Origin of the sequence: Streptomyces sp. NPDC048191 (assembly GCF_040652655.1) — a bacterium.
GTDB lineage: Bacteria > Actinomycetota > Actinomycetes > Streptomycetales > Streptomycetaceae > Streptomyces.
Genome location: NZ_JBEZMO010000042.1, coordinates 1 through 52919, shown reverse-complemented (window position 1 = coordinate 52919; position 52919 = coordinate 1). Strand labels below are relative to the sequence as shown.

The window sequence follows — 52919 nt, the reverse complement described above, 5'->3', positions numbered from 1 at the left end:
TCGTACCAGGAGCCGTACAGGGCCCGTTCACGCTCCACCAGCAGCGGCATCGGGTCGGAGGCCGTCACCAGCTCCCGCAACGGATGACGGGCGAGGAGATCCCGTACCTCCGGTGCCAGCGCCGCCGCGAGGCGCCAGGCGGCGGGGCGGTGCTCGTCGCGCAGGGCCGTGACGACGTTTCCGAGGACCTGCCGTTCCGCCTCCGGGACCCCGGCGGCCGCACGCTCGTACAGCCGCGCGCCCTCCTCCAGGACCAGCTCGGGGTCGATGCCGGCCGGGATCTTGATGCCGGCGTGGTGCTGCCAGGTGGCGACCGGGTCGGACCAGGCCTCCACCGTGTACGTCCACAGGCCCGGCTCGCCCGCGGTGACGGTGGCGCCCCAGCGGTCGGTGCCCGGGGCGAGTTCGCGCATCGGCGTCCACGGTCCGGCCCGGCCGGCCGGGTCGCGCAGCACCACGTTCGCCGCGACGGCTTCGTGCCCCTCCCGGAAGACGGTGGCGGACACCTCGAACGACTCACCGGTCACGGCCTTGGCCGGCCTGCGCCCGTGCCGGACCACCGGTCGTACGTCGAGGACGGGGATACGGCCGAGAGTGGTCGCCCGGGAGGCGGGCGGGGGATCGGCGGGTCCGGGCGGGCCGGGAACGTCGGCGGCCTTCACGGCTTTCTTGCCCGTGTTCTTCCTTGCCGCTGCCTTGGCCTTGCTGCTTGGCGTTGGTCCTGACGAATGGTGCGTGGCGGGCATGACCGCTCCTGTCCGCGTCAACGTGGGTGTGGGCGGATGGATGTGGGGAGGTGGGTCCTGCGGACGTGCTGTGGTGCGCCTGTGGGGTGTGTACCGGAGGAGCCTTCCCACCCTGTTCGGGTGGGCAATCCGGAACTTTGTTAACTACTCCCGCGTATGTCCACCCACAAGACCGGCCCCCTTTTTCCGGGTGCCCGGCGGTCGCCTCTCCACGCCCCGACACCCCGTCGGGCGCCTCCCCACCGACCCCCCGGTAACCACTACCGTCGAGGGTGACGACGAGACGCACAGCGCCGTGCGTCTCACTCCGCAACGCGTCCGAGGTGGCAGTGTGAAGGCGATCCGTCGGTTCACCGTCCGTCCCGTACTCCCCGAACCCCTCCGGCCGCTGAGCGACCTGGCGCGCAACCTGCGCTGGTCCTGGCACGCGGAAACGCGCGATCTGTTCCAGTCCGTCGACCCCGAGGCGTGGGCCGCCGCCGGGGGCGACCCGGTGCGCACGCTGGGCCGGGTGCGGCCCGCGCGGCTGACCGAACTGTCCGCCGACCGGCGCTTTCTGCGCCGCCTCACCGCCGTCGCCGACGACCTCGACGACTACCTCACCGGCGACCGCTGGTACCAGACCCAGGCGGACGGCATGCCCGCGGCGGTGGCCTACTTCTCCCCGGAGTTCGGCATCACGGCCGCGCTGCCCCAGTACTCCGGCGGCCTCGGCATCCTCGCCGGCGACCACCTCAAGGCCGCCAGCGATCTCGGCGTACCCCTGATCGGCGTCGGACTGCTGTACCGGCACGGCTACTTCCGGCAGACCCTGTCCCGCGACGGCTGGCAGCAGGAGCACTACCCGGTGCTCGACCCCAACGAGCTGCCCCTCACCCAGCTGAAGGAGGCCGACGGCGCCCTGGCGCGGGTCTCCCTCGCGCTGCCCGGCGGCAGGGCGCTGCACGCCCGGATCTGGCTGGCCCAGGTCGGCCGGGTGCCGCTGCTGCTGCTCGACTCGGACGTGGAGGAGAACGACCTCGGCGAACGCGGGGTGACCGACCGGCTCTACGGCGGCGGCAGCGAGCACCGGCTGCTGCAGGAGATGCTGCTCGGCATAGGGGGTGTCCGGGCGGTGCGGACGTACTGCCGGCTCACCGGGCACCCGGAGCCGGAGGTGTTCCACACCAACGAGGGCCACGCGGGCTTCCTGGGCCTGGAGCGGATCGCCGAACTCTGCGAGCGGGGGCTCGATTTCGACTCTTCCCTGGAGGCGGTGCGCGGCGGCACGGTCTTCACCACCCACACCCCCGTCCCGGCCGGCATCGACCGCTTCGACCGGGAGCTGGTGGCCCGGCACTTCGGGGCGGACGCGGAACTCCCCGGCATCGACGTGCAGCGGATTCTGAGGCTGGGCATGGAGACGTACCCGGGCGGCGAGCCGAACCTGTTCAACATGGCGGTGATGGGGCTCAGGCTGGCCCAGCGGGCGAACGGCGTGTCCCTGCTGCACGGGCACGTCAGCCGGGAGATGTTCGCGGGCCTGTGGCCGGGATTCGACGCGGCCGAGGTGCCGATCACCTCCGTGACCAACGGGGTGCACGCGCCGACCTGGGTGGCCCCCGAGGTGCTGCGGCTGGGCGCCCGGCAGGTCGGCTCGGAGCGGGCCGAGGACGCGCTGAGCGTCGGCGGCTCCGAGCGCTGGGACTCGATCGCGGAGATCGAGGACCAGGAGATCTGGGAGCTGCGCCGCACCCTGCGCGAACAACTGGTGGTGGAGGTGCGGGAGCGGCTGCGCGCGTCCTGGCGGCAACGCGGCGCGGGCGACGCGGAGTTGGGCTGGATCGACGGGGTGCTGGACCCGGACGTCCTGACCATCGGCTTCGCGCGCCGGGTCCCCTCGTACAAACGCCTGACCCTGATGCTGCGGGACCGCGACCGCCTGATGGACCTGCTCCTGCACCCGGACCGCCCGATGCAGATCGTGGTCGCGGGCAAGGCGCACCCGGCGGACGACAGCGGCAAACGCCTGGTCCAGGAACTGGTCCGCTTCGCCGACGACCCGCGCGTCCGCCACCGCATCGTCTTCCTCCCCGACTACGGCATGGCGATGGCGCAGAAGCTCTACCCCGGCTGCGACGTCTGGCTGAACAACCCCCTGCGCCCCCTGGAGGCGTGCGGCACCTCGGGCATGAAGGCGGCGCTGAACGGCTGCCTCAACCTCTCCGTCCTGGACGGCTGGTGGGACGAATGGTTCCAGCCGGACTTCGGCTGGGCCATCCCGACGGCGGACGGCGCGGCCACCGACGCCGACCGCCGCGACGACATCGAGGCGGCGGCCCTGTACGACCTGTTGGAGCAGCGGATCACCCCCCGCTTCTACGAACGCGGCCGCGCCGGCCTCCCCGACCGCTGGATCCAGATGGTCCGCCAGACCCTCACCCTGCTCGGCCCCAAGGTGCTGGCGGGCCGCATGGTCCGCGAGTACGTCGAGCGCCTCTACGTCCCCGCCGCCCAGGCACATCGCGCACTGACCCCGGACACGGCGAGCGACCTGGCCGCGTGGAAGGCACGGGTACGGGCGGCCTGGCCCGCGGTCAGCGTGGACCACGTGGAGACGACGGCGACGACGGCGACGGCGGAACTGGGGTCGACGGTGGGGCTGCGGGTGCGGGTGGGGTTGGGAGAGTTGTCGCCCGACGACGTCGAGGTCCAGGCGGTGTCGGGCCGGGTGGACGCGGAGGACCACATCACGGACGCGACGGTGGTCCCCCTGAAGCCGACGGGTGCCCCGGACCTGGAGGGCCGCCTGCTCTACGAGGGCCCGCTCTCCCTGGACCGCACCGGCCCCTACGGCTACACGGTCCGCATCCTCCCGGCCCACCGCCTGCTGGCCTCCGCCGCGGAACTGGGCCTGGTGGCGGTGCCTTCGGAGGAGGGGGTGGAGGAGGCGGGGGTGTTGCTGCGCTAGGAGGCGGACGCGGACCCCCCTACGGGGCCTTCTTCAGCGCCTCGACGAAGAGGGCGAAGGACCCGGCCGGGACGGTGAGGGTACCGACGGCCGGGTCCTTGGAGTCGCGGATGGCGGTGTGGGTGGGGGTGGTGGCTATTTCCACGCAGTTGTTGCCGTCGTCGGGGCCCGAGTAGGACGACTTCCGCCAGTTGTCGGGGGTGCCCATGGGATGCCTCACAGCTCTTGTGCCAGCTTGTGGATGAAGTCGCGTGACCGGTCCGGGTCGAGCGACACGACCTCCACCTTACGGAAGCGCGTTCGAAATGCGCTGAGCTGTGCCTCGGAGTCGATGAAGGCCGAGCCGTGGGGCACGTCACGCACGACCGTGTCCAGCTTGGGAACAGGGCCACCGGCGTACGTCATGGAGCTGGCGGCTCGTGCGAAGCCGTCCAGGTCGAAGGGGATGACCCGCAGGGTGATGTGGTCGGCTTCGGAGCGTTCCAGCAGCTTGCTCAGTTGAGCCTGAGAGGCGGCCCGGTCACTGACCCTGATGCGTAGGGCCGCCTCGTGAACGACCAGCTCGTACGGGATGGTGAGCTGCTGACGCCGCATGCGGTGCCGGACACGCAACTCCAGCTCCTCGCAGGGAAGTTCAGGTACGCGCGCGGAGAAGACCGCGCGGGCGTAGTCCTCCGTCTGCAGCAGGCCCGGCACGTACAGGACGGCCACCTCGCGGAGGAACGTGGCGTGGTGGTCGAGTTCGGCCAAGTCCAGGAACGAGTTGGGCAGTGAACCCCGGAACTCCTCCCACCAGCCGTGTGTCCGGTCGGTGGCCATCGCCACCAGGGCATCGATGAACTCCTCGTCGGTGCAGGCGTAGTGCGAGGCGAGGCGGCGAAGACGCTGCTCGCTCACGCCCGCGAGGGCCGACTCGATGTGGGTGATCTGGGCGGGGGCCACCCCGAGCAGCGCGGCCGCCTGGCGGGAGTTGAGGCCCGCAGCCTCGCGGAGTCTGCGCAGCTCGGTCGCCAGGCGCATCTGGCGTGCCGTTGGTTCGCGCCTCTTCACCATCGACCGGCTCTCCTTACACGCCTGTTGGCGCTACTCGTTCGGCGTCAGATTACGCGATCGGCTTGCTGCGTCCCTAGATTTAGATCTACCGTCAGTGACGCAACATGAACGCTACGGAAGCGCACCGCGCCGTCCTGCCATGACGGCTGCGGCAATGCCACCGCGCGCGGGATCCCCACTCACTGACCGGAGTTGATGACGCATGCCCGAAGACGAGTCCATCGAGTCCTGGGACTACACGCTCTACATCCCCAACGACCTCAGAGCGGTGACCGTGTGCCGCCGCACGCTGCGCCTGATCCTGACCCTGCACGGGTTGATCGGGGTCGTGGACACCGCCGAACTGCTGGCGGCGGAGTTGGTCTCGAACGCCGTACGGCACACCAAGGGGCCGGCCGCGCTGAGGGTCCGCCGTACCCCGGAGGGCACGGTGTGGATCGGGGCGTGGGACACCGACCCGGCGCCGCCGGATCCCCCGCGTCCGCTGGAGCAGGTGGCGGAGCTGGAGTGGGAGGACGGGCGGGGGCTTGGGTTGGTGAAGGCGTTCGCGCAGTACTGGGGGTGGCAGCCGACGGCGCGGTTCGGGGACCGGGGGAAGTTCGTGTGGTGTGAGCTGGGGGCCGCGTGATGGTGAGCCAGTCGCATGAGGCGTTGCACCGGATCTTCCAGAAGGATCCGACGCTGCTGACGAAGGCGTTACAGAGGGTGCTGCACGTGCCCTTCCCGGAGCCGCGGGAGATCGCGGGACTGAACATCGACCTGACCGAGATCGAACCGGTCGAGCGCCGTGTGGACACGCTGCTGCGGGCGGAGACGGACGAGGGCACGTATCTGCTGGTGGTGGAGTCGCAGGGGAAGGTGGACGAGCGCAAGCGGGGCAGCTGGCCGTACTACCTGTCCTACCTGTACGAGAAATTCCGTTGCGAGCCGGTGCTGATCGTCATCACCCAGAGTAGTACGACGGCCAGGTGGGCTTCGCGCCCGATCCGGCTCGGCTTCCCGGGCTGGGAGTCGCTGACGGTACGGCCGCTGGTGCTCGGCCCGGACAACGTGCCGGTGATCGCGGACGAGCGGCAGGCCCAGAAGGACGTCCCCCTTGCGGTGCTGTCGGCCATGACACACGGGCGTGGCCCGCAGGCTCCGGCCATACTGGAGTCCCTGGCCGGCGCCCTGCGGACCATCGACCCGGACAGTGCCGCAGTCTTCGTGCAGTTCGTCGACTCCTGCCTGGCCGACCCCCAGGCGAAGCAGATGTGGAGGGACCTGATGACCGCCATCCAGTACTTCTGGCGACACCCCCTCGCCGAGCAGGTACGCGAAGAAGGCAGGGAACAGGGCCTGGAACAGGGGCGTATCCAGGACCGCCAGGAGATGACCCTGCGCATCCTGGAATGGCGCGGCCTCTCTGTTCCCGACTCTATCCGCGAGCGGGTCATGGCCTGCACGGACCTGGCCCAGCTGGAGCTCTGGGCCCAGCGCGCAGTACATGCCACGGATGCGGCGGAGTTGTTCGCCGAGGAGTGAGCAAGCGGCCGTAGGGCCGCTCGCTTCTCAGTCAGAGCCGTGCTTCCGTGCAGCGCGTCAAGGGCGCGCTGCGCGTCGCCTCCGGCGATCGACTCCGGTTCCTGGGCCGGTACCTCGCAGCCGCCGCGCGATGTCGATGTCGCGCTGAAGCGCGCTGAGCCGCGGTGGCTCCCGGCTGGCGTCGAGTACGACGGCATGCAGGCGATCTCCGACCTGGGGCGGTGCGATGCTCTGATACCACCATGAAGGATGCTTCACCTGATCGATAAATGCGGTCGTGCCATCAACGTCGACCTTCGCCCCCACAGGCGCCACCGCGACCACGGTCGCGTCAAGTTCCTGATGCTCTTGGAATATCAAGTCGGTCCTCTGAATGTGCAACCCCAACTACGCCTCTGGGGCAACTCGTCCTTCTCCAGCGCGGATGAGAAGGGGGCGAGTTGGGTGGTCGTGCTGCAGCGCGGCGTCGCGAAGATCGGGCCCCGAATCGCTCTGCGCCCTCAAAGCGTTCCGGTTGCAGCCTCGCTCTGGATGCTGAGATTAGCGTTCTGGGAGTGGGATCTGCTGGAGACACAGGATGATGTGCTCGAAATCAGATTGCGCCTTGAGGCAAAATTCCTGGTCGTGGACGTTGATGGAGTGGACGACGTCTGCGAAATGCGGACTCTCAAGTCCCTGAGCTTCACGCAGAATCCGACTTGGAAGCAGGATCCAATTCTTTCTACTCCTATCCAGTTCCCATTCGACTTGAGTGGGAAGATCTCGCACTGCATTCTCGATGTACTGTGCGATTCCTTCATGGGGAGCCGCGTAGCGCCACCCCATGTAGGGCACCTGATGGTAGCCGTACACATGGTTGTACTCCGCGGGCAGCTTGAACCAAGCGAGTTCTCCAAACCTACTGAGGGCCTGCATGGCCGCTGTGCCTCGAGTTTCCATCGAATTCCCTAACTGTGCTACCAGAGGGGTCCTGAATACCCTCCGTTTCCGGCGACGAGCTTCTTTCCTTGATTAGACAGCCGAATGGCCCGTTCGTAGTCTCCGTACGGTATTGGGCTCTGGCTCATCCCTGGATCGTATACATATCTTCCGTCGGTGTAGACGTCGTGGTAACGATATGTGGTCAGTTCCTGCCCCATCCTCTCGGGGATCATGATTTCGGAGCTGTTATGTATCGTGAAGTTAATTATCTTACCTTCCCCTCCGGTCTCGCGGAGAATGTACTCGGCGATTTCTGAACAGTCTATGTTTCCGCCGATCGGCGCAGACCTCATGGCGCGCGTTGCAGCGTCGCTCGGAGGATAGTTAGGATTCGAGTCCCTGAAGTTAAATGTTCCTCGCGGTTCTTCTCCGTCGGGATATTCGGGTGCGAGTCCTAGCGAATCAGAGTGCGCGTGAGGGTTATGGACGTACGCAGCAGGGTTGGGCGCGGGTACAAGACCGAGAGGGTCGGCTGAGGCGTAGCGGGCCGTCTCAGGGTCGTAGTGGCGGAAGTAGTTGTAGTGGAGGCCGGTTTCGGGGTCGTAGTACTGGCCTGGGAAGCGAAGAGGAGTGTAGGTGGTGCTCTTCGCTGCCCATGCCGTCGTTCCCCACAGGGTGCTGCGGGTGCGCCAGGCGATGTCGCCCTGTTCGTCGATCAGTTCGCTGGGTGTGCCGACAAGGTCGGTGATTATGGCGAAGAAGCGGGAGTCGATCTGCTCTTGGGGCGCGTCGGCCGCGGTGATGCGTTCTGTTTGGGCGAGGGGGCGTAGGCCCTGGTGGTCCCAGGTGAGGGTGACCGGGTTGGGGAGGTCGGGGGAGGTTGTCGTCTGTTCGCAGAGGGTGGTGCCGGCCCAGGTGAAGTCCACCCGCTCCAGGACCGTTTCGCCGTCCTGGGCCATGCGGAGTTTTGCCGTGCGGCGGCCCAGGGGGTCGTAGGTGTAGCGCCAGCGGGTGCCGTCGGGGGTGATCACCGAGGTCAGGTGGTCCTCGGTGTCCCATTCGTAGTGCCAGGTGTCCGGCTTGCGTGAGAGGCGGGTTTTCTGGCGGAGGGTGATGCGGCCGAGGGTGTCGTGTTCGTAGCGGACGTTGCCGGCTCGGGTGATGCGGGTGCCCGTGTACGTGCGTGGGCCGGTGGCCTCCTGGCCCGGGTGGTCCGATGGCCAGGAGGCTTGGGTCTGGTTGCCGGCCTCGTCGTAGGCGTAGCGCTCTGTCCAGTTCGTCGCGTGGACCGCTGTCACCCGGCCGGTGGCGTCCAGGTCGAAGCGGCGGGTGCCGGACAACTGGTCGTCGATGCCGGTGAGGTTGCCGTCGGCCCGGTAGGTGTATGCCCGGTGCTGGACCGTGCGGCCCTCCGCGCCCGTCACCGACTGGGTTGTCAGGCGGCCCAGCGCGTCGAAGGTGTGCTCCAGTGTGACCGTTTCGCCGATGCGGCGGGTCAGTTCGCGTCCCGCCGGGTCGTATGTGAAGTCGATGGCCCGGCCTGATGCCACCATGTTCGTGCGGTGGCCTGCTGCGTTGTAGGTCCAGGTGGTGACGGCGCCTGTCGGTGTGGTGCGGCCCGTGCGGCGGCCCAGGGCGTCGTACTCGTACGTCGTCGTCCGGTCGTTGACCGTTTCGGAGTGGAGGCGGCCGTATCGGTCGCGCAGCAGGGTCAGGGTTGTGCCGTCGGGGCCCGTGGCCTGGGCGAGCTGGTCGGTGAAGTCGTATGCGTACGTCGTCACCTGGCCTGCCGCGTTTTTGCGGATCACCTGACCGAGTTCGTTGCGCTCGAAGGACGTCGCCTCGCCGAGGGCGTTCTGGCGTGAGACCAGGCGGCCCGCGGCGTCGTACTCGTAGGTGAGTGTGCGGTCGTCGAAGTCCGTCTCGGTCGCCAGGCGTCCGGCCGGGTCGTATTCGTACTCCCAGGTGAGGCCCTGTGGGTTCGTGACCTTGGTCAGGCGCAGTTCGGTGTCGTGGTCGAATTCGTAGCGGACGCCGTCCGGGCCCGTGCGGGCGCTCAGCAGGTCGAAGTGGGTGTACTCGAAGGCCGTGACGTGGCCCAAGTGGTCGGTATGGGCGGTGCAGTTGCCCTCGCCGTCGTACGTCCACGTCTCGGTCGTGCCGTCGGGAGCCTTTCGGCAGGTCAGGTGGCCTTCGATCGACCATTCCAGCCGGGTTGTGGCGCCTGTCGCGTCCGTGATCGCGGTGGGGTGGCCCAAAGCGTCCCGTTGGTATCGGGTCACCGCGCCCAGCGGGTCCGTCACCGTCACCGGGAGGCCGGTGCGGTCGCAGGCCACTGTCGTGGTGTGGCCCAGCGGATCTGTCACGGATGTGAGGTGGCCGGCCTCGTTGTACCCGAACCGGGTCGTCTGGCCCGCCGGGTCCGTCACCGATGTGCGGTTGCCCCGCTCGTCATACGTCTGGCGGATCACCGTGCCGTGCGGGTTCACCACCTTCACCGGCAGGCCCAGGTCGTTGTACTCCGCCTTCGACTCGCGCCCGTCCGGGCGGGTCACCGAAGTGAGGTTGCCCTCGTCGTCGTAGCGGAACGCTGTCGTGTGGCCCAGTGGGTCGGTGGTGGAGAGGAGGCGGTTGTAGCGGTCGCGGACGTAGCGGGTGGTCGCACCGAGTGCGTCGGTCTCCGCCACCACCTGCCAGGCCTTGTTGACCAGGTAGCGGCGGGTGTGGCCCTCGCCGGTCGTCGCCGTGGTGGTGCGCAGGCCCGTCGTGGGGTCCGGGTCCTCGTACGTCAGGCGCAGGGCCATGTGGCCCGCCGCGCCGGCCTCGGCGGTGCAGCGGTCCTGGTCGTCGTACTCGTAGGTGTAGGAGCGGTCGTTCGTGTCCGTCCACGACGTCACGCGACCCCGCTGGTCGTAGGTGAAACGCAGCGGCAGACCGGAGGAGTTGATGACCTCGGTGAGGTTGCCGTCCGTGTAGGCGAAGCGTTTCAGCTCCTCGCCGGTCGCGGTCAGGTGGTACGCCGTGATCCGGCCCGAGTCGGTGGTGATGCGCACGCCCTGGCCGGCACTCGTGGAGACCCCCACCGGGGTGCCGTTCGCGTCGTATTCGAACGTGATCCAGTTGCCGTTGCGGTCGTCGATCTGTTCCAGGACGGCGAGGCCGGGGCCTTCGTTGGCGAAGTGCCGTACCCGGCCGGTGCGGGGGTCGGTGATGGTGTAGCCGCCGTCCACGCGGTCCAGAGGGAGGCGGGGGCCGTGGCTTGCCACGGTGGGCACGCCAGGTGCCGGATGCGGGTACGACAGGAGGAGGCCGTCTTCGGTGACGTAGACGACTCCCTCGGCGTCGATCTCCAGGCGCTGGTCCAGAGTGGAGGACCAGGAGGGTCCGAACCAGCGGCCCAGGTGGTAGCCGGACTCGACGCGACGTGCGAGGGCCAGCGGGAGGGTGCCGGGGAGGGTGACGTCGGTCTGTGGCAGGTACATCTTGCCGGTGGCGAGGTCGATGGGGTCGGTGCCCTTGCTCTCCACCGACTCCGGCTCGCGCGAGGGCTGCTGGGGGTCTTCGCTGACCTTGTCCCGGGCGGTTGCCCTGCCGGCGTCCTCTGCTCCCGCCCGCGCTTCCTTGCGTGCCGTCGCCTCCGCCGCCTGGCGGGCCAGTCCCGCTTCCGCTCCTTCCCGTGCCAGCCCGGCTTCCATTCCGGCGCCGTCTCCGAGGAGGAACTGGGGGGCCAGGCGGCCGCCGAACTCCGAGGGGTCCTTGCGGGCCTGGGTCCACATGTCCTTCAGGGCGCGGTCGGGGTGGGAGGCGGTGGAGACCAGGCCCGAGAGGGTCATGCTGACGTTCTGCATGTACTGGGCGGGATGGGTGAGGTTGTACGGGTCCTCGGGATCCAGACCGCGGGCGAAGGCGATCAGGCCGGCCGTGCCCTTGACGAGGCCCCCGCCGAAATGGGTGAGTTCGATGCCGGTGGACACGGCGTTGTCCACGAGGTCACCCTTGAGACGCGCCAGCGGCGGGGGCTCGGCGGGGGAGTGGGCGAGGGCCGCCTGCACCTTGTCCTGTGCCTCGGAGGCGGCGGTGTTGCGCTGTTTGCGGGCCTCGGCGAGCTTGTGGACGGCGGCCTGGACGCCGGCCTTGCCCGGGTCGTGGAACGGTCCGGGCTTCGCACCCGGGTTCTCGTCTGTTGTGGCCTTGGCGTTGTAGGCGTCAACCTTCTTGTTGTAGGCGTCGACCGCGTCCTTGGACGCCTGCACCCCCTTCTTGTACAGCTCGATGGCTTCCTTGGCCTGGCCTTGCGCCCACTGGACGGTGTCGGCGTAGGACTCCAGGGCGCAGGCTGCCGCGTGGCAGGCCTCGGCCGCCTGCGCCCACTTGGCGGGGTGGACGCCGAACTTCTTGCGGAAGGCGTCGCCGCCCTCGCCCTGCCAGCCGGAGGAGTCGACCTTCTTCAGACCCTGGCTGACCTTGGTGAAGGCGGCGCTGAAGTCGCGCAGGTGCTTGGCGCTGGCGCGGATCGTGGCCGGGTTGCCGTGGATGAGTTCGTTCGCCTCGTCCGTCTGGCCGAGCTGCTGTTCCCCGGGGGTCGCGCCCAGGTCGGAGGCGATGCCGTCGCCCCAGTCCTCGAGCTTGTGCGCCCATGTGTGCAGTCCGACGTGGTCCAGCTTGTCGCCGACCTTGTGCGCGGCCCAGTCGACGCCCTCGCCGAGTTTCTCCTTGCCCTTGTCGTAGACATGCTCGGCACCGCCCAGGAGCGCGTTGGTCACATCCCCCAGGCCCATCAGCCCTCACCACCCGGCAGCTCACCGGCCAGATCGGCCGGGTTCAGGCCCGTCGGGGCGATGGTGTGGGAGGTCATGACGTCGTGTGCGGCGCCCTTCCAGCCCTGCTTGCTGTTGTCCCAGGCCGTCTCGAAGGACTGCTCGCTGTAGTCCGGGTGGGTGTAGGCGTGGGCGGTGCTGCCGGCCCACTGGCCCCAGCTCATCTTCTCGACGTCTTCCTCGGAGGCGTACGGATTGCCCACCAGCGAGTTCGCACCGACCTTCAACGTGCCACTGACGTACTGATCGGTCTCGTAGTACGTGCCCGCCGCCAGACCCGTCTTCTCGGCAAACCCGTTGCCCCTCGTTGATCAGCGAGCGCACGCCCCACTCCCAGCGCTCGCAGAACGACTTGAACGCGCCCGTCAGCCCCTCATGCCCCAACTCCAGCCCCGACAGAGCGATCTCACCGAAGCCACGCCCGGCCCCGGCCTCACCGACCATGCCGAGCTCCCTCAGCTCACCCAGCGCATCGGTCAGGCCCTTGGCGATCAACGCCAGCCCGTCCGTCTTCAAGTCCCCGTTAACGTCTGTCACGCCAAGTCCCCCATCTGCGCCCCCACACCGACCGCCGCCCCGTCCGGCACGATCCCCCGCACCGGCGGGAACAGCGCCCCCTCGCCCTCACTGCCCACATCCAACGCGACCCCGCACGGCACCCCCACCGCCACCACCCCCGCGTCCAGCAGACGCGCCCCCAGCCACCGCTGGTACGCCCACTCCCGCTCACCCTCGCCGCGCGCGACCGCGAAACGGGCCAGCGCACGCTCGTGGGAGAAGGCGTAGATCCAGCGGACACCACCGAAGTCGGCCGTCAACGGCGCCTCGTCCTCGTCCACCGGCACCAGCACCGCCGCACGACGGAACCCGCCCAGCAGCACCGCGAACGCGCGACGCCTGCGCTCGACGGCGTCCGGCGCGTCAGGCACAGCGTCACGCGTATGGAGCCCCTCGAACGCCTCCGGCCGGAGCGTGTCCCGCTGGTCGGTGCGGGCCGGGTCCATGTAGTCGTACAGCCGTGACCTAGGTATTCGTGCGGTCGAGTCGGAATCGCCCCCGTGTTCGAACATGTCCCGGATCCTCACATCGGCCCATTGCGCATCGCAACACGGAACGGGGAGCCGGTGCACGGGTCGGCTGATTTTCGATCCCAGCGTGCACGAATGGCTGAGGCACGAGCAGGAGCATGCCCGAGCCCGGCGTGGCCGCGATCGTGGCGGCGCTTCGTGGGATCGTGGCGCGGGGGTGCAGGGCACCCTGGTGCCGTTGGCGGACGGATGAGACGGTCAGGCCTCGTCGAACTCCGCGCACATCCTGCGCAGCACCACCCCGCACCGCCGGGCGTACGCGTGCTGCAGCCCCCGGGTCGCCGGGCCGCCCGCCCTCGCGTACCACTTGGCTCCCCTGCTGAACGCCGCGACCGTCAGCCAGACCGTACCGTCGCCCGTGCGGTCGACGATGAAGGCCTCCTCGCCGCATTCCGGGTGGCCCTGCAGGGTGCCGTAGGCCCAGCCGGCGCGGCGGGGTTCGTCCGCCGTCCAGATGATGCGGCAGGGGGCCTTGATGACGCCCGCCAGGGTGACCGTGACGTCGACGTCCGGAGCCGCGCGGTCGGCGGTGGCGTCGATGCCCACGCCCAGGGCACGGTGCATCTCCCAGGTGAGGACCGCCTCGGCGGCCCGCTGGAACACCTTGTGCCCCTCGCCGAGGCGGGTGCGGACGAGCATCGGGTGGAAGCCGGGCGGGCAGTACGTCAGGTCGTCGCGGGTCGCGCCGACCGGCTCGTAGGTGAAGGGCGCGGAGGACATGGGTCACAAGAGTAGGGCGGCACCCGGAACGATCTCCGCCCGGGTGCCGCCCGTCCGCCACTGCGCGTGCGTCAGCTGACGTTGACCGCCGACCAGGCCGCGGCCACCGCGTTGTACTCGGTGCTGCCGGAGCCGTACAGGTCCTTGGCGGCGTTCAGGGTGCCCGTGCGGGCCGCCTTGTAGTTCGTCGTGGACGTGAAGTACGTGGTCAGCGCCTTGTACCAGATCTGCAGCGCCTTGGCGCGGCCGATTCCGGTGACCGTCGAGCCGTTGGACGTCGGCGAGTTGTAGCTCACGCCGTTGATCGTCTTCGCGCCGCTGCCCTCCGACAGGAGGTAGAAGAAGTGGTTGGCGACGCCCGACGAGTAGTGGACGTCCAGGTTGCCGACGGAGGAGGACCAGTAGTCCGCCGAGCCGCCGTCCTTGCTGGGCTTGTCCATGTAGCGCAGCGGGGTGCCGTCGCCGTTGATGTTGATCTTCTCGCCGATGAGGTAGTCACCGGGGTCCTTGGCGTTGTTGGCGAAGAACTCCACGCCGGTGCCCATGATGTCGCTGGTGGCCTCGTTCAGGCCGCCGGACTCACCGCTGTAGTCGAGGCCCGCGGTGTTGGCGGTGACACCGTGGCTCATCTCGTGGCCGGCCACGTCCAGCGAGGTCAGCGGGTCGGCGTTGCCCGAGCCGTCGCCGTAGGTCATGCAGAAGCAGCTGTCGTCCCAGAAGGCGTTCACGTACGAGCTGCCGTAGTGGACGCGGGAGTAGGCGCCGACGCCGTCGTTCTTGATGCCGCTGCGGCCGAAGGTGCTCTTGTAGAAGTCCCAGGTCTCCTGCGCCCCGTAGGCGGCGTCGGCGGCCGCGGTCTGGTCGGAGGAGGAGGTGGAGGCGGTGCCGGTGCCGAAGGTGTTGGTCGAGTTGCTGACCAGGGTGCCCTTGCCGGACGTCTTGCGGGCCAGGTTGTAGGTCTTGTGACCGCCCCGCGAGGCGTCGGTCAGGTTGTACGACGAGCCCGACTGCGTGGTGGTGAGGCTGACGGTGCCCGAGTACAGCGTCTTGCCGGTGCCGGTCGCGTTCTCGATGCCCTGGTACTCGAAGAGCTTCTTGCCGGTGGCGGCGTCGGTGATGACGTGCAGCTGGTTCGGGGTGCCGTCGTCCTGCAGGCCGCCGACGATCGTCTCGTAGGCGAGGACGGGCTTGCCGGAGCCGGCCCAGATCACCTTGCGGGCGCCGTCCGCCGCGGACTTGGCGGAGCCGAGGGTCTTGGCGGCGGACACCGCCTGCTGCTCGGCCTTGGCGGCGCTGATCTGCGGCTTGAGCGAGGCCACCTTGATGGTCGCCTTGGTCGCCTTGGTGACACCCTCGGTCTTGCCGGACTTGGCGGTGTGGACGACGAGGTCGCCGCCGAGCACCGGAAGGCCCGCGTAGGTCCGCTCGTAGCGGGTGTGGACCGTGCCGTCGACGTCTCTGACGACGTCCTTGACGACCAGCTTCTCCTTGGCGCCGAGGCCTATGTGCTGCGCGGTCTCGGCGGCGTCGGCCTGGGCCTGCTGTATCAGGGAGGTGCGGGCGGAGGCGGACAGCGCGGTCGGGGCGGCGCCGGGGGTCGAGCTGGTCTTGCCGGCCGCGGTCGCGGTGGAGGCCAGACCGGTGGAGATGAGGGCTCCGGCGGCCACGGCGGTGGCGATGGCCAGAGTGGTGCGCTTGTGACGCGCGTAGCGGGGGGTCACGCAAGCTCCTTCGTGTGGGGAGTCCGGTCAGCGTGGGGTTACTGGCCGGAACGGTGTGGTGAAGCTCTGCGGCGGGTGAAGGAAGGGTGACATCAGGGACGCGTACATGTCAGGGCCCTGAAGTGATGTTGGCCGAAAGTCGACTGTCCGAGAAACGTTGCGGGTGTGTTAACCGGTGTCGTCCGAGGGTGCCGGACCCTCGGACGACGCCCAGTTCCCGGGCTGTTGACGGCCGGTTTACGGGAACGTCAGCTTCCAGCCGTTGATCGTTCCGGTGTCGTAGGTGGCCTGATCCTGCACCCTCAACTTCCAGGTCCCGTTGGCGGGTTCGGCGGAGGCGTTGACCGTGTAGGTCTGCTTCACGTTGTCCGCCGAGTCCGAGGAGCTGAAGTTCTTCAGACGGTAGGCGGTGCCCGACGGGCCGACGAGGTCGATCACCAGGTCGCCCCGCCAGGTGTGCGTGATGTCGACGCTCACCTGGAGGTTGCTCGGCGCGTTTCCGCTCCTGCCGGAGACCGTGATGGGCGAGGTGACGGCAGGACCGTTGTCCGGGATGGCGACGGCGGTGTTGCTCTCGTACGTCGTCCCGCCGCCGCCTCCGCCGCCCCCGCCGCCGGAGCGCGACCCGACCGCCACGCCCGCCCAGGCGTCCTGCACCGCCTTGTACTCGGTGCTGGAGGTGCCGTAGAGCTCGCCGGCCGCCGCGAGGGTGCCGGTGCGGGCGGCCGCGTAGTCGGTGGTGGAGGTGAACTTGGTGGTCAGCGCCCGGTACCAGATCTGCAGCGCCTTGTCCCGGCCGATGCCGGTGACCGGAAGCCCGTCCGCCGTGGGCGAGTCGTAGCTGACGCCGTTGATCACCTTGGCGCCGCTGCCCTCGCTCAGCAGGTAGAAGAAGTGGTTGGCGACACCCGAGGAGTAGTGGACGTCCAGGTTGCCGACGCCCGAGTACCAGGAGTCGGCGGAGCCGCCGTCCTTGCTGGGCTTGTCCATGTAGCGCAGCGGGGTGCCGTCGCCGTTGATGTTGATCTTCTCGCCGATGAGGTAGTCGCCCTTGTCGGACGAGTTGTTGGCGTAGAACTCGACGCCGGTGCCCATGATGTCGCTGGTGGCCTCGTTCAGGCCGCCCGACTCGTCGCTGTAATCCAGCCCCGCGGTGTTGGCGGTGACACCGTGGCTCATCTCGTGCCCGGCGACGTCGAGCGCGGTCAGCGGGTCGGCGTTGTTCGAGCCGTCGCCGTAGGTCATGCAGAAGCAGCTGTCGTCCCAGAAGGCGTTCACGTACGAGTTGCCGTAGTGGACGCGGGAGTAGGCGCCGACGCCGTCGTTGCGGATGCCGCTGCGGCCGAAGGTGTTCTTGTAGAAGTCCCAGGTCTCCTGGGCGCCGTAGTGGGCGTCCGCGCCCGCGGTCGCCGCGTTCGACGTGGTGCCGTTGCCCCAGGTGTCGTTGTTCTGCGAGAACAGGGTCCCGGTGCCCGAGCTGCCGTGGTTCAGGTTGTACGTCTTGTGGCCGCCGCGTGCCCCGTCGGTCAGCGTGTACGTCGAACCCGACTGGGTCGTCGTCAGCGTGACCTGCCCGCTGTACTGGGTGTTGCCGACGCCGGTCTCGATGCCCTGGTACTCGAAGAGCTTCTTGCCGGTGGCGGCGTCGGTGATGACGTGCAGCCGGTTCGGGGTGCCGTCGTCCTGGAAACCGCCCACGACCGTCTCGTAGGCGAGGACGGGCTTGCCGGAGCCGGCCCAGATCACCTTGCGCACGGAGTCGGCGGACTGCTTGCTGCCGCCGAGGGCCTTGGCCCGCTGCACGGCCTGCTTCTCGGCCGTGGCCTTCGACACCGCCGGGGTGAGACCGGCGACCTTCAGGGTGGCGCGGGTGGCCTTGATGACGTCCATGGTCTTGCCGGACGTGTCGGTGTCCACGACCAGGTCGCCGCCGAGCACGGGAAGGCCGGCGTAGGTGCGCTCGTAGCGGGTGTGCAGGGTGCCGTCGCCGTCCTTGACGACGTCCTTGACGACCAGCTTCTCCTTCGCGCCGAGGCCGAGGGAACGGGCGGTGGCGGCCGTGCCGGCGTCGGCGTGGCGGATCAGTTCGACACGCTGCGAGGGCGTGAGCCTCACGGCCGCGTGGGCCGGATTCACCTTGCCGGGCCGGGGCTTCGCCGGTGCGGCACTGGCCGCGCCCGACTGGACGGCGGCGGCGAGCAGGGCGGCGACGCCGGCGAGGGCGACGGTGGCGGTACGACGCGGGGTGTAGGGGGTGCGTCTGGGTGAGGAACTCCGTCTCAACACTGACTCCTTCTGCGTGGCCGCGGGTCACGCGGCCAGGGGAGACCGGACGGTGGGTTTGGGACGTCCGGGGCAGAACAGGGGCGTTGCGCGGAACCATGTGCAGGCCGCTCACGGACAGGTGGAACCGTGGGGTTGTTGTGAGTCGGCCTGGGAAGAGTGACAGGGGATCGGCGCACCTGTCAGGACCGCGTCACAAACTTGGCCGGAAATGGTTCGTTGACCGGATGTTCATGTTCGATATACGGAGTCGTCACCAGGGCGGGGGATGGGGGCGGCGGTTCCGCCACCGGCCGTGCGCACGGGCGCGGTTGTCCGGTTCCGGGCGCGGGGTGCCGGTGTCAACGGCCCTGTCCCTGCCGGGTGCGGCCGGCGAATGCGCTCGCCGTCCCCCCGTACGGACCCGCCGACACCCGGCGCCTACTGGCCGGCGGCCCCGGAGGGAGCCGTACCCTCTCCCGGCGGCGGCTCGGAACGGCCGGCCGGGTCCCCGTGCCACGTCCGCCACAGGGCCGCGTAGGCGCCGCCGGCCGTCACGAGGTCCTCGTGCGTGCCCAGTTCCGTCAGGAGGCCGTTCTCCATGACCGCCACCCGGTCGGCGTCGTGGGCCGTGTGGAGGCGGTGGGCGATGGCGATGACCGTACGGCCCTCCAAAACGCCGGCGAGGGCGCGCTCGGTGTGCCGGGCCGTCGTGGGGTCCAGCAGGGCGGTCGCCTCGTCGAGGATCAGGGTGTGCGGGTCGGCCAGCACCACCCGGGCCAGGGCGAGTTGCTGCGCCTGCGAGCCGTCGGTGCCGTGGCCGCCCTCGCCCAGCCGGGTGTCCAGCCCGTCCGGCAGGTCACCCACCCAGTCGTCGGCACCGACCGCCGCGAGCGCCGCCCACAGATCCGCGTCCGTGGCCGCCGGTTCGGCGATCAGCAGGTTGTCGCGGACCGTGCCGAGGAACACATGGTGCTCCTGCGTCACCAGGACCACCTGGCGGCGCAGCAGCTCCGGCTCCAGCTCGGCGACCGGCACCCCGCCCACCGTCACCGCCCCGGTCCCGGGCCGGTCGATGCCCGCGAGCAGCCGGCTCAGCGTCGTCTTCCCGGCACCCGAGGGGCCCACCACCGCGAGCCGTTCCCCGGGCCGTACCGTCAGATCCACTCCGCGCAGCACCTCGCCGCCGCGCTCATAGGCGTAGCGGACCCCGCGCACGTCGATCCGGTCGTCCGCCGGGACCGGGGAACCGTCCGCGGTCCGGTCGCCCGGCGCCTCGGCCAGCCCCTCCACGCGCGCGAACGAGGCGCTGCTGCCCTGCAGTTGCTCCACCCGCATCAGGATCTGGTCCAGCGGCTCGGTGAACTGCCGCAGGTACAGCGCCGCGGCCACCACCGCGCCCACCCCCACCGAGCCCCGCTGGTGCAGCCACCCGCCGAGCAGCAGCACGCCCACCACGGGCACGGTGTACGTCACCTCCACCGCCGGGAAGAACACCGTGCGCAGGAACAGCGTGCGGAACCGGGTACGGCGGGACGTCTCCAGCGCGTCGCGGCTCGCCGCGATCCGCCGCTCCCGCAGCCGGAACGCCTCGACCGTCCGGGCTCCGGCCGCCGTCGAGGCGACGATCTCCGCGACCTGGGACGTGGCCGCGCCCTCGGCGAGATAGCCGTCCCGGGCCCGGCGCAGATACCAGCGCAGCGCGAGCCAGATCGGGGACAGCCCGAGCAGTCCGAACGCCCCGAGCAGCGGGTCCAACGCGAACACCGCGCCCAGCACGAACAGCGCCTGCACGGTGTTGACCAGCAGCTCCGGGCCGACGTCCCGCAGCGTGGTGCCGACGATCGCCACGTCCGCCGTGCCACGCGCCGTCAGGTCGCCGGTGCCCGCGCGCTCCACCACGGACGCGGGTAGTGCCAGCACCCGCTCGACGTACTCCTCGCGCACCCGGGCCAGCGTCCGCTCCCCGAACCGGTACCCCACATACCGTGCCCAGCGGGCCAGCAGCAGCTGGGCCAGCGCGCACAGCAGGATCCAGGGCGCGAGCCGGTCCACCGCGCCGACCCCCTGCCCGGTCCGTACGTCATCCACGATCCGCCCGACCAGCCACGGCCCGGCCAGACCGGCCCCCGCCGCCAGCGCGTTCAGCAGCAGCGCGGCGGCGAACGCCCGCCCGTCGGCGCGCACCAGCCGCAGCATGGCCCGCCGCACCCGCCCCTGGTCCGCGACCGGCAGCAACCCCTCACCCGCCGTCACCGTACGATCCCCTCCGTGTCCCGGGCCACGAGTGAGCGGTAGCCCGGCTCGGTGGCCAGCAGCCGTTGGTGCGGGCCGGTCGCCGCGACCTTTCCGTCGACCAGGAACACCACCGTGTCCGCGTGGTCCAGCACCAGCGGCGAGGTGGACGTCACGACCGTCGTACGGCCCTCCCGGGCCTGGCGCAGGCGTCCGGCGACGGTCGCCTCCGTGTGCGCGTCCAGCGCCGAGGTCGGCTCCACCGCGAGCAGTACCTCCGGGTCGGCCAGCAGCGCCCGGGTGAGCCGGATCCGCTGCCGCTGGCCGCCGGACAGGCTGCGGCCCTGCCCGGCCACCGCGGAGTCGAGTCCGTCCGGCAGGCCGCGTACGACGTCCTCGGCGGCGGCCGCGTACAGGGCCCGGCCGAGCGCCGTCGCGTCCGGCGTGTGCTCGGCGGCCACGACCTCCCGCAGCGGCCCGGCGAACAGGTCGGCCTCGTTGTCCGCGACCAGGACCCGCTCGCGCACCTCCGCCAGCGGGACCGCGTCCAGCCGCACCCCGCCCCAGGTGGCGTCGGTCGGCCCGAAGCGGCCCAGCCGGTCGACCACGGCGGCGGCGTCGGCGGGCCGGGCGGCGGCCAGCGCGGTCAGCCGGCCCGGCACCACCCGCACCCCGGACGCCGGATCGTGCAGCTCGGCAGGCCCCTCGGGCGCCGCCAGCGTGCCCTCGTCCGGCTCCGGCTCCAGCCGCAGCAGCCGTACCACCCGGCGCGCGGCCACCACGCCCCGGTTCATGTCGTACGCCATCTGCACGAAGAAGGCCACGGGACCGATCAGCACCGCCACATAGCCGTACACCGACACCAACTCGCCGATGGTGAGGGACCCCTGGGCCGCGAGCCGGGCGGCGAGCCAGGTCACCACGGCCAGGAACAGGGTGGGCAGGCCCACGCCGAGCGCCTGCACCCAGCTGGCCACGGCACCCACCCGGTAGCCCTGCGCCCGCAGCCGTTGCGAATCCGTGCGGAAGGCGTCCGCGAACAGCCCCTTGCCGCCGAGGCCGTTGAGGACACGCAGCCCGCCCGCGAGGTCCCCGATCCGTGCGGCGAGCACACCCTGCCGTTCCCGGTAGCCGCTCTCCGCGCTCTGCAGCCGCAGCGTCAGCGGCCCGGTGACCAGCGCGATCACCGGCAGTCCGAGGACCACGACGGCGGCCAGCGGGACCGAGACCGCCAGCAGCAGCCCGGCCACCACCACATAGACCACGGCCGAACCGACGCCCGGCCCGACCACGGTCAGCGCCTGCGCGACGGTGTGCACGTCGGCGACCCCGATCGTCACCACCTCACCGGCCCCCGACCGGCGGGGCAGCGCGGCGCCGAGCCTCACCACATGGCCCACGACCACCTTCACCGTGCGGAAGTAGGCGTCCATCCGCACCCGGGTCATCGTGCGGTGCCGCATGATGCTCAGCCAGGCGTTCACCGACCCGAGCACGAACATCACCACGCTCCAGCCGGCCAGCACCCCCAGCCGTCCCGGCACCAGACCGTCGTCCACGGCCCGCGCCATCAGGTACGGCTGCGCGGCCAGCAGCACCATCCACACACTGCCCAGCAGCGCCCCGGCGGCCGACCGGCCCGGCTGGCGCAGCACCAGCCACCACAGGTAACACCAGCCGCCGCGGGTGTCGGGCGTGCCCGGCTCCTCGTACGCGTCGATCATCCCGTGCGTGCCCCCGTTCCCCGGCTAGGCCAGACTGTCCCGCCACGCCTTGTGCAGATCCGCGAACCGGCCCGTGCCGGCGATCAGTTCGCCGGGCCGGCCGTCCTCGACGATCCGGCCCCCCTCCATCACCAGCACCCGGTCCGCGATCTCCACGGTCGACAGCCGGTGCGCGATGACGACCGCCGTACGGCCCCGCAGCACCGTCGACATCGCCCGCTGCACGGCCCGCTCGCCCGGGATGTCCAGCGAACTGGTCGCCTCGTCGAGGATCAGCACCGCCGGGTCGGCGAGCAACGCCCGTGCGAAGGCGACCAGTTGGCGCTGACCGGCCGAGATGCGCCCGCCGCGCTTGCGCACGTCGGTGTCGTAGCCGTCGGGCAGCGCGCTGATGAACTCGTGCGCGCCGATCGCCTTCGCCGCCCGCTCGATCTCCGCACGGGTGGCGTCGGGCCGGCCGATGGCGATGTTGTCCGCGACCGTACCGGAGAACAGGAACGCCTCCTGGGTCACCATGACCACCCCGCGTCGCAGCTCCGGCACGGCCAGCTCGCGCAGATCCACGCCGTCCAGCAGCACACGGCCGTCGGAGGGGTCGTAGAAGCGGGCGAGGAGCTTGGCGAGCGTGGACTTGCCGGCACCCGTGGCACCGACCACGGCGACCGTCTGCCCGGCCGGCAGGGTCAGATCGAAGCGGGGCAGCACCTCGCCGCCGGTGCGGTAACCGAACCGGACCCCGTCGAAGACGACCTCGCGGCCCGGGAAGTCGCCCTTCAGCGGCGGGAGTTCACGTGGCACCGCCGGCTCCGGCACGGACGGGGTCTGGGCCAGCAGCCCGGCGATCTTCTCCAGGGAGGCGGCGGCCGACTGGTAGGCGTTCAGGAACATGCCGAGCCGGTCGATCGGGTCGTACAGCCGCCGCAGGTACAGCACGGCCGCCGCCAGCACGCCCAGCTCCAGCGAGCCGGACGCCACCCGGTAGGCGCCCCACAGCACCATCCCCGCGACCGCCGTGTTGGCCACCAGCCGGGAGCCGACCACATAGCGGGCCATCTCCAGCAGCGCGTCCCCGTTCGTGCGCTCGTGCCGCCGGTTGAGCACCCCGAACTCGGCGTCGTTCGCGGCCTCCCGGCGGAAGGCGCGCACCGGACGGATGCCGTTCATCGTCTCCACGAACTTCACGATCACCGCCGCGATCGCCGTGGACCGCACCCGGTACACCCGTCCCGCCCGCCGCTGGTAGAGCCGTACGAGCACGTAGAGCGGCGCGAAGGAGGCCACCGCGACCGCGCCCAGGCCGACGTCCAGCCACAGCAGCATCGCCGAGATGTAGACGAAGGACAGGACGACGGTCACCAGCTCCTGCAGACCCTCGCCCAGCAGCTCGCGCAGCGACTCGACGTCCGTGGTGGACCGGGAGATCAGCCGTCCGGACGTGTACCGCTCGTGGAAGTCGATGCTCAGCGCCTGCGCGTGCCGGAAGATCCGGCCCCGCAGATCGAGCAGCACGTCCTGGCTGACCCGGGCGGAGGCCTCGATGAACGCGAACTGCAGCGCGCCGGACAGCAGCGCGCACAGCAGACAGCCGACGGCCACCGCGATGAGCGGGCCGTGCCGGTGGTCCCGGAACGCCGGTACGGCGCTGTCGATGGCGTACGCCACCAGCAGCGGGCCCGCCTGCACGGCCGCCTGCTGGAGCAGCAGCAGGAGCATGGTCACCGCGGCCCGGGCCTTCAGGGGCGCGAGCAGCGAGCGCAGCAGGGTGGCCGTGGCGCCGGGCGGGGCGGGCAGCACGTCCCGGTCGAAGACGTCGCCGTCACTGCCGTGGCCCTCCCCGCGCGGGCCGAGTTCGTCGTCCTCGGCCGGGGGAGTGGAGGCGGTCGTGGTCGTCAACGGGGTTCCTCCTCGTCCTCGTCCCCGGACATCAGATGCGCGTACTCGGCGTTGGTGCGCAGCAGTTCCTGGTGGGTGCCGACGGCGGTGATCCGCCCGCCCGAGAGCAGGGCGACCCGGTCGGCGAGCAGCACGGTGGAGGGGCGGTGGGCCACGATCAGCGCGGTGGTGTCGGCGAGGACCTGCCGCAGCGCGGCCTCCACGGCGGCCTCCGTGTGCACGTCCAGGGCGGACAGCGGGTCGTCCAGCACCAGGAACTCCGGTCTGCCGACCACCGCGCGGGCCAGCGCGAGGCGCTGGCGCTGCCCGCCGGAGAGGCTGAGGCCCTGCTCGCCGACGCGGGTGCCGGTGCCCTGGGGGAGGGCGTGCGCGAAGTCGGCCTGCGCGACGTCCAGGGCCCGGTCGAGGTCCGGCCGGCCGGCGCCGGCCGCCGCGCCCATGAGGACGTTCTCGCCGACGCTCGCGGAGAACAGCGTGGGTTCCTCGAAGGCGACGGCGACCTTGGCACGCAGCTCCTCGCGGGGCATCGCGGCGATGTCGGCACCGTTGAGGGTGATCCGCCCGGAGGTGACCTCGTGCAGCCGGGGGACGAGGGCGGTGAGCGTGGTCTTGCCGCTGCCGGTCGCGCCGACGAGGGCCATGGACTCGCCGGGGCGGATGTGCAGGTCGATGTGGCTGAGCAGGGGCGGGGAGCCGGGGGGTGCGTCGGGGTAGCGGAACCGGACGCCCTCGAAGCGCAGGCCGGTGCCTGCGGGTGCCGCCTGCCCGCGCTCGCGGGGTGCTGGTGCGCCGCCCCGGCCGGCGGCGGCCGGGGTGTCCTCCGGCGCCTCGTCCAGCACCTCGAAGTACCGCTCGGTCGCCGTCGCCGCCTCCTGGCTCATCGCCAGGAGGAAACCGATCGAGTCCACCGGCCACCGCAGCGCGAGGGCCGTGCTCAGAAAGGCGACCAGGGTGCCCGCCGACAGCCCGCCGTCGGCCACCCGGACCGCACCCAGCACGAGCGCCGCCCCGATCGCCAGCTCGGGCAGCGTCACGATGACACCCCAGATCATGGCGAGCAGCCGCGCCTTGCGCAGCTCCGTGCCGCGCAGGGTGACCGACAGCTCGCGGAACGCCCGCTCCTGGCTGCGGTGCCGGCCGAAGCCCTTGATGACGCGGATGCCGAGCACGCTCTCCTCGACCACCGTCGTCAGGTCGCCGACCTGGTCCTGGGCGCGCCGGGCCACCAGCGCGTACCGCCGTTCGAAGACCGCGCAGGTCCACATCACCGGGATCGCGGGGCCGAGGATGACCAGCCCCAGCACCCAGTCCTGCATCAGCATGATCACCACGCCGATGAGGATCGTGACCCCGTTGACCAGCAGGAACGTCAGCGGGAAGGCGAGGAACTGACGCAGCAGCATCAGGTCGGTCGTGCCCCGCGACAGCAGCTGGCCCGAGGCCCAGCGGTCGTGGAAGGCGACGGGCAGCCGCTGCAGATGCCGGTAGAGGCCCGCCCGCATCTCCGCCTCGACGCGCGACAGCGGGCGGGCCACCAGCCAGCGCCGTACGCCGAACAGGACCGCCTCGGCGATGCCGAGGAGGAGCAGGTACAGCGCGCCCAGCCAGACGCCGGCCGGGTCCCGGTCGGCGACCGGTCCGTCCACCATCCACTTCAGGACGAGCGGGATCACCAGCCCGGTACAGGAGGCGACGATCGCGACGAACGCGGCCGTGAACAGGCGTGCCCGCACAGGGCGGACGTACGGCCACAGACGCAGCAGCGTGCGTACGGCGGAACGGCCGGTCTCGGTGGTTGCACGTGTCGTGGGCATCACCGCGAGCGTACGGACCGGCACTGACATCGCCCACTGAGTTTCGGCCGGACCCCCCTCCGCCGTTGGTCCTACGACCTGGGTGTTCGACCCTTCGGACAGCGGTTCCGCACGACGGGTCGTAGGCCGGTATCAACCGATCGGACGATGCCGCTTCCAGCGGGGCGGCCGATGTGCCGGGGGCCGCCCGCCCGGGATGCTCGAGGCATGCCATCCGTCATCGAAGTCACCGATCTGCGCAAGTCGTACGGCGGCCGGGCCGTCGTCGACGGTGTCTCCTTCGCCGTCGAGGAGGGCGAGGTCTTCGGGATCCTCGGCCCGAACGGCGCGGGCAAGACCACCACCGTGGAGTGCGTCGAGGGGCTGCGGGTCCCCGACGCCGGCCGGGTCCGGGTCACCGGCCTGGATCCCGTCGCCGACCACGACGAGGTCGCCCGGGTCCTCGGCGCCCAGCTCCAGCAGAGCGAGCTGCAGCCCAAGCTGACCGTGCGCGAGGCGCTGGAACTGTACGCCTCGTTCTACCCGAACGCGGCCGACTGGCGGCCGCTCGCCGAACGCCTCGGTCTCGTCCCGAAGCTCGGCACCCGGTTCGCCAAGCTGTCCGGCGGCCAGCGGCAGCGGCTGTTCATCGCCCTGGCCCTCGTCGGCAACCCGCGCGTCGTCGTGCTGGACGAGCTGACCACCGGCCTCGATCCGCGCGCCCGCCGCGACACCTGGCAGCTGATCGAGGACGTCCGTGCGAGCGGGGTCACCGTGCTGCTCGTCACCCACTTCATGGAGGAGGCGCAGCGGCTCTGCGACCGGATCGCGGTGATCGACAAGGGGCGGGTGGCCGCACTCGACACCCCGGCCGGACTCATCCGCCGGTCGGCGGGCGCCACCGTCATCAGCTTCACCCCCTCGGCCCCGCTGCCCGACGACGACCTCGCCGGCCTCCCGGCCCTCGCCTCAGTCGAGCGCAAGGACGGCCGGATCACGCTGTCCGGCACCGACGAGACCGTGAACGCGGTCATCACCCTGCTCGCCCGGCACCGCATCACCGCCCATCAGCTCCGCGTCGTGGACGCGACCCTCGACGACGCGTTCCTGGACCTGACGAAGGAGGCCGCGGCATGAACACCGCCGTCCTGCGCACCGAGTTCCGCCTGTTCCGCCGCGAACCCGGCGCCGTTTTCTGGATCTTCCTGTTCCCGACGCTGCTCCTGGCCATCCTCGGTTCGATCCCGTCGTTCCGGGAGGCCGACAAGTCCCTGGGAGGGCTGCGGCCGGTCGACGCCTACGTCCCCATCGCCGTCCTGATCGCCCTGATCATGTCCGGGGTGCAGTCCCTGCCCCAGGCCCTGACCGGCCACCGGGAGCGGGGCATCCTGCGCCGGATGCGGCTCACCCCCGTACGGCCCTCCGCCCTGCTGTCCGCGCAGATGGTCGTGCAGGGCACGGTGGCGCTGGCCTCGGCGCTGCTCGCGCTCGTCGTCGGCCGGCTCGCCTTCGACGTGAAGCTGCCCGAACAGCCGGCCGGTTATCTGCTGGCCCTGCTGCTCGCGACGGCGTCGGCGCTCGCCCTCGGCTCCGTCGTCTCGGCGCTGTCCCGCACCACGAGGATCGCGAGCGCGATCGGCTCGGCGGTGTTCTTCCCGATGATGTTCTGCGCGGGTGTGTGGCTGCCGGTGCAGGAGATGCCGCACACGCTGGCCCGTGTGGTGCAGCTGACCCCGTTCGGTGCGGCGGCGCGCGCCCTGGGTGAGGCGGCGGCCGGGCACTGGCCGGGCTGGGAGCACCTGGGCGTGCTGGTGGCCTGGACGGTGTCGCTGACGGCCGGGGCGGCTCGCTGGTTCCGCTGGGAGTGAGCGGGCCGTGCCGGAGACTGGGGGGATGACGAACCCCGAGTACCAGCAGCCCCGTGCCTCCTTCCAGACGTGGGGGCCCTGGGCGCTGCTGGCCGCCGCGGTCGTCGCCGGGGTGATGTCCGCCCGGGTGGTCGGCGTGGACCGCGTCGGCCTGGTGGTCTGCGCGGTCCTCGTGCCCGCGGCCGTCGTGCTGCAGCTGTGGGCGCAGAGGGTGAGGCGAAAGCGGCCGGGACCGAACCGGACCAGTGTCTGCCTCTACCTGCTGCGCTGGGCCTTCGCCTTCGTGCTGACCTGGGCCAACCCGTTCTTCGCCTTCTACGCCGTGACCGGCTACTACATCGCGGTCCGGGAGCTGCCGCGCCGGCTGGTGATGCCCGGCCTGTTCCTGACCGCCGTCACCATGTCGGGCAGTGAGATCGGCGGCTGGCCGCCGCACGGGGTGACCCTGTGGCTCGGCTTCTTCCTCGTTCTGGCCGTGAACATGGGCATGGTCAGCGTCTTCACCCGGTACGCCCTGCAGGAGGAGGCTCGTTCTCTGAACCAGGCCGAGACCATCGGCGAACTGGAGCGCACCAACGCGGCGTTGCAGCGGGCCCTCGACGAGAACGCGGCCCTGCACGCCCAACTCCTTCTCCAGGCACGGGAGGCGGGCGTCGCCGACGAGCGCCGCCGGCTCGCCGCCGAGATCCACGACACCATCGCCCAGGGCCTGACCGGGATCATCGCCCAGCTCCAGGTCGTCGCGAACGCCCCCGACCTGAGCACCGCCCGCACCCACCTGGAACGCGCCTCGGCCCTCGCCCGGCACAGTCTCGGCGAGGCCCGCCGCTCGGTGCACAACCTCACCCCGGTCGCCCTCGCCGCCGACGGGCTGCCGGAGGCACTGAAGAAGACGGTCAGCGAGTGGGGTGAACGCACGGGCACGCGCGCGGAGTTCACCGTCACCGGCACCACCGAGCAGCTCCACGACGAGGTCTCGGCGACCCTGCTGCGCATCGCCCAGGAGGCCCTGTCCAACGCGGCCCGGCACGCCCGCCCGACCCGCGTCGGGGTGACCCTGTCCTTCATGGGCGACGAGGTCACGCTGGACGTCCGCGACGACGGCACCGGCTTCGACCCGGCCGCCGTACCGGAACGCACCCGCAGCGGCGGCTTCGGCCTGGAGGGCATGCGGGCCCGGGCCGAGCGCATCGCGGGCTCCCTCACGGTCGAATCGGAACCGGGGCAGGGGACGGCGGTGTCGGCTCGCGTACCGTTGGTGCGCGATGACCGCTGACACCACCATCTCCCTGCTGATCGTCGACGACCACCCGGTCGTCCGGGACGGCCTGCGCGGCATGTTCGAGTCCGCCCCCGGCTTCACCGTGCTCGGCGAGGCCGCGAACGGTGTGGAGGCGGTCGACCGGGCAACGGCCCTGGACCCGGACGTGATCCTCATGGACCTGCGGATGCCCGGCGGCTCCGGCGTCGACGCCATCCGCGAACTGGCCCGGCGCGGCGCCCGCGCGAAGGTGCTGGTCCTCACCACCTACGACACCGACTCCGACACCCTGCCCGCGATCGAGGCGGGCGCGACCGGCTATCTGCTCAAGGACGCCCCGCGCGACGAGCTGTTCACCGCCGTCCGGGCCGCCGCCGAGGGCCGTACGGTCCTCTCCCCGGCCGTCGCCTCCCGCCTGGTCCACGCGGTCCGCGCCCCTCGGCAGCCCGGCGCCGAGCCCCTCTCCGCCCGCGAGCGCGAGGTCCTGGCGCTGGTCGCCAAGGGCACCTCGAACCGTGAGATCGCCCGCGAGCTGTTCATCAGCGAGGCGACGGTGAAGACGCACCTCACCCACCTCTACGCCAAGCTGGGCGTCAACGACCGGGCGGCGGCGGTGGCGGTGGGGTACGACCGGGGGATCCTCGGCTGACCGGGCTTCCCGGGCAGGCCGGTTCCTGGCCGGATTCACCGGGTGTTCAGCCGGGATACGGTGGGTAGTTGACGTGGCGTCATACGGCGGCGCCGCCGCGTCCGAGGCGTTTTTCCGGCCGGTCATCAAGTCCGCGTCAAGGCCTTCCCTCGCGCTGTCCTCGCGCGGATAAACGTTCAATCAAAGGGCCTATCGGTCGGGCAAAGTGGTCTACTCGCATAGACGATCCCGGTGTTGTCATGCTCACGACCGCCCGGAATCCCTGCCGGGCACCACCCCGGGAGACCCCCACATGTCCCGAATACCCCGCCCCCTGGTGACCACCCTCTCCACGCTCGCCCTCGCCGCCGCGGGCCTCGGCGTCACCACCGGCTCCGCCCACGCGGCCAGTTGCAGCCAGGGCCACCTCCCCCTGCCCGACCCGGCCTGTACGCCCGGCGACCTCAACCCCGACGTCACCCAGGGCACCATCGGCTCGACCATCTGCGTCTCCGGCTGGACCGCGACCGTGCGGCCGCCGAGCTCCTACACCACCGCGCTGAAGAAGAAGCAGATCGTCGAGTACGGCTACTCGGACACCAGCCTCTCGGACTACGAGGAGGACCACTTCGTCCCGCTCGAACTCGGCGGCGCCCCCAGGAGCGAGGAGAACCTCTGGCCCGAACCCCACTACGGCGGCGAGACCTCCTCGGACAAGGACACCGTCGAGAACAAGCTCAAGAAGGCCGTGTGCGCCGGTGAGGTCGGCCTCACCGACGCGCAGAAAGCCATCATGACCGACTGGACGACCGCACTGTCCAGCCTCGGCCTGAGCTGAGCCGGCACTCGCCGCAGGGCCGGTGGCTCCACCGGCAGAGCCCAGTGGTTCAACCGGCCCCGCCCTCAGCCCACCCTCAGCAGCAGCACCGCCCGCTCCGGCACCGTGATCTCCGTACCCGCCGGGTGGACCGTGCCCGGGGCGCCCGCCTGTTCCTCCCGCGAGGTGTCCACGACCACCTCGTACCGCTCCGCCCACGGTGACCCCGGCAGCACGAAGCCCGTCGGCCGGTCGCCCGCGTGCAGCACCGCGAGGAAGCTGTCGTCCACGACCGGTGCGCCCCGCTCGTCCCGGCCCGGGATGTCCCGCCCGGAGAGGTACATGCCGAGCGTGGCCGCGGGCGCGTACCAGTCGGCCTCGGTCATCTCCGCGCCCCGCGCGGTGAACCAGGCGAGGTCGCGCAGCCCGTCCGCCGAGTGGGCGCGGCCGGAGAAGAAGGCACGGCGGCGCAGCACCGGGTGCCGGTGGCGCAGGGCGATCAGCCGGGACGTCAGGTCGAACAGGGGGCGCCAGGCCGGATCGTCCAGCAGCGACCAGTCCAGCCAGCTGATCTCGCTGTCCTGGCAGTAGGCGTTGTTGTTGCCGCGCTGCGTGCGGCCGAGTTCGTCGCCGGCCACCAGCATGGGCACCCCGGTGGACAGCAGGAGCGTCGTCAGGAGGTTCCTCAGCTGACGGCGGCGCAGGGCCCGTACCCGCTCGTCCTCCGTCTCGCCCTCGACCCCGCAGTTCCAGGAGCGGTTGTCGTCGGTGCCGTCGCGGTTGTCCTCGCCGTTGGCCTCGTTGTGCTTGTTCTCGTACGACACCAGGTCGCGGAGGGTGAACCCGTCGTGCGCGGTGACGAAGTTGACCGAGGCGTACGGGCGCCGGCCGCCCCAGGCGTACAGGTCGCTGGAGCCGGAGAGGCGGTAGCCCATCTCGCGGACGTCCGGCAGGGCGTGCCGCCAGAAGTCGCGGACCGTGTTCCGGTAGCGGTCGTTCCACTCGGTCCACAGCGGGGGGAAGGCGCCGACCTGGTAGCCGCCCGAGCCGATGTCCCACGGCTCGGCGATCAGCTTGACGCGCCTGAGGACCGGGTCCTGGGCGATGACCGCGAGGAACGGCGAGAGCATGTCGACGTCGTGCATCGAGCGGGCGAGCGCCGCCGCGAGGTCGAAACGGAAGCCGTCGACGCCCATCTCCGTCACCCAGTAGCGCAGCGAGTCGGTGATCAGGCGCAGCACCTGGGGCTGGACGACGTGCAGGGTGTTGCCGCACCCGGTGTAGTCGGCGTACCGGCGGGCGTCGTCCTGCAGCCGGTAGTAGCCGCGGTTGTCGATGCCCTTCAGGGACAGCGTCGGGCCCAGCTCGCCCGCCTCCGCCGTGTGGTTGTAGACCACGTCGAGGACCACCTCGATGCCGGCCGCGTGCAGCGCGCGCACCATCCGCTTGAACTCGCCGACCTGCTGGCCCGTCGTACCGGAGGCGGCGTAGGCGGCGTGTGGGGCGAAGTAGCCGATGGAGTTGTAACCCCAGTAGTTCCTCAGGCCCCGGCGCAGCAGGTGGTCCTCGTGCGCGAACTGGTGGACGGGCAGCAGCTCCACGGCCGTGACGCCCAGCCTCACCAGGTGCTCGATCGCCGCCGGGTGCGCGAGCCCCGCGTACGTGCCGCGCAGCTCCTCGGGGATGTCCGGGTGCAGCATGGTGAAGCCGCGCACGTGCAGCTCGTAGATGACCGAGTCCGCCCAGGGCGTCTTGGGCCGACGGTCGTCGGACCAGTCGTCGTCATCGTGCACGACGACGCCCTTCGGGACGTACGGCGCCGAGTCCCGGTCGTCGCGCACGGTGTCGGCGACGTACTGCTCGGGCCAGTCCCGGACGTGCCCGTACACCTCCGGCGGCAGCCGGCCGTAGTCGTTGCCCCTGGGGCCGTCCACCGCCCGCGCGTACGGGTCCAGCAGCAGCTTGGCCGGGTTCCAACGGGCGCCGGTCCACGGGTCCCAACGGCCGTCCACCCGGTAGCCGTACCGCTGCCCCGGCATCACCCCCGGGACGAAACCGTGCCAGATCTCGTGCGTCAGTTCGGTCAGCGGAACCTGGGTCTCCCGGCCCCGCTCGTCGAAGAGGCACACCCGGACCGCCTCCGCGCCGCCCGCCCACAGCGCGAAGTTGGTGCCCGCGACACCGTCCGGGCCGACCCGGAACCGGGCCCCCAGCGGAGTCGGGGCACCCGGCCACACCACCGGGGCCGGCACCGCGGCGCGCCGGGCGCCGTTCACCACGGCCGGCTGCTGCCCGGTCCCGGCGGCCGGCTCCCCGGCCGGTGCCCGCTGCTCGGCTGCGCTCGTCACCTGTAGGCCCCTCTTTCAGTGGCTCGCCCCCGGGGCGGCGCAACCGGCCGTGCCGAAGAGCCGAGGCTGCCCCGCAGCACCCTCGGCCGCCCGGTACGGCTGCGCCCCGACGCTCGGGGGCGCCCTCTGGATCGCGCCGTGCGTCCCTTCCAGCCGATCCGATCCAAGAAGGCGGCCCCTCGTGCGCGGGCGGCGGCTCCCCAGCGTGTCGTCCTTCCCTCTGTTCTGCCCAGTGCGTGCGTCGCACTCACGTTTCCCCGGAGCGGGCCCCGTCGTTGAGTCCGCGTGAGGCACGTACAAGGACGCGCGCGGCGCACGGGAGCCGCGCTGGCCGCCCTACTGACATGGGCGGCACTGCTCGCAGGGTGTTCTTCGGTGGGTACCGGCCCGCTCGGGCTGGACGGAGCGCCCGGCAGACCCCCGGCACCCGAGGACGTCATCCACGTCACCCCCGACGACGACAGCACGGCCGTCCGCCCTGACCGGCGGCTGCGGGTGCGGGTGCCCGACGGGCGCCTGCAGCGGGTGACGGTCGTGAAGTCGCAGGACGCGCAGGACTCCCCGGTCCCGGGGCGCATCAGCCCCGACGGCCTGACCTGGCGGCCGGACGAGGACCGGCTGGCGCTCGCCGCCAAGTACACCGTCGACGTGGTGGCGCTGGACGCCGAGGGGCGCCGCTCGGCCCGGCACACCACCTTCGCCACGCTCGTGCCCGACGAGCGGTTCATCGGCTACGTCACCCCCGAGAACCGCTCCGTCGTCGGCACCGGCATGATCGTCTCGCTCGCCTTCAGCCGGGAGATCGCCGACCGCGCCGCCGTCGAACGCGCCGTCCGGGTCAGCGCGCGGCCGCCGGTCGAGATCCGCCCGCACTGGTTCGGCCGGAGCCGGCTTGACTTCCGCCCCGAGCAGTACTGGAAACCCGGCACCGAGGTCACCGTCGACCTGCGCCTGCGGGACGTCCAAGGGGCGCCCGGCGTCTACGGGTTGCAGGACAAGTCGTTCTCCTTCACCGTCGGCCGCAGCCAGGTCTCCCTGGTGGACGCGGCCAGGCACACCATGCAGGTACGCCGGGACGGACGGCTGCTGGCCACCGTGCCGATCACCGCGGGCGCCCCCACGAACCCCACGTACAACGGCAAGATGGTGGTGATGGACATGCAGGACGTCACCCGCATGAACAGCCACACGGTCGGCTTCGGCGGCGAGTACGACATCCCCGACGTCCCGCACGCCATGAAACTCACCGACTCCGGGACCTTCCTGCACGGCAACTACTGGTCGCCGGACGCCCCCGGGCGCGTCAACGTCAGTCACGGCTGTGTGGGCCTGAGGGACGTCAAGGGCGGCGGTTCGGACACCCCGGCGGGCTGGTTCTTCGACCGCAGTCTCATCGGTGACGTCATCGAGGTGGTGGGCAGCACGGAGAAGACCGTCGCCCCCGACAACGGCCTGGGCGGCTGGAACATGACCTGGCAGGAGTGGACGGCGGACCCCGCGGCCAAGTAACCGCGGAGCCACGGGAGTTCGGCGTCGGCCGTGGTCGTGGGTGGCGTCACCCCGAGCGGTCGCTCGCCGACCTCGGCGCGGCCCGCGCCGCCGTGGACGCCGTCCTCGCGGGCCACGGGCCCAGCCCGGCGCTCGCGGTCAGCGTGCGCCGGGCATCGCCGGCCGCCAACGACGCCGCGACGGCGTTCCAGGACGGCCTCCCGCCCTCGCTGTGCACGCCTCCCCTGAACGTGCTGCGAGCGACCCTGCACCCCGCCGGCCTGTCCTGGCGGCTCCGCGATCCCGGCCAGTGGCGCGAGCACGTCCTGCGCCGCCTCCGCCGGCAACCCGCCCGCACGGCGACGGAGGGCCTGGCGGAACTGCTGGCCGAGATCGAGTCCCACCCGGCCCCCGCGGGCCGGGCCACCGAGCGGGGAACGGCGACCTGGTCGTCCCGCTGTTCCCGGCACGGACTTCGGTGAACTCAGCCTCCTCTGCACCACCACGGTCGTCGGGTCCCCCCCCGGGACGTGACGCTGGACGAGACCGCCGTCGAGACGCTCTTCCCCGCCGACGCCGCCACGGCCGAGCCGCTTCGGGCATGTCCCCGCGCCCCAGGCACGCTTCCGGCCCGGGACGGGTAGACCTTCCAGGGGAGGGGCCGGGGCGCCCGGGCCGGGCGGAAGTTGCGACGGAACGGTGACATTCGCCTGACACCCCGCTCAAAACCAGGCGGTTAATATGCGCGCACCAGTGTGGTGGGGAGCGGGCCTGACCAGGTCCGGCGAGGGGAGAACAACTTGAACATGCGGCCTGTACCGGGGGCGTCGGAGGCGGGGCGGCGAGGCCGTACGGGGTTGGCTCTCATAGCCGGCGCCCTGGTGCTCTCCCTCGCGGCATGCGGCGGAGGTGGCGGCAAGGGCGCGGGCGACGGCAAGGGCAAGGACTCCAGCACCCAGCAGGGCAAGCAGCAGTCCACCGCCGCGGTCACCGTCTCGCCCAAGTCCGGTGCCACCGGCGTCGACACCACCGGCGCGCTGAAGGTGAACGTCACCAAGGGCAAGCTGACCGAGGTCACCGTCAAGGACACCAAGGGGCGGACCGTCGCCGGCGCCCTCACTAGCGGGGGTACGGCCTGGACGCCGTCGACCCATCTGGCCGCCTCCACCAAGTACACGGTGCACGCGGTCGCCAAGGACTCCGAGGGCCGGGAGGCCGCCGAGGACTCCACGTTCACCACCCTCACCCCGAAGAACACCTTCCTCGGCTACTTCACCCCCGAGGACGGCTCCACCGTCGGCGTCGGCATGCCGTTCTCCGTCAACTTCACCCGGGGCATCACCGACCCGCAGGCCGTCGAGAAGGCCATCAAGATCAGGACGGAGCCCGCCGTCGACGTCGAGGGCCACTGGTTCGGCAACGACCGGCTGGACTTCCGCCCCGAGAAGTACTGGAAGGAAGGCACCAAGGTCACCGTCGACCTGGACCTGGACGGGGTCGAGGGCCGCGACGGCGTCTACGGCAAGCAGCACAGGACCGTCGAGTTCACCATCGGCCGCAACCAGGTCTCCGTCGTGGACGCCAAGAAGCACACGATGAAGGTCACCCAGGACGGCAAGGTCATCAAGACCATCCCGGTCACCACCGGCAAGCCCGGCTACGACACGTGGAACGGCCAGATGGTCATCAGCGAGAAGCTGACGGTCACCCGGATGAACGGCGAGACGGTCGGCTACGGCGGCGAGTACGACATCAAGGACGTCCCGCACGCCATGCGCCTGACCACCTCCGGCACCTTCCTGCACGGCAACTACTGGGGCGGCGGCGCCTTCGGCAACTACAACGCCAGCCACGGCTGCGTCGGCCTGCGCGACGTGCGCGGCGGCTACGACGGCTCGACCCCGGCCGCCTGGATGTTCAACCACTCGATGATCGGCGACGTGGTCGTCGTGAAGAACTCCCACGACCGCACGGTGGACCCGGCCAACGGGTTCAACGGCTGGAACATGTCCTGGGCGGACTGGACGAAGTAGGACCTGAGTGACGTAAGGACCCGGTGCTGTGATCCACGGCACCGGGTCCATTGTCGTTAGTGACCGTTAACCTGACCTGCATGACCGTGAATCTCGAAGTCGCCGAAGGCGTCGGAACCCTGCGCCTGGACCGTCCGCCGATGAACGCGCTGGACGTCGCCACCCAGGACCGGCTGAAGGAGCTCGCCGAGGAGGCCACCCGCCGCGACGACGTGCGCGCCGTGGTGATCTACGGCGGCGAGCGGGTGTTCGCGGCGGGCGCGGACATCAAGGAAATGCAGAACATGGACCACACCGCGATGGTTCTGCGCGCCCGCGGCCTGCAGGACTCCTTCACGGCCGTGGCCCGCATCCCCAAGCCCGTCGTCGCCGCCATCACCGGCTACGCCCTCGGCGGCGGCTGCGAGCTGGCCCTGTGCGCCGACTTCCGTATCGCCGCCGACAACGCCAAGCTCGGCCAGCCCGAGATCCTGCTCGGCCTGATCCCGGGCGCCGGCGGCACCCAGCGGCTGCCCCGGCTGGTCGGCCCCTCCAAGGCCAAGGACCTCATCTTCACGGGCCGCCAGGTCAAGGCCGACGAGGCCCTGGCGATCGGCCTGGTGGACCGCGTCGTCCCGGCCGCCGAGGTGTACGAGCAGGCGCACGCCTGGGCCGCGAAGCTCGCCAAGGGTCCGGCGATCGCCCTGCGCGCGGCGAAGGAGTCGGTCGACACCGGCCTGGAGACCGACATCGACACCGGCCTCGCCGTCGAACGGAACTGGTTCGCGGGCCTGTTCGCCACCGAGGACCGCGAGACCGGCATGCGCAGCTTCGTGGAGGAGGGGCCGGGCAAGGCGAAGTTCCGCTGAGCCCCGCCGTCGTCACCGGTGCGAGCGTTCCCGTAACTCCCGTGACGGCTTTCGCAATTGACGGTCCGTCTGTCGGGGTCCCCCGATGGAGCGGTTTATGGGAGCCTTAAGGCAGCCTTAAGCCCGCGCCGTCGAGGGAGCCTGACGATTGCCCGGAAGTGAGCCGTCACCGCAGGTCAGAGGTCCGTTACCGGCGAGTGACATGCCGTGGGCATATGCCGATCGGGCGGCGCGGGAAGGGGGCGCACGGGGGGCGTATTCCTTCGGAACGGCCCCCAAGACGGCCCCGGACGGCCATCATGGGGGCATGGCGGGGCTGGAGGGCATCGAACAGCCGCGGGGACACAGCCGTGCGGCCGAGGCACGCTGGTCGCCCGCGGTCGAGGACGAACAGGCGCTCAAGGCGCTCGAACTGTTCGGCAACCCGACGGAGGCGGAAGTGCCGCTGCCGTCCCGCCCGGAGTCCGCGGCCACCGCCCGCCGGCTCGCCCAGGTCGTCGTGCTGCGTACCTGGCGGCTCACCCCCAAGCTGGCCGAGGACGCCGTCCTGCTCGTGTCCGAACTCGTCGGCAACGCCGTACGGCACACCGGCGCCCGGGTCTTCGGCCTCCGCATGCGCCGCCGCCCCGGCTGGATCCGGGTGGAGGTCCGCGATCCCTCGCGCGGCCTGCCCTGCCTGATGCCGGTTCAGGAGATGGACGTCAGCGGCCGTGGTCTCTTCCTCGTGGACAGGCTGTCGGACCGCTGGGGCGTGGACCTGCTGCCGCGCGGCAAGACGACCTGGTTCGAGATGCGGGTGGCCGACCGGTAGCGAGGAGACGGCGTTCTCTTTGCGGCGACCCGAAATCGTCCCTCTTTCGGGGCAATCGGCGGTTTTCTTACCTACCGCCCCTTAAATGGTGCGGGTGACCACGACCAACCGACGCGGGGTGCTGCGCGCGGGCGCCGGGCTCGTCGCCGGCGGTGCGCTCGCCGCCGGTTGCGGTGCGGGCCAGACCGCTCCGCCGGGCGCCCCGGACTCCGCGTCCCCTTCCGTGTCCCCGTCCGGCACCGGCGCCTCCGGCCATCGCACGGCGGGCGCCAGGCCTGCCCCGGCCCCGCGCGCCTACCCCGGACAGCCCGCCCAGATCACCCACGGCCCGCGCACCCGGCCCCGGGTCGCCCTCACCTTCCACGGCCAGGGCGACCCCGGGATCGCCCACTCCCTGCTCAGCACGGCCGAAGAGCACGGTGCCCGGCTCACCGTGCTCGCCGTCGGCACCTGGCTGGACGAACACCCCGACGTGGCCCGCCGGATCCTCGACGGCGGCCACGACCTCGGCAACCACACCCAGCGGCACATCTCCGTCAACGCCATGGCCGAACCGGACGCCCGCAAGGAGATCACCGACTGCGCGGACCGGCTGAAGCGGCTCACCGGCTCCATCGGCACCTGGTTCCGCCCCTCCCGCTCGCCGACGGCCTCCCCGCTGGTCGCCCGGCTCGCCCGCGCCGCCGGATACCCGCACGTGCTGTCGTACGACGTCGACTCGCTCGACTACACCCGGCCCGGCGCAGCGGCGGTCACGCGCAGGGTTCTCGCCGACGTGCGCAACGGGTCGGTGGTGAGCCTGCACTTCGGGTACCCGGACACGGTCGCCGCCCTGCCCGACCTCCTCCACGAACTCGACCACCGCGGACTGCGCGCGGTCACCACCACGGAGCTGCTGAGCTGATGCGAACCACGAAAGCCGCCCGGCTGCTGGCAGCCGGAGCCGCCCTCACCGCCCTCACGCTGCTGTCCGCGTGCAGCTCGGGGTCTCAGCACCACGGGAACGAGGCCCTGGTCAGCAAGGCGCCGGCCCGGCCGGGGAACGGCAAGCGGCAGGTGAACGTGCTGCCCGGCATGCCGCCGGTCGACAACCCGAAGGACCTGTACTCCGCCGACCGCCCGAACCAACTCTCGCCGGTCGTCCGGGACTTCCCGTCCCGGGTGTACGTCCCCAACACCATCTCCAACACCGTCACCGTCATCGACCCGAGGTCGTACAAGATCATCGACACGATCCGGGTCGGCCGTCAGCCCCAGCACGTCGTGCCGTCCTGGGACCTGAAGACCCTCTGGGTCAACAACGACCTCGGCAACAGCCTCACCCCCATCGACCCGAGGACCGGGAAGGCCGGCAAGCCGGTCGCCGTGCACGACCCCTACAATCTGTACTTCACGCCCGACGGCAGATACGCGGTCGTCATGGCCTCCATGGACCGCGCCCTCGTCTTCCGTGACGCGCACACCATGAAGGTCGTGAGGTCCGTGCCGGTCAGCTGCTACGGCGTCAACCACGCCGACTTCTCCCCGGACGGCCGGTACTTCATCGTCTCCTGCGAGTTCAGCGGCGAGCTCCTCAAGGTGGACACGGCGAAGATGAAGGTCGTCGCCCAGGAGCGGCTGCCGCACCGCGGGGCCATGCCGCAGGACGTCAAGATCTCCCCGGACGGCAAGCTGTTCTACATCGCCGACATGGCGGCCAACGGCCTGTGGATCCTGGACGGCGACAAGTTCACCCGGCCCCGGTTCCTCTACACCGGCAAGGGTGCGCACGGTCTCTACATCAGCCGCGACTCGCGCGAGATGTACATCTCCAACCGGGGCGAGGGCTCCGTCTCCGTCTTCGACTTCACCCGGAACCGGCTCACCGAGAAGTGGCACCTGCCCGGCGGCGGCAGCCCCGACATGGGCGGCGTCTCCGCCGACGGCAAGGTGCTGTGGCTGTCCGGCCGCTACAACTCCGAGGTGTACGCCATCGACACCACCACCGGCCGGGAACTGGCCCGCATCAAGGTCGGCAGCGGCCCGCACGGACTCGCGGTCTATCCGCAGCCGGGCCGCTACTCGCTCGGGCACACCGGCATCTTCCGCTGACCGCGGGTCAGTTGGACACGCCGCTTTTCGGGTGACGATCCACGCGACCGGACCGGCGGCCCGACATCGTGCTGCACATGATCATCACCCGTCTGCGGCGCCGCACCGTCGCCGCCGTCCTGTCCCTCGGTGCGGTCCTCGCCACCACGGCCGCCACCGCCCCCACGACACCGCACGCGGCCGCCGCACCCACCAGGGCGGCCGCGCCGGCCTGTCCCCGGTTCGAGGACAAGCTCAAGGCCGCCGCCGACCGCGACGTCGACCTCGACCGGATCACCCCCGCTCCGGTGTGGCGCACCACCTGCGGCACGCTCTACCGCAGCGACAGCCGCGGCCCGGCCACCGTCTTCGAGCAGGGCTTCCACCCCAAGGACGTCGTGAACGGCCAGTACGACATCGAGCAGTACGTCCTGGTCAACCAGCCGTCCCCGTACGTGTCGACGACGTACGACCACGACCTGTACAAGACGTGGTGGAAGTCCGGCTACAACTACTACATCGACGCCCCGGGCGGCATCGACGTCAACAAGACCATCGGCGACACGCACAAGTGGGCCGACCAGGTCGAGGTGGCCTTCCCGGGCGGGGTCGCCCGGCAGTACATCATCGGCGTCTGCCCGGTCGACAAGAAGACCAAGGTCGAGATCATGAGCGACTGCGAGAGCAATCCGTACTACGAGCCCTGGCACTGACGCTCCCGGAGCGGGTCCCACGGGACCCGCTCCTTGAGTCTCCACCCGCTGGAAGGCCCACACTCGCAGACATGACCGAAGACGGCACCGGACTCCTCACCATCGGCGAGCTGGCCAGGGCCACCGGACTGACCGTGCGCACCATCCGCTACTGGTCCGACGAGGGCGTCCTCGCCCCGACGACCCGGTCGTCCGGTGGCTACCGGCTCTACGACCCGGCCTCCGTCGCCCGCCTGGAACTGATCCGCACCCTGCGCGAGCTGGGGCTCGGCCTGGACGACGTACGGAAGGTGCTGGCCGGGGAGCGGACGGTCGCCGAGGTCGCGGCCACGCACGTCGCCGCCCTGGACGCGCAGATCCGGTCGCTGAAGGTGACCCGCGCGGTGCTGTCGACGGTCGCCCGACGAGGTTCCACGGCGGAGGAGATGACCCTCATGAACAAACTGGCGCGGCTGTCGGCCGCGGAGCGGCAGCGGATCGTGGACGACTTCGTGGAGGAGGTCTTCCACGGGCTCGACACCGCCGACCCCTGGATCCGCGAGCGGACCCGCACCATCGGTGTGCAGCTGCCGGACGATCCGACGCCGGAGCAGGTGGACGCCTGGGTGGAGCTGGCGGAGCTGCTCCAGAACCCCGGCTTCCGGGCAGCGATGCGCCGGATGATCGAGTTCAACGCCGCCGACCGTACCCCGGACACCCCGGCCGGCGCGTCGGCGATGTTCCTCAAGCGGCTGATCGAGGTGGCCGGCGCCGCGAAGGAACGGGGAGTGAGCCCGCGGTCGCCGGAGGCCGACGCCGTCCTGACCGGGCTGTTCGGTGCGGACGCCGACCGTGCGGCCGTGCTTGGCCGTATCGACCTCGGCAACGAGGTCGCCCGTTACCGGGAGTTGGCCGCGGTGATCAAGGGTGAGCAGGAGCCGCCGAGGTTCCAGGAGGAGTTCGGCTGGGTGGTCGAGGCACTGAAGGCCTGGCCGGGCCGTTAATCTGACCAGCGACAGTACGCCGGCACGGCATCAGAAACACGACCAAAAGGGGCGGATCGGTGGCGGACATCGAGGAAGCACGCAAGCAGTTCCAGCGGATCGACGCGGACGGTGACGGTTTCATCACCGCCGCCGAGTTCAAGTCCGCCCTGGCTCAGCAAGGTGACTGGAACGTCACGGAGACGGTCGCCGAGGCCATCATCAAGCAGCGGGACCTCAACGGCGACAAGGTCCTGTCGTTCGACGAGTTCTGGACCTACCTGAACAAGTGACGCACCGAGAGGGGGCCCTCCCACCGAGGAGGGCCCCCTTCGTCATGCCCGCCGGATCCGCACACTCCACCGGCCCTCGTGCCGCTCCAGCGTCAGGGGCAGGTCGAAGCACTTGCCGACCTGGTCACCGGTGAGGACCTCCGCGGCCGGCCCCCGTGCGATCACCCGGCCGTCCCGCAGCAGCGCGGCGTGGGTGGTTCCGGGCGGCAGCTCCTCCAGATGATGGGTGACGAGCACGGTCGACAGTCCCGGATGGGCGCCCCGCAGCTCCTCCAGCGCCTCGATCAGCTGCTCTCGGCCGGGCAGGTCCAAGCCGGTCGCCGGCTCGTCCAGGAGCAGCAGCCGCGGCTCGGGCATCAGGGCCCGGGCGATCAGGGTCCGGCCACGCTGCCCCTGGGACAGCGTCGGCCAGCGGGCGTCCCGCAGCGCGGTGAGGCCCAGCGTGGCCAGCAGCGCCTCGGCCCGCTCCTCCTGCTCCAGGGTCGGCCGCCGGCGCGGCACCGGCTCCACGGAGTTCGTGACCCCGGTGAGCAGCACCTCTCGTACGGTCAGCGGTGACGTCAGCGGATGCCGCGGGTCGACGTGCCCGACAAGGGCCCGTAGCTCCCGCAGGTCGACCCGGCCCAGCCGCCGCCCGAGCACCTCGACCGTGCCCCGCGTCGGGTGCACCACCGCACCGAGCAGCCCGAGCAGCGTGGACTTGCCCGCGCCGTTGGCGCCGAGCAGCGCCCAGTGCTCGCCGGCCCGGACCGTCAGCGACACCTCCTGGAGCAGGGCCCGCCCGTCCCGGACCAGGTCGACGCACTCGGCCCGCAGCACCTCGCTCACCGGGTCACCGCCCGGTTCACCGCGCTGAGCACCGCCTGCACGGCGGCCGACGGACCGGTTCCCGCGCCCCAGGCCGTGACGCCGTCGACCCGGCACTCGGCGAAGGCCGCCGTCCCGTCCTCCGAGAAGTCCAGGACGTCCACCGCGAAACCGGCGCCGGACAGGGCGTCGACGAACGCGGTCAGCGCTCCCGCGCCCGTACCCTCGAAGTCGCCGACGCGGTCGCCGGCCTCCAGCGTGCAGACGAAGCGGTGCACGCCGGGCGCCTGCTCGTGCGCGGACCAGGCGTGCAGCCGTACGGCCCCCTCCGCCAGGTAGGTCGCCCGGAACAGCTCGTGCAGCTCCTTCGGTGTCGCCTCCCGCCCGCCGGCGTCCGTCGCCGCCTGGACGACCCGGGAGAAGTCGGGCCGCATGCGCGGCGGCAGGTCGATGCCGTGGTGCGTGCGCAGCACGTACGCCGTCCCGCCCTTGCCCGACTGCGAGTTGACGCGGATGACCGCCTCGTACGACCGCCCCACGTCGGCCGGATCGATCGGCAGGTACGGCACCGCCCACGACGCCTGCCGCTCCGGCACCCCCGACTCGGCGGCGCGCCGGGCGTGTGCGGCCAGGCCCTTGCTGATCGCGTCCTGGTGCGTGCCGGAGAAGGCCGTGTGCACCAGCTCGCCGGCGTACGGGTGGCGCGGGTGCACGGGCAGCCGGTTGCACTGCTCGACCGTCTCGCGCACGGCGTCGATGTCGCGGAAGTCGACCATCGGGTCGACCCCTTGGGCGAAGAGGTTCAGAGCGAGGGTCACCAGGTCGACGTTGCCGGTGCGCTCGCCGTTGCCGAACAGACAGCCCTCCACCCGCTGGGCACCGGCCAGGACGGCGAGTTCGGCGCAGGCGACGCCCGTACCCCGGTCGTTGTGCGGGTGGACGGAGAGGATCACCGCCTCCCGGCGGGCCAGGTGGCGGTGCATGTACTCGATCTGGTCGGCGTAGACGTTCGGCGTGGCGATCTCCACGGTCGCCGGGAGATTGTGCGTGACCGGCCGGTCCCGGCTCGCGTCCCACAACTCGGTGAGCCCGTCGCACAGTTCCAGGACGAAGTCGGGCTCGGTCAGGTTGAAGGTCTCCGGCGAGAACTGGAACCGGATGCCGGGCGCGTCCCCGGCCCGCCGCGCCATGCGCTCCGCCGCCTCCCGCACGGTCCGCCACACCTCGTCCCGGCTCCGCCCGAGCACCACCTCGCGCCACACCGGCGACGTCGCGATATACAGATGGACCACGGCCCGCGGCAGCCCCGCGATCGCCTCGAAGGTCCGGTCGATCAGATCGGCGCGGGCGGGCGTGAAGACGACCGGTGTGACGTCGTCCGGTACGGCGCCGGTGTCCGCCAGATGCCGCACGAAGCCGAAGTCCGTACGGCTCGCGGACGGGTAGCCGACCTCGATCTCCTTGAAGCCGACGCGCACCAGCAGGTCGAAGAGGCGGCGCTTGCGCGGGGTGTCCATCGGCTCGGCCAGTGCCTGGTTGCCGTCGCGCAGATCGACGGGGACCCAGAGGGGGGCCCGCTCGGTCCGGGCGGAGGGCCAACTCCGCTCGGCGACGGGGACGTTCACGCGGGCCTGGTGCGGGCGGTAGCGGTGGTACGGCATGGGGCTGGGGCGCTGGGGGTTCCACTGGGTCTGCACGGCGGTCACTGCCTTCGGCTCGGTCGGGCGCCGACCGGCGGCACGAAGCCCCGCGGCGGGGCGCCGGTCGCGTCAAACCCCGCCGCGGCAGCCGAGGAGAAGGAGACCGCAGAGTGTCATGCCGGGTACGCTAGCGACACCTCAGCTCCTCAGACAAGTCAGAATCGCTGAGCAAGCCCCGTAACCCCGGCAGAAGTTGGAGCCACTCGTGCCGCTCGGCCCCCTACGCCCCAGCCCCCTGGTCGAGCAGGCGGCGGACCGGCTGCGCGCCCGGATCGCCGCCGGTCACTGGCCGGTCGGCGGCAAGCTGCCCGGCGAGACCACCCTCGCCAAGGAGCTCGGCGTCGGCCGCTCCACCGTCCGTGAGGCACTGCGCGCGCTCGCCGGCGCCGGTCTGGTCCGGCCCCGGCACGGCGCCGGCGTCTTCGTCCTCGCCACCCAGCCCGTCGAGGACTGGCCCACCCGGCTGGCCCGGGCCGCGGTCACCGACGTCTACGAGGTCCGCATGGGTGTCGAGGTGCAGGCCGCGCGCCTCGCCGCACGGCGCCGTACCCCCGAGGACGTCACCGCGCTGGAGGCCGCGCTGGAGGGACGCCGGGCGGCGGCCGCCGGGGACGACGCCGGTTTCGTGGACGCCGACATCGCCCTGCACACGGCCGTGGTCGCGGCCGCCCGCAACCCGGTGCTCGCCGACCTGTTCACCGAGTTCGCCCCCGTCCTGCGCGAGGGCCTGGTGACCCTGCTGGACCTCACCCGCCTGCGCGAGCGGCACCCCGACACGGGCGACGACAGCCATGCCGCCCTCGTCCGGGCCATCGCCGACGGCGACGCGGAGGCGGCGGCGACGGTGCTGCTGGCGGAGCTGGAGGGGACGCTGGAGCTGTTGCGGGGGAGCGGCTGACCTACGGCCTCCGGCCTCACTGACTGCACGCTGCGCCCGGTGATCGCCGAGGTGTACGACGGCCTGGACCGCATCCGGGACGCACACCGGCTGATGGAGTCGAACCACCACACCGGGAAGATCGTCGTACGGCCGTGAGCTCGTTCACCCGGTCGCCGCGGTGACGGAATACCACCCGCGTCCCCGGGGTTGTCGCCGACGACAGACGCATGCACGCGCATACAACGACCCCGGAAGGCCTGTCATGAAGATCGGCATCATCGGTGCGGGGAACATCGGCGGCAACCTCACCCGGCGGCTCACCGCCCTCGGTCACGACGTCTCCGTGGCCAACTCCCGCGGCCCCGAGACCCTCAAGGAACTGGCCGAGGAGACCGGCGCGACCCCGGTCCGGGCCGCGGAGGCGGCCAAGGACGCCCAGGTGGTGGTCGTCACCGTCCCCCTCAAGTCCGTACCGGACCTCCCGTCCGGCCTGCTGGACGGCGCCGCCGAGGGCGCGGCGGTGATCGACACCGGCAACTACTACCCGCGAGAGCGCGACGGCCGGATCGCGGCCATCGAGGACGAAGGCCTCACCGAGAGCCGCTGGACCGAGCGACACCTCGGCCACCCGGTGATCAAGGCGTTCAACGGCACCTACGCCCAGGACATCCTGGACCGCCCCCGCCCCGCGGGCGACCCCGAGCGCATCGCCCTCCCGGTCGCCGGCGACGACGAGCAGGCCAAGCGGACCGTCCGCGCCCTCATCGACGAACTCGGCTTCGACACGGTCGACACGGGCGGCATCGACGACTCCTGGCGCCAGCAGCCCGGCACCCCGGTCTACGGCCTGCGCGCGGGCGAGGAGGCAGTGAAGCAGGCCCTATCGGCGGCCTCCCCGGAACGCCCGGCGGACTTCCGGGGCTGAGCCCTCCCCGACCCTAGGGCGTGGCCCAGTGCTTCAGCGCGGCCTTGGTCGCGAACTGGGCCACGTCCTTGTCGTGCGGTGTGCTGGTGTACTGGTGGAACAGCCACTTCGCCTTGATGCGGGGCTTGCCGGCCGTGACGTAGTCGGCGATCCAGAGGCCGTCCCCCGCATAGGAGGTCGTGTCGATGTTCAGCCAGAAGTCCCGGTTCGCGTACAGGACGACCCGGTTGTGCGGCCGTAGTTCCTTCAGCTTGCGGATGAAGTGGTCCTTCTCCGCGTTGCTCGCGTGGGTGCCGTCGCCGGTGGTCTCCCAGTCGACCGCCAGGATGTCGCCGGCCCGCTCCGGGGCGTGCTGGACGAAGTACTCGGCCTGGGCGGTGATGTCGCCGGGCCACAGGAAGTGGTAGAAGCCGACGACGAGTCCGGCGTCACGGCCTCTCTTGGTCTGGGCGGTGAGCCGGGGATTGACGTACGAACGGCCCTCCGTCGCCTTGATGAAGACGAAGGAGAGGCCGTCCGTGTCGTAGGCGGAGGACTGGAAGGCGCTTACGTCGATGCCGTGCAGCATGTAGGGGTTGTGCCCCCTTCGCCCGCATCCGGAACCTCAGCTTCGGGTGGTCACCTCGCTCAGCACGGACGCCGGCTTCGCCGACCAGTCGGAGGTGATGAGGCTGGCGTGGTCCTTGGCCAGCAGGGCCAGCCGCGCGGCCACTTCGGCGTCCGTCGGGCTGGTGGAGGAGATGGCCGGGGAGACGCCGGCGGCGTCGGTCATGATCGAGATGTAGTGGTTCGCGGAGTAGAACGACGTGTCGTAGCCGTTGTTGACGTACGTCGCCGCGTCACCGTCGAAGAACACGAACCAGGGGCGGATCGAGGTGTCGGAGGTCCACCGGCTCGCCCGCGGGTCGCCGGCCGCCGCGCCCAGCACCGCGGGGAAGGCCTCGGCCTGCGAGATGTTCCCGGCCGCGTACAGGTCGCGCAGGTGGTCGCCGTACTCCTGGTCCGTCCAGTAGTGGTCGAACGGGTTGGCCTGCTCCACCGTGCCCGGGATCAGTTCGAAGAGGAACTTGCCCCTGAGGGAGTCGCGGTCGGGCCAGGCGTTCGCCTTCGCGGCCGCGTCGAGCGAGCCGTACGTGCCGCCCAGCAGGTCGGCGGGCTTGTAGACGCTGCTGCCGAGCTTCTGCCGTACGAGCGTGTCGAACTCGTCCGGCCCCATGCCCGCGTTGTTGTTGAAGCCGACCTTCATCTCGACCTTGAACACGATCGGCGGGTGGTCGGGGTGCAGCTGGTTCCAGGCCGCGATGTTGTCCAGGCAGCTGCCGAAGTCCTGGTTGCGGTTCTTGCTGTACAGCTCGCCCGGGGTCTTGGCGGCCTCGCAGTTGTTGTCGTCGCCCAGCGGGTTGCTGTGGCTGACCCGCCAGCGGTGGCTGAGGCTGTCGACGTACACGTCCAGCTCCAGCAGCGAGGCGCCCGAGTCCAAGGCCTGGGCGAAGTAGGTGTACTTGGCCTTGTCGTACGCGTTGTGCGTGCCGATCGCCGTCGTCCCGGAGAACTTCGGCGCCGCCGCACGGGCGTTGCCCGGAAGCACCAGTAACAGCGCGGCGGCCCCTGTGACCGCCGCCAGCCGTCTCCCCAACCGCATGCGTGAACTCCCCTTCGTCGACGCCGAGTTGGCGGCAGCGTAGGGGTATGCGGTTACTTAACGGTAGCCCCTGGAGGAACACGGAGGGGGCGGAGGAAGAGGCTCAGCACTCGATGATGTTCACCGCGAGCCCGCCCCGCGCCGTCTCCTTGTACTTCACGGACATGGAGGCGCCCTGCACGATCATCCCCTTGACCTGCGGATTCGGGGGGATTTTCTTGGTCCACTCGGCCGGTAGGGACTTCTCAGGGATTTTCGGCGGGTGGCGGTCCTCCAGCCACGCGTCCATGGCGACGAGGCCGCGCTGACCCGCACCGGGCATGAAGTGAGCGTAGTGGTCGAGGGTGACCTTTGGTGTCGAGTGCCCGAGCCACTTCGACAGACTGACGATCGACTCGCCGGCCTCCAGCTGCACGCTCGCGTAGGTGTGCCGGAGGACGTGGAACATGTCCTCGCGCGGGGCGGCGTAGATGGGGACCCGACGAATGCGGCCTCCGTCACGCCGCACCTTTTCCCCGACGGGCTTGATGATGCCGGCGGTAGCGAGGGCGGGCTTCCAGCTGCGGTCGTTCCAGGTGCGGTAGTAGATCCGGTTGCCGTGCGAAGTGGTGAGGATCAGGTCCACCGTGATCGGTTTCCGCTGGCGTTGCTCCAGTGCGGTTGTCGGCGGCTCGGGGTTACGCCAGGGCAACGTGCAGGGCGTCGAAGGGAAGCGCCGGAAGTGCTCGCGTGCGCGTCGGCCGAGGTTGGGTGGGAGGGGCACGTCGCGGGTCTTGCGTCCCTTGGGAAGCGAGAAGTAGGGACGCCCTTTGATGTCCCACTTGAGCTGGCGCCGCAAGTGGACGACGCCCGCCCCGAAGTCGAAGTCCTCTTCGGCGAGACCGAAGGCTTCACCTTGGCGGAGCCCCAGCCCGATACCCAGGTCGACGGCGATCCGGTAGCGCTCCTGGAGGCCTGCCCGGACGGCGTCGACCACGTCACGAGCCCAGGCCTTGGCCCTCTTCTCGGTGGGGCGCGGCGGTTTGACGCTGTTCTTGAGCTTCATCGGATTGCGCGAAAGGCGCTGGTCGTCCACCGCACTGGCGAGGATCGACGACAGGTGTCCCCAGATCACCTCCGCCGTCGTCTCCTCGACCCGGGAGAGCAAGGCGGCCTTGAAGGAGCGCAAGGCTGCTGCGTCGATCTCACGCAGAGCGAGGTCGCCCACCAGCGGGACGATGTGGTTCCAGATGCGGCTGGCCATGGGGCCTGCGGTCGAGGGCTCGTCGGCTCGGGCCGACCACCAGTGGTCCACGATGTAGTCGGCAAGCGAGATCTCGCCCCTGCGTGGGTCGACGAAGTCGCCACGACTGGAGTCGGTCCTGGCGGTGGCGAGCCACTGCTTGGCGTCCTGGCTGGTGTCGAACGAACGATCCTGAACTCCTGGGACCCCCTTGACCCGGTACCGCTTACCCTTGCCGTACTGGGCGGTGCGCTCGCGTTTGCCGGTCTGCTTGTTCGGCCGCTTCTTGAGCCAACGGTCCTCTATGTAACCGGCCATTCAGTTGATCCTCCGTACTCCACTTGCGTCACGTACTGGTTGGTGGCAACGCACTTCGCATCCAGTGCTTATCCCGGCTGTGGACGCTCTTTTCCTGGTCTTTTCGCGGGGGCGTTACTTGAGGGACTTGGTGCGACGCTGCGGCTTTTGCGCAACAGGGTTGAGGGCGGAGTTGGACCTGGAGTCGGCCTGCTCCTGGGCCTGGACCCACGTGTCGAGAGCACTGATGCGGTACATCACGCGGCGTCCCATCCGAAAGCTCGGAGGGCCTTGGCGGCGATGACGCCAGACGTAAAGGGTGTTGGGGGAGATACCGAGATACTCGGCGGCCCTCGGGAGGTTCAGGAAGGCGGCCTCAGGCGCTGGGCTGGCTTCTGGCACGACTGTTCTCCTGCCGTGATGACTGCGACGAAAGGACGAGAATCCAGAGAAAGGGCAACTTGGCCGGGCCGGGATTTTCTGGTAATGGCGACCTGCATGGGCGGTGAGGCCAGGGCCGAACCCGCGGCGTGACCGGCTCCGTGCCCAGGCTCTCGCCTATCAGAGCCCACCGGGTTGAAGTGGGAGCGAGCAGTCGACCCGCGCGGCGGTGCCTGCAGGGAGCCTCGCCTGTGGACTGGTCGCAGCGCACGTACGCTGTTCGGCACCCGCACTACCCCTATGCTCATTAGGCTTTGAGACTTGGGGGTGGGTGATGTCGATGTCCATCAGTCCGTTCGGCCCGGCAGCAGACAGGGCCCGCAATGAAGAATCCCGCGCCGTAGTGGGTCGCCTGCTGGAAGAGGCCGTCGAAGTGGGCGAGAAGGCCGCCGACGCAGCCAAGAAGCTGGTCGAGCTGCACAAGAAGGAAGCAGACAAGTACAAGCGGCTCGCCGAGGCGGAGCGTGGTCGGCGTCGTGAGGTCGAGGCGCGGTTGAGGACTTGCTCCAAGCTGCTTGGCGAAGGGCCGAACCTCGAAGCGAAGCTCAACTCCATGATTCCTGACCTGGTGCAAGCAACAGCGGGCCTTCCGCCGCCACCTGAGGTATCCGAAATTCTGGCGCGGCTTGAGGCAACGGAGAAGGACCGGGATGCGTTCGCTGAGTTGCTGGAGAGTGCAACGAAGGAGCGGGACGCGGCGTTGCGAGCACGCGATGCCGCTATTGCGCGGCTGCAGCCCCGCCGGAGGGAGGACGAGCAGTCACCATGGGACGCGGAGGCGTTGAAGGCGCGGCTGCATGCGCCCACCCTCCGAGGCGTGCTCGAACAAGCGCAGCGGCACTGCTCCTCGCTCGTCATCACTGCAGATATGGATGAGACCAAGAACCTGGAGCACCATCAGAAGGCCCCGCACTGGCGTGACCGTCTGGCGGCAACGCTGGCCACCATGCAGGTGTACGCCGAGACCAAGGACCTTGCTCAGGCGCGTGGTGGCAGGGCTGGCCCCGAGCTGGCCAACCTTAAGGCGTACTGTACGAGCCAGTCGTTCCCGCTACTGGCTGAGGACAAGGTGATTCTCAGTGAGGCTTTCTCATCTTGATCGCCAGGCGGTCTCGATGGCGTGAACGGCGGCGACGGTCCGGCTGATCCGGTTCGGGCTGCAGCGGGCCTTGCGGAAGATCCGCCATTGCTTGAGGCGGGCGAAGGCTCGCTCGCCGGGTGCCCGCAGCTGCGCGTGGTCCCGGTTGAACTGGGCGTACTTCTCGGGGAGGTCACGGCCGTAGTAGGGGGTTCGGACCGTGGCGCCGGCTCCGCGGTACGCACGGTCGGCGAGTACCAGGATCTGCCTGGTCAGGCACGCCTGGATCACTCCGTGAGCGCGTGCGGCCGTGAGGTCGTGGGTCCGCCCGGGCAGAGCGCGCGAGTACCACAGCGCCGTCCGGGCGGGCCAGGACCTGCACGTTCATCCCGTGATGGCGGTGCTTTTGCGAGTAGTACGGCTCGTCGGCAGCCACCCGGTCAGTCCTGATCAGGGTGCCGTCCAGGATGAGGAACTCGTTCGCATCATGGTCTTGCAGCGCATCCAGCAGGGTGGGAGCGTGGTCGGCCAGGACGTCGACGGCCTCGGTCACATATCGGCCGGCCGTTGCGGTCGACACGCCGAACCCTGCCCCCAACTGCTGCAACGTCTCGTTCTTGCGCAGGTGCACCAGGACGAGCAGGGCCTGCTGGAAGCAGCTCAGCCGTCGCCAGCGCGAGCGCCGTTCACGCCTTCGGGCGTAGATGAGCCAGGAGACGTACTCAACTACCTCATGCGGCACGTCGAGCATGGCACGGTACGGGACCAACAGGGCTCCTGGGTCCGGGCGTTGATGGGTGAGATCAGCAACCGAACGACCAGGAGCCCTGCCACGTCACGAACCCCCACCAGCCCTTCGCCATCAGCCCCGAATCTCAGGATGAGAAGGGTTCAGTGAAGCGAATCACGGTAAGCACGAGACAGCCGAAGCGTTGATGCAACTGGCGTCGTGTTCCGTCTCGGACTGGATCGGAGAGCCTTCGGATGTCGCCGACATAGTGGCCGTACTCGCGTCGGGCGCCCTCGCGGCGGATGCCAGGGCAGTTTCAATGTCCTATGCGGGGACCAGGGCGTCTGGCGAGGGGGTTGTTTGACTCGTCCAGATGGCCCTCGTGTAGAGGCGTTGTGCGGGCGTGGCTCATTGCAGCCTTTAGCGTCGGCTGTGGCGATCATCAGCGCCGCGGCGATCGAGGCCGCCCCTGACGGGGCATCGGTAGCCGGCTTCATTGGGACGCGGGAGTGCACGGCGGTGTCGTGAGCTGCAGGAGGGTTGATGTTGGCTATCACAGTATCGCGGGGGCCGGAGCAGGGCATCAGGGTGCGAAGCCGCGGGGAGGGGGGATCCTGGTGGTTGCTGGTGCGGACTTGGGTGACGGGGCTGGCGGTGCTGGCCGGGATGGCCGTACCGCTCTCCGTGGCCACGCCCGCCGCCGCGCAAGCCAACACCTTCGCCTACGTCGTCAACAAGGATTCGGGCAGCGTGTGGGTGATCGACACCGCCACCAACGCCCGCACCGCCATCATCGGCGTCGGCAGCATGCCCGATAGCGTGGCGATCACCCCGAACGGCGCCCGCGCCTACGTCACCAACACCGGCTCGGGCACTGTGTCGGTGATCAACACCGCCACCAACACCACCATCGGCCAGCCCATTTCCGTCGGTAGGGCTCCTCGAGGTGTGGCGGTCACCCCGGACGGCTCTCAGGTATATGTCGCCAACTCCGGCTCGGGTACTGTGTCGGTGATCGACACAGCCACCAACACCACCATCGGCCCGCCCATTTCCGTCGGTCTCGCTCCTCGAGGTGTGGCGGTGGGGGACAACGCCTACGTCGCCAACTCCGGCTCGGGTACTGTGTCGGTGATCGACACCGCCACCCACACCACCATCGGCGACGCCATTTCCGTCGGCAACCTCCCCCAAGGTGTGGCGGTCAGCCCGGACGCCGTCTACGTGACCAACACCACCAACCCGGGCACCGTTCGGGTGATCGACCCCGCCACCAACACCGTCGCCGCCACCATCGACGTCGCCGACTCGCCCTTGGGAGTGGCGGCCGCCCTGGTCGGCGGCGCCAACGTCTACGTCACCCATGCCACCACCCCGGGATCGGTGTCGGTGATCAACTCTGCAACCAACAGCGTGACCGCCACCATCGGCGTCGGTAGCCTCCCCTTTGCGGTGGCGGTGACACCGGACGCCTCCCACATCTACGTCGCGAACGCTGGCTCGAACAACGTGTCCGTGATCGACGCCGCCACCAACAGCGTCACTGCCACCATCGGCGTCGGTTCCTTCCCCTCTGGTGTGGCGATCGCGACGATCCCCTTGACGTCGCA

The 52919-nt window shown here is 70.5% G+C and carries 43 protein-coding genes and 2 pseudogenes; 24 read left to right on the top strand and 21 right to left on the bottom strand.

Going from position 1 to position 52919, the window contains the following annotated elements:
- Positions 1-746: maltotransferase domain-containing protein (locus AB0D93_RS38150; protein ID WP_362130190.1), on the bottom strand; the 746-nt coding region annotated here is incomplete at its 3' end.
- Positions 747-1077: 331 nt separating this feature from the next.
- On the opposite strand from AB0D93_RS38150, the gene AB0D93_RS38145 reads away from it, so the two are divergent.
- A complete protein-coding gene (locus AB0D93_RS38145; protein ID WP_362130186.1) occupies positions 1078-3696 on the top strand; it encodes a glycosyltransferase family 1 protein in 2619 nt (872 codons plus the stop codon).
- Between the two features lie 19 nt (positions 3697-3715).
- Here AB0D93_RS38145 and AB0D93_RS38140 read toward each other — a convergent pair whose 3' ends face one another.
- Positions 3716-3904, bottom strand: coding sequence for a DUF397 domain-containing protein (locus AB0D93_RS38140; RefSeq protein ID WP_362130183.1), 189 nt, complete (start codon positions 3902-3904; stop codon positions 3716-3718).
- 8 nt (positions 3905-3912) lie between these two features.
- Complete coding sequence (locus AB0D93_RS38135) at positions 3913-4749, bottom strand: helix-turn-helix transcriptional regulator (RefSeq protein WP_362130181.1); 837 nt, start codon at positions 4747-4749, stop codon at positions 3913-3915.
- A 202-nt stretch (positions 4750-4951) separates the two neighbouring features.
- Between AB0D93_RS38135 and AB0D93_RS38130 the strand changes: the two genes are divergently transcribed.
- The 3 genes from AB0D93_RS38130 to AB0D93_RS38120 all read left to right on the top strand — a co-directional run bounded on the left by AB0D93_RS38130 (position 4952) and on the right by AB0D93_RS38120 (position 7224).
- Positions 4952-5377: an ATP-binding protein gene (locus AB0D93_RS38130; RefSeq protein WP_362130178.1), complete on the top strand. Its 426-nt coding sequence runs from the start codon at positions 4952-4954 to the stop codon at positions 5375-5377.
- Positions 5377-6273, top strand: a complete 897-nt coding sequence (locus AB0D93_RS38125; protein WP_362130175.1) for a hypothetical protein — start codon at positions 5377-5379, stop codon at positions 6271-6273. The genes AB0D93_RS38130 and AB0D93_RS38125 overlap by 1 nt, the downstream gene beginning before the upstream one ends.
- A 249-nt stretch (positions 6274-6522) precedes the next feature.
- Positions 6523-7224: a hypothetical protein gene (locus AB0D93_RS38120; protein ID WP_362130173.1), complete on the top strand. Its 702-nt coding sequence runs from the start codon at positions 6523-6525 to the stop codon at positions 7222-7224.
- Positions 7225-7229: 5 nt separating this feature from the next.
- Here the strand turns inward: AB0D93_RS38120 and AB0D93_RS38115 are convergent, their stop codons facing one another.
- The 10 genes from AB0D93_RS38115 to AB0D93_RS38070 form a co-directional block, all read right to left on the bottom strand.
- Positions 7230-11972, bottom strand: a complete 4743-nt coding sequence (locus AB0D93_RS38115) for a putative T7SS-secreted protein (protein ID WP_362130170.1) — start codon at positions 11970-11972, stop codon at positions 7230-7232.
- Positions 11972-12238 (bottom strand): hypothetical protein, encoded by a 267-nt coding sequence (locus tag AB0D93_RS38110; RefSeq protein ID WP_362130167.1) that lies wholly within the window; start codon positions 12236-12238, stop codon positions 11972-11974. Before AB0D93_RS38110 ends, AB0D93_RS38115 begins: the two co-directional genes overlap by 1 nt.
- Positions 12239-12544: 306 nt before the next feature.
- Positions 12545-13081, bottom strand: a complete 537-nt coding sequence (locus AB0D93_RS38105) for a hypothetical protein (protein WP_362130164.1) — start codon at positions 13079-13081, stop codon at positions 12545-12547.
- 216 nt (positions 13082-13297) lie between these two features.
- Complete coding sequence (locus AB0D93_RS38100) at positions 13298-13819, bottom strand: DUF1990 domain-containing protein (RefSeq protein WP_362130161.1); 522 nt, start codon at positions 13817-13819, stop codon at positions 13298-13300.
- Positions 13820-13890: 71 nt separating this feature from the next.
- Positions 13891-15540 (bottom strand): M4 family metallopeptidase, encoded by a 1650-nt coding sequence (locus AB0D93_RS38095; RefSeq protein WP_362130158.1) that lies wholly within the window; start codon positions 15538-15540, stop codon positions 13891-13893.
- A gap of 237 nt (positions 15541-15777) precedes the next feature.
- Positions 15778-17823, bottom strand: a complete 2046-nt coding sequence (locus tag AB0D93_RS38090; RefSeq protein WP_362130155.1) for a M4 family metallopeptidase — start codon at positions 17821-17823, stop codon at positions 15778-15780.
- Positions 17824-18243: 420 nt separating this feature from the next.
- Entirely contained in the window at positions 18244-20001 is a 1758-nt protein-coding gene (locus tag AB0D93_RS38085; RefSeq protein WP_362130195.1) for an ABC transporter ATP-binding protein, read from the bottom strand.
- 53 nt (positions 20002-20054) lie between these two features.
- A complete protein-coding gene (locus AB0D93_RS38080; RefSeq protein WP_362130152.1) occupies positions 20055-21761 on the bottom strand; it encodes an ABC transporter ATP-binding protein in 1707 nt (568 codons plus the stop codon).
- A gap of 24 nt (positions 21762-21785) precedes the next feature.
- Positions 21786-23654, bottom strand: a complete 1869-nt coding sequence (locus AB0D93_RS38075) for an ABC transporter ATP-binding protein (protein WP_362130149.1) — start codon at positions 23652-23654, stop codon at positions 21786-21788.
- On the bottom strand, positions 23651-25468 hold the full coding sequence (locus tag AB0D93_RS38070) for an ABC transporter ATP-binding protein (protein ID WP_362130146.1): 1818 nt from the start codon (positions 25466-25468) through the stop codon (positions 23651-23653). The genes AB0D93_RS38075 and AB0D93_RS38070 overlap by 4 nt, the downstream gene beginning before the upstream one ends.
- A gap of 207 nt (positions 25469-25675) precedes the next feature.
- Between AB0D93_RS38070 and AB0D93_RS38065 the strand changes: the two genes are divergently transcribed.
- The 5 genes from AB0D93_RS38065 (at position 25676) to AB0D93_RS38045 (ending at position 30042) form a co-directional block, all read left to right on the top strand.
- On the top strand, positions 25676-26584 hold the full coding sequence (locus tag AB0D93_RS38065) for an ABC transporter ATP-binding protein (RefSeq protein ID WP_362130143.1): 909 nt from the start codon (positions 25676-25678) through the stop codon (positions 26582-26584).
- Positions 26581-27315, top strand: a complete 735-nt coding sequence (locus AB0D93_RS38060; protein WP_362130140.1) for an ABC transporter permease — start codon at positions 26581-26583, stop codon at positions 27313-27315. The genes AB0D93_RS38065 and AB0D93_RS38060 overlap by 4 nt, the downstream gene beginning before the upstream one ends.
- A 25-nt stretch (positions 27316-27340) precedes the next feature.
- Entirely contained in the window at positions 27341-28591 is a 1251-nt protein-coding gene (locus AB0D93_RS38055) for a sensor histidine kinase (protein WP_362130137.1), read from the top strand.
- Positions 28581-29225 (top strand): response regulator transcription factor, encoded by a 645-nt coding sequence (locus tag AB0D93_RS38050; protein ID WP_362130134.1) that lies wholly within the window; start codon positions 28581-28583, stop codon positions 29223-29225. Before AB0D93_RS38055 ends, AB0D93_RS38050 begins: the two co-directional genes overlap by 11 nt.
- A gap of 292 nt (positions 29226-29517) precedes the next feature.
- Positions 29518-30042: a hypothetical protein gene (locus AB0D93_RS38045; protein ID WP_362130131.1), complete on the top strand. Its 525-nt coding sequence runs from the start codon at positions 29518-29520 to the stop codon at positions 30040-30042.
- A gap of 65 nt (positions 30043-30107) precedes the next feature.
- Here AB0D93_RS38045 and glgX read toward each other — a convergent pair whose 3' ends face one another.
- Entirely contained in the window at positions 30108-32369 is a 2262-nt protein-coding gene (glgX, locus tag AB0D93_RS38040) for a glycogen debranching protein GlgX (protein WP_362130128.1), read from the bottom strand.
- Positions 32370-32654: 285 nt separating this feature from the next.
- On the opposite strand from glgX, the gene AB0D93_RS38035 reads away from it, so the two are divergent.
- From AB0D93_RS38035 to AB0D93_RS37990, 10 genes are all read left to right on the top strand, one after another.
- Complete coding sequence (locus tag AB0D93_RS38035; protein ID WP_362130125.1) at positions 32655-33878, top strand: Ig-like domain-containing protein; 1224 nt, start codon at positions 32655-32657, stop codon at positions 33876-33878.
- Positions 33851-34339, top strand: coding sequence for a hypothetical protein (locus AB0D93_RS38030; RefSeq protein ID WP_362130122.1), 489 nt, complete (start codon positions 33851-33853; stop codon positions 34337-34339). The genes AB0D93_RS38035 and AB0D93_RS38030 overlap by 28 nt, the downstream gene beginning before the upstream one ends.
- A 324-nt stretch (positions 34340-34663) precedes the next feature.
- Positions 34664-35890 (top strand): Ig-like domain-containing protein, encoded by a 1227-nt coding sequence (locus AB0D93_RS38025; protein WP_362130119.1) that lies wholly within the window; start codon positions 34664-34666, stop codon positions 35888-35890.
- Positions 35891-35970: 80 nt separating this feature from the next.
- On the top strand, positions 35971-36738 hold the full coding sequence (locus AB0D93_RS38020) for an enoyl-CoA hydratase-related protein (protein WP_362130117.1): 768 nt from the start codon (positions 35971-35973) through the stop codon (positions 36736-36738).
- A gap of 307 nt (positions 36739-37045) precedes the next feature.
- Positions 37046-37549: an ATP-binding protein gene (locus tag AB0D93_RS38015; protein WP_362130114.1), complete on the top strand. Its 504-nt coding sequence runs from the start codon at positions 37046-37048 to the stop codon at positions 37547-37549.
- A gap of 85 nt (positions 37550-37634) precedes the next feature.
- Positions 37635-38453: a polysaccharide deacetylase family protein gene (locus AB0D93_RS38010; RefSeq protein ID WP_362130111.1), complete on the top strand. Its 819-nt coding sequence runs from the start codon at positions 37635-37637 to the stop codon at positions 38451-38453.
- Positions 38453-39640 (top strand): beta-propeller fold lactonase family protein, encoded by a 1188-nt coding sequence (locus AB0D93_RS38005; protein ID WP_362130108.1) that lies wholly within the window; start codon positions 38453-38455, stop codon positions 39638-39640. The genes AB0D93_RS38010 and AB0D93_RS38005 overlap by 1 nt, the downstream gene beginning before the upstream one ends.
- Before the next feature lie 77 nt (positions 39641-39717).
- Positions 39718-40332: an ADP-ribosyltransferase gene (locus AB0D93_RS38000; protein ID WP_362130105.1), complete on the top strand. Its 615-nt coding sequence runs from the start codon at positions 39718-39720 to the stop codon at positions 40330-40332.
- 71 nt (positions 40333-40403) lie between these two features.
- On the top strand, positions 40404-41315 hold the full coding sequence (locus AB0D93_RS37995; RefSeq protein WP_362130102.1) for a MerR family transcriptional regulator: 912 nt from the start codon (positions 40404-40406) through the stop codon (positions 41313-41315).
- 59 nt (positions 41316-41374) lie between these two features.
- Complete coding sequence (locus AB0D93_RS37990) at positions 41375-41587, top strand: EF-hand domain-containing protein (RefSeq protein WP_362130099.1); 213 nt, start codon at positions 41375-41377, stop codon at positions 41585-41587.
- Between the two features lie 42 nt (positions 41588-41629).
- Here AB0D93_RS37990 and AB0D93_RS37985 read toward each other — a convergent pair whose 3' ends face one another.
- Positions 41630-42415, bottom strand: coding sequence for an ATP-binding cassette domain-containing protein (locus AB0D93_RS37985; RefSeq protein WP_362130096.1), 786 nt, complete (start codon positions 42413-42415; stop codon positions 41630-41632).
- Positions 42412-44055: a 2-isopropylmalate synthase gene (locus AB0D93_RS37980; RefSeq protein ID WP_362130192.1), complete on the bottom strand. Its 1644-nt coding sequence runs from the start codon at positions 44053-44055 to the stop codon at positions 42412-42414. The genes AB0D93_RS37985 and AB0D93_RS37980 overlap by 4 nt, the downstream gene beginning before the upstream one ends.
- A gap of 244 nt (positions 44056-44299) precedes the next feature.
- On the opposite strand from AB0D93_RS37980, the gene AB0D93_RS37975 reads away from it, so the two are divergent.
- From AB0D93_RS37975 to AB0D93_RS37965, 3 genes and pseudogenes are all read left to right on the top strand, one after another.
- Positions 44300-44992 carry an FCD domain-containing protein gene (locus AB0D93_RS37975; protein WP_362130093.1) on the top strand — a complete coding sequence of 231 codons (693 nt, stop codon included), beginning with the start codon at positions 44300-44302 and terminating at the stop codon, positions 44990-44992.
- Between the two features lie 9 nt (positions 44993-45001).
- Positions 45002-45130, top strand: a pseudogene (locus AB0D93_RS37970) (zinc-binding dehydrogenase); the annotation flags it as partial.
- Between the two features lie 106 nt (positions 45131-45236).
- Positions 45237-45899 carry an NAD(P)-binding domain-containing protein gene (locus tag AB0D93_RS37965; protein WP_362130091.1) on the top strand — a complete coding sequence of 221 codons (663 nt, stop codon included), beginning with the start codon at positions 45237-45239 and terminating at the stop codon, positions 45897-45899.
- Positions 45900-45912: 13 nt separating this feature from the next.
- Here the strand turns inward: AB0D93_RS37965 and AB0D93_RS37960 are convergent, their stop codons facing one another.
- From AB0D93_RS37960 to AB0D93_RS37945, 4 genes are all read right to left on the bottom strand, one after another.
- Entirely contained in the window at positions 45913-46467 is a 555-nt protein-coding gene (locus AB0D93_RS37960) for a glycoside hydrolase family 25 protein (protein WP_362130088.1), read from the bottom strand.
- Between the two features lie 36 nt (positions 46468-46503).
- Entirely contained in the window at positions 46504-47541 is a 1038-nt protein-coding gene (locus AB0D93_RS37955) for a phosphatidylinositol-specific phospholipase C domain-containing protein (RefSeq protein WP_362130086.1), read from the bottom strand.
- Between the two features lie 103 nt (positions 47542-47644).
- Positions 47645-49081 (bottom strand): site-specific integrase, encoded by a 1437-nt coding sequence (locus tag AB0D93_RS37950; protein ID WP_362130083.1) that lies wholly within the window; start codon positions 49079-49081, stop codon positions 47645-47647.
- A 114-nt stretch (positions 49082-49195) separates the two neighbouring features.
- Positions 49196-49462, bottom strand: a complete 267-nt coding sequence (locus tag AB0D93_RS37945; protein ID WP_362130080.1) for a helix-turn-helix domain-containing protein — start codon at positions 49460-49462, stop codon at positions 49196-49198.
- A gap of 313 nt (positions 49463-49775) precedes the next feature.
- Between AB0D93_RS37945 and AB0D93_RS37940 the strand changes: the two genes are divergently transcribed.
- Positions 49776-50600 (top strand): hypothetical protein, encoded by an 825-nt coding sequence (locus tag AB0D93_RS37940; RefSeq protein WP_362130077.1) that lies wholly within the window; start codon positions 49776-49778, stop codon positions 50598-50600.
- On the opposite strand, the pseudogene AB0D93_RS37935 reads toward AB0D93_RS37940, so the two are convergent.
- Positions 50592-51348 (bottom strand): annotated as a pseudogene (locus AB0D93_RS37935) (transposase family protein). The gene AB0D93_RS37940 and the pseudogene AB0D93_RS37935 overlap by 9 nt on opposite strands.
- A gap of 627 nt (positions 51349-51975) precedes the next feature.
- On the opposite strand from AB0D93_RS37935, the gene AB0D93_RS37930 reads away from it, so the two are divergent.
- Positions 51976-52919, top strand: a 944-nt coding sequence (locus tag AB0D93_RS37930) for a beta-propeller fold lactonase family protein (protein WP_362130074.1), incomplete at its 3' end; no start/stop codon positions are given.

Coding starts and splice junctions, on each gene's coding strand:
- AB0D93_RS37960 (WP_362130088.1), bottom strand. CDS start 46,467: ATGCTGCACGGCATCGACGTAAGCGCCTTCCAGTCCTCCGCCTACGAC.
- AB0D93_RS37965 (WP_362130091.1), top strand. CDS start 45,237: ATGAAGATCGGCATCATCGGTGCGGGGAACATCGGCGGCAACCTCACC.
- AB0D93_RS38120 (WP_362130173.1), top strand. CDS start 6,523: ATGCTTCACCTGATCGATAAATGCGGTCGTGCCATCAACGTCGACCTT.
- AB0D93_RS38105 (WP_362130164.1), bottom strand. CDS start 13,081: ATGTTCGAACACGGGGGCGATTCCGACTCGACCGCACGAATACCTAGG.
- AB0D93_RS38005 (WP_362130108.1), top strand. CDS start 38,453: ATGCGAACCACGAAAGCCGCCCGGCTGCTGGCAGCCGGAGCCGCCCTC.
- AB0D93_RS38050 (WP_362130134.1), top strand. CDS start 28,581: ATGACCGCTGACACCACCATCTCCCTGCTGATCGTCGACGACCACCCG.
- AB0D93_RS38000 (WP_362130105.1), top strand. CDS start 39,718: ATGATCATCACCCGTCTGCGGCGCCGCACCGTCGCCGCCGTCCTGTCC.
- AB0D93_RS38020 (WP_362130117.1), top strand. CDS start 35,971: ATGACCGTGAATCTCGAAGTCGCCGAAGGCGTCGGAACCCTGCGCCTG.
- AB0D93_RS38025 (WP_362130119.1), top strand. CDS start 34,664: ATGCGGCCTGTACCGGGGGCGTCGGAGGCGGGGCGGCGAGGCCGTACG.
- AB0D93_RS38065 (WP_362130143.1), top strand. CDS start 25,676: ATGCCATCCGTCATCGAAGTCACCGATCTGCGCAAGTCGTACGGCGGC.
- AB0D93_RS37940 (WP_362130077.1), top strand. CDS start 49,776: ATGTCGATGTCCATCAGTCCGTTCGGCCCGGCAGCAGACAGGGCCCGC.
- AB0D93_RS38115 (WP_362130170.1), bottom strand. CDS start 11,972: ATGGGCCTGGGGGATGTGACCAACGCGCTCCTGGGCGGTGCCGAGCAT.
- AB0D93_RS38125 (WP_362130175.1), top strand. CDS start 5,377: ATGGTGAGCCAGTCGCATGAGGCGTTGCACCGGATCTTCCAGAAGGAT.
- AB0D93_RS38085 (WP_362130195.1), bottom strand. CDS start 20,001: ATGCTGCGGCTGGTGCGCGCCGACGGGCGGGCGTTCGCCGCCGCGCTG.
- AB0D93_RS37950 (WP_362130083.1), bottom strand. CDS start 49,081: ATGGCCGGTTACATAGAGGACCGTTGGCTCAAGAAGCGGCCGAACAAG.
- AB0D93_RS38100 (WP_362130161.1), bottom strand. CDS start 13,819: ATGTCCTCCGCGCCCTTCACCTACGAGCCGGTCGGCGCGACCCGCGAC.
- AB0D93_RS38130 (WP_362130178.1), top strand. CDS start 4,952: ATGCCCGAAGACGAGTCCATCGAGTCCTGGGACTACACGCTCTACATC.
- AB0D93_RS37995 (WP_362130102.1), top strand. CDS start 40,404: ATGACCGAAGACGGCACCGGACTCCTCACCATCGGCGAGCTGGCCAGG.
- AB0D93_RS38135 (WP_362130181.1), bottom strand. CDS start 4,749: ATGGTGAAGAGGCGCGAACCAACGGCACGCCAGATGCGCCTGGCGACC.
- AB0D93_RS38015 (WP_362130114.1), top strand. CDS start 37,046: ATGGCGGGGCTGGAGGGCATCGAACAGCCGCGGGGACACAGCCGTGCG.
- AB0D93_RS38140 (WP_362130183.1), bottom strand. CDS start 3,904: ATGGGCACCCCCGACAACTGGCGGAAGTCGTCCTACTCGGGCCCCGAC.
- AB0D93_RS37955 (WP_362130086.1), bottom strand. CDS start 47,541: ATGCGGTTGGGGAGACGGCTGGCGGCGGTCACAGGGGCCGCCGCGCTG.
- AB0D93_RS38010 (WP_362130111.1), top strand. CDS start 37,635: ATGGTGCGGGTGACCACGACCAACCGACGCGGGGTGCTGCGCGCGGGC.
- AB0D93_RS38055 (WP_362130137.1), top strand. CDS start 27,341: ATGACGAACCCCGAGTACCAGCAGCCCCGTGCCTCCTTCCAGACGTGG.
- AB0D93_RS37980 (WP_362130192.1), bottom strand. CDS start 44,055: ATGCCGTACCACCGCTACCGCCCGCACCAGGCCCGCGTGAACGTCCCC.
- AB0D93_RS38080 (WP_362130152.1), bottom strand. CDS start 21,761: ATGATCGACGCGTACGAGGAGCCGGGCACGCCCGACACCCGCGGCGGC.
- AB0D93_RS38070 (WP_362130146.1), bottom strand. CDS start 25,468: ATGCCCACGACACGTGCAACCACCGAGACCGGCCGTTCCGCCGTACGC.
- AB0D93_RS38045 (WP_362130131.1), top strand. CDS start 29,518: ATGTCCCGAATACCCCGCCCCCTGGTGACCACCCTCTCCACGCTCGCC.
- AB0D93_RS38060 (WP_362130140.1), top strand. CDS start 26,581: ATGAACACCGCCGTCCTGCGCACCGAGTTCCGCCTGTTCCGCCGCGAA.